This is a genomic window from Pseudomonas sp. Tun-23181 (assembly GCF_057415455.1).
In genome coordinates this window covers 163,452-216,166 of sequence record NZ_CM171630.1, presented here as the reverse complement: position 1 = coordinate 216,166, position 52,715 = coordinate 163,452, and the positions used below count along the sequence as shown (strand labels likewise).

General features: G+C 61.3%; 65 protein-coding genes and 3 tRNA genes (2 of these 68 cut by a window edge). 17 read left to right on the top strand and 51 right to left on the bottom strand.

Annotation, left to right across the window (positions count from 1 at the left end):
- Positions 1–65 carry the 5' portion of a hypothetical protein gene (locus ACDI39_RS01315; RefSeq protein WP_225790642.1) on the bottom strand. Its footprint begins 175 nt before the window's first position, so only the first 65 of its 240 coding nucleotides appear in the window; its start codon is at positions 63–65; the stop codon falls past the left edge of the window.
- Positions 66–200: 135 nt separating this feature from the next.
- On the opposite strand from ACDI39_RS01315, the gene nhaR reads away from it, so the two are divergent.
- From nhaR to ACDI39_RS01300, 3 genes are all read left to right on the top strand, one after another.
- Positions 201–1,094 (top strand): transcriptional activator NhaR, encoded by an 894-nt coding sequence (nhaR, locus tag ACDI39_RS01310; protein ID WP_225790641.1) that lies wholly within the window; start codon positions 201–203, stop codon positions 1,092–1,094.
- Between the two features lie 116 nt (positions 1,095–1,210).
- Positions 1,211–2,422, top strand: a complete 1,212-nt coding sequence (sstT, locus tag ACDI39_RS01305) for a serine/threonine transporter SstT (RefSeq protein ID WP_225790640.1) — start codon at positions 1,211–1,213, stop codon at positions 2,420–2,422.
- A gap of 158 nt (positions 2,423–2,580) precedes the next feature.
- Positions 2,581–3,228 carry a YceH family protein gene (locus ACDI39_RS01300; protein WP_253081192.1) on the top strand — a complete coding sequence of 216 codons (648 nt, stop codon included), beginning with the start codon at positions 2,581–2,583 and terminating at the stop codon, positions 3,226–3,228.
- Position 3,229: 1 nt separating this feature from the next.
- On the opposite strand, the gene ACDI39_RS01295 is transcribed toward ACDI39_RS01300, so the two are convergent.
- The 9 genes from ACDI39_RS01295 to ACDI39_RS01255 all read right to left on the bottom strand — a co-directional run bounded on the left by ACDI39_RS01295 (position 3,230) and on the right by ACDI39_RS01255 (position 12,138).
- Entirely contained in the window at positions 3,230–3,421 is a 192-nt protein-coding gene (locus tag ACDI39_RS01295; protein ID WP_225790638.1) for a hypothetical protein, read from the bottom strand.
- A 115-nt stretch (positions 3,422–3,536) separates the two neighbouring features.
- Positions 3,537–5,099: an alkyl hydroperoxide reductase subunit F gene (gene ahpF, locus ACDI39_RS01290; RefSeq protein ID WP_225790637.1), complete on the bottom strand. Its 1,563-nt coding sequence runs from the start codon at positions 5,097–5,099 to the stop codon at positions 3,537–3,539.
- A gap of 125 nt (positions 5,100–5,224) precedes the next feature.
- Positions 5,225–5,788, bottom strand: a complete 564-nt coding sequence (gene ahpC, locus ACDI39_RS01285) for an alkyl hydroperoxide reductase subunit C (protein WP_225790636.1) — start codon at positions 5,786–5,788, stop codon at positions 5,225–5,227.
- Between the two features lie 416 nt (positions 5,789–6,204).
- The gene (gene gorA / locus ACDI39_RS01280; protein ID WP_253081191.1) at positions 6,205–7,560 is read right to left on the bottom strand and encodes a glutathione-disulfide reductase; all 1,356 of its coding nucleotides are present in this window, start codon (positions 7,558–7,560) and stop codon (positions 6,205–6,207) included.
- Positions 7,561–7,679: 119 nt separating this feature from the next.
- Entirely contained in the window at positions 7,680–8,519 is an 840-nt protein-coding gene (gene galU / locus ACDI39_RS01275; protein WP_253081190.1) for a UTP--glucose-1-phosphate uridylyltransferase GalU, read from the bottom strand.
- Between the two features lie 49 nt (positions 8,520–8,568).
- Positions 8,569–9,930, bottom strand: coding sequence for a UDP-glucose dehydrogenase family protein (locus tag ACDI39_RS01270; RefSeq protein WP_253103281.1), 1,362 nt, complete (start codon positions 9,928–9,930; stop codon positions 8,569–8,571).
- Positions 9,931–10,071: 141 nt separating this feature from the next.
- The gene (locus tag ACDI39_RS01265) at positions 10,072–10,986 is read right to left on the bottom strand and encodes a c-type cytochrome (protein ID WP_225790738.1); all 915 of its coding nucleotides are present in this window, start codon (positions 10,984–10,986) and stop codon (positions 10,072–10,074) included.
- The gene (locus tag ACDI39_RS01260) at positions 10,983–11,633 is read right to left on the bottom strand and encodes a c-type cytochrome (RefSeq protein ID WP_225790739.1); all 651 of its coding nucleotides are present in this window, start codon (positions 11,631–11,633) and stop codon (positions 10,983–10,985) included. The genes ACDI39_RS01265 and ACDI39_RS01260 overlap by 4 nt, the downstream gene beginning before the upstream one ends.
- Before the next feature lie 145 nt (positions 11,634–11,778).
- Positions 11,779–12,138 (bottom strand): hypothetical protein, encoded by a 360-nt coding sequence (locus ACDI39_RS01255; protein ID WP_225790740.1) that lies wholly within the window; start codon positions 12,136–12,138, stop codon positions 11,779–11,781.
- A 174-nt stretch (positions 12,139–12,312) separates the two neighbouring features.
- Between ACDI39_RS01255 and ACDI39_RS01250 the strand changes: the two genes are divergently transcribed.
- The 7 genes from ACDI39_RS01250 to csrA all read left to right on the top strand — a co-directional run bounded on the left by ACDI39_RS01250 (position 12,313) and on the right by csrA (position 17,270).
- Positions 12,313–12,615 (top strand): DUF1883 domain-containing protein, encoded by a 303-nt coding sequence (locus tag ACDI39_RS01250; protein WP_225790741.1) that lies wholly within the window; start codon positions 12,313–12,315, stop codon positions 12,613–12,615.
- Between the two features lie 8 nt (positions 12,616–12,623).
- A complete protein-coding gene (locus ACDI39_RS01245; RefSeq protein ID WP_486537313.1) occupies positions 12,624–12,794 on the top strand; it encodes a hypothetical protein in 171 nt (56 codons plus the stop codon).
- Between the two features lie 29 nt (positions 12,795–12,823).
- A complete protein-coding gene (locus ACDI39_RS01240; RefSeq protein WP_225790743.1) occupies positions 12,824–13,897 on the top strand; it encodes an NAD(P)H-dependent flavin oxidoreductase in 1,074 nt (357 codons plus the stop codon).
- Positions 13,898–14,091: 194 nt separating this feature from the next.
- A complete protein-coding gene (gene modA / locus ACDI39_RS01235; RefSeq protein WP_225790744.1) occupies positions 14,092–14,850 on the top strand; it encodes a molybdate ABC transporter substrate-binding protein in 759 nt (252 codons plus the stop codon).
- Positions 14,850–15,530 carry a molybdate ABC transporter permease subunit gene (gene modB, locus ACDI39_RS01230; protein WP_253081187.1) on the top strand — a complete coding sequence of 227 codons (681 nt, stop codon included), beginning with the start codon at positions 14,850–14,852 and terminating at the stop codon, positions 15,528–15,530. The genes modA and modB overlap by 1 nt, the downstream gene beginning before the upstream one ends.
- Position 15,531: 1 nt before the next feature.
- On the top strand, positions 15,532–16,623 hold the full coding sequence (gene modC, locus ACDI39_RS01225) for a molybdenum ABC transporter ATP-binding protein (protein ID WP_253081186.1): 1,092 nt from the start codon (positions 15,532–15,534) through the stop codon (positions 16,621–16,623).
- 449 nt (positions 16,624–17,072) lie between these two features.
- Positions 17,073–17,270 (top strand): carbon storage regulator CsrA, encoded by a 198-nt coding sequence (csrA, locus tag ACDI39_RS01220; protein ID WP_043211735.1) that lies wholly within the window; start codon positions 17,073–17,075, stop codon positions 17,268–17,270.
- A gap of 69 nt (positions 17,271–17,339) precedes the next feature.
- Here csrA and ACDI39_RS01215 read toward each other — a convergent pair whose 3' ends face one another.
- The 4 genes from ACDI39_RS01215 to ACDI39_RS01200 form a co-directional block, all read right to left on the bottom strand.
- Positions 17,340–17,699, bottom strand: a complete 360-nt coding sequence (locus ACDI39_RS01215) for a response regulator (RefSeq protein ID WP_225790747.1) — start codon at positions 17,697–17,699, stop codon at positions 17,340–17,342.
- Between the two features lie 12 nt (positions 17,700–17,711).
- The gene (locus tag ACDI39_RS01210) at positions 17,712–19,157 is read right to left on the bottom strand and encodes an ATPase domain-containing protein (protein ID WP_225790748.1); all 1,446 of its coding nucleotides are present in this window, start codon (positions 19,155–19,157) and stop codon (positions 17,712–17,714) included.
- 5 nt (positions 19,158–19,162) lie between these two features.
- Positions 19,163–20,323 carry a two-component system sensor histidine kinase NtrB gene (locus ACDI39_RS01205; RefSeq protein ID WP_225790749.1) on the bottom strand — a complete coding sequence of 387 codons (1,161 nt, stop codon included), beginning with the start codon at positions 20,321–20,323 and terminating at the stop codon, positions 19,163–19,165.
- 140 nt (positions 20,324–20,463) lie between these two features.
- Complete coding sequence (locus ACDI39_RS01200; RefSeq protein ID WP_225790777.1) at positions 20,464–20,748, bottom strand: hypothetical protein; 285 nt, start codon at positions 20,746–20,748, stop codon at positions 20,464–20,466.
- 200 nt (positions 20,749–20,948) lie between these two features.
- Here ACDI39_RS01200 and ACDI39_RS01195 point away from each other — a divergent pair.
- Positions 20,949–21,033, top strand: a tRNA-Leu gene (locus tag ACDI39_RS01195).
- Between the two features lie 100 nt (positions 21,034–21,133).
- On the top strand, positions 21,134–21,547 hold the full coding sequence (locus ACDI39_RS01190) for a DoxX family protein (RefSeq protein WP_225790750.1): 414 nt from the start codon (positions 21,134–21,136) through the stop codon (positions 21,545–21,547).
- A 61-nt stretch (positions 21,548–21,608) separates the two neighbouring features.
- Here ACDI39_RS01190 and ACDI39_RS01185 read toward each other — a convergent pair whose 3' ends face one another.
- Positions 21,609–21,800, bottom strand: a complete 192-nt coding sequence (locus ACDI39_RS01185; protein WP_225790751.1) for a hypothetical protein — start codon at positions 21,798–21,800, stop codon at positions 21,609–21,611.
- 507 nt (positions 21,801–22,307) lie between these two features.
- Between ACDI39_RS01185 and ACDI39_RS01180 the strand changes: the two genes are divergently transcribed.
- Positions 22,308–22,901 (top strand): hypothetical protein, encoded by a 594-nt coding sequence (locus ACDI39_RS01180; RefSeq protein WP_225790752.1) that lies wholly within the window; start codon positions 22,308–22,310, stop codon positions 22,899–22,901.
- Positions 22,902–23,934: 1,033 nt separating this feature from the next.
- Positions 23,935–24,357: a hypothetical protein gene (locus ACDI39_RS01175; protein WP_225790753.1), complete on the top strand. Its 423-nt coding sequence runs from the start codon at positions 23,935–23,937 to the stop codon at positions 24,355–24,357.
- Positions 24,358–24,479: 122 nt separating this feature from the next.
- Here ACDI39_RS01175 and ACDI39_RS01170 read toward each other — a convergent pair whose 3' ends face one another.
- From ACDI39_RS01170 to ACDI39_RS01155, 4 genes are all read right to left on the bottom strand, one after another.
- Complete coding sequence (locus ACDI39_RS01170; RefSeq protein ID WP_225790754.1) at positions 24,480–24,662, bottom strand: hypothetical protein; 183 nt, start codon at positions 24,660–24,662, stop codon at positions 24,480–24,482.
- Positions 24,663–24,923: 261 nt separating this feature from the next.
- Positions 24,924–25,010 (bottom strand) — tRNA-Ser (locus tag ACDI39_RS01165).
- Complete coding sequence (locus tag ACDI39_RS01160; RefSeq protein ID WP_486537312.1) at positions 25,005–25,313, bottom strand: hypothetical protein; 309 nt, start codon at positions 25,311–25,313, stop codon at positions 25,005–25,007. Before ACDI39_RS01160 ends, ACDI39_RS01165 begins: the two co-directional genes overlap by 6 nt.
- A complete protein-coding gene (locus tag ACDI39_RS01155) occupies positions 25,303–25,611 on the bottom strand; it encodes a hypothetical protein (RefSeq protein WP_253168301.1) in 309 nt (102 codons plus the stop codon). Before ACDI39_RS01155 ends, ACDI39_RS01160 begins: the two co-directional genes overlap by 11 nt.
- A gap of 102 nt (positions 25,612–25,713) precedes the next feature.
- Between ACDI39_RS01155 and ACDI39_RS01150 the strand changes: the two genes are divergently transcribed.
- On the top strand, positions 25,714–26,379 hold the full coding sequence (locus ACDI39_RS01150; RefSeq protein ID WP_253168300.1) for an SOS response-associated peptidase: 666 nt from the start codon (positions 25,714–25,716) through the stop codon (positions 26,377–26,379).
- Here ACDI39_RS01150 and ACDI39_RS01145 read toward each other — a convergent pair.
- The 3 genes from ACDI39_RS01145 to ACDI39_RS01135 are packed head-to-tail and all read right to left on the bottom strand — an operon-like array spanning position 26,373 to position 27,677.
- Positions 26,373–26,597 (bottom strand): hypothetical protein, encoded by a 225-nt coding sequence (locus ACDI39_RS01145; RefSeq protein ID WP_253168299.1) that lies wholly within the window; start codon positions 26,595–26,597, stop codon positions 26,373–26,375. The genes ACDI39_RS01150 and ACDI39_RS01145 overlap by 7 nt on opposite strands.
- A gap of 13 nt (positions 26,598–26,610) precedes the next feature.
- Entirely contained in the window at positions 26,611–27,141 is a 531-nt protein-coding gene (locus tag ACDI39_RS01140; protein ID WP_486537311.1) for a DUF2514 family protein, read from the bottom strand.
- A complete protein-coding gene (locus ACDI39_RS01135) occupies positions 27,138–27,677 on the bottom strand; it encodes a glycoside hydrolase family 24 protein (protein ID WP_486537310.1) in 540 nt (179 codons plus the stop codon). Before ACDI39_RS01135 ends, ACDI39_RS01140 begins: the two co-directional genes overlap by 4 nt.
- A gap of 187 nt (positions 27,678–27,864) precedes the next feature.
- Here ACDI39_RS01135 and ACDI39_RS01130 point away from each other — a divergent pair, with 187 nt between their 5' ends.
- Positions 27,865–28,530, top strand: coding sequence for an acetyltransferase (locus ACDI39_RS01130; RefSeq protein WP_486537309.1), 666 nt, complete (start codon positions 27,865–27,867; stop codon positions 28,528–28,530).
- Complete coding sequence (locus tag ACDI39_RS01125; protein WP_486537308.1) at positions 28,481–28,948, top strand: MaoC family dehydratase; 468 nt, start codon at positions 28,481–28,483, stop codon at positions 28,946–28,948. The genes ACDI39_RS01130 and ACDI39_RS01125 overlap by 50 nt, the downstream gene beginning before the upstream one ends.
- A gap of 45 nt (positions 28,949–28,993) precedes the next feature.
- Here ACDI39_RS01125 and ACDI39_RS01120 read toward each other — a convergent pair whose 3' ends face one another.
- The 29 genes from ACDI39_RS01120 to ACDI39_RS00980 all read right to left on the bottom strand — a co-directional run.
- Positions 28,994–31,309: a hypothetical protein gene (locus ACDI39_RS01120; protein ID WP_486537307.1), complete on the bottom strand. Its 2,316-nt coding sequence runs from the start codon at positions 31,307–31,309 to the stop codon at positions 28,994–28,996.
- Positions 31,310–31,367: 58 nt separating this feature from the next.
- Positions 31,368–34,079 carry a host specificity factor TipJ family phage tail protein gene (locus ACDI39_RS01115; RefSeq protein WP_486537306.1) on the bottom strand — a complete coding sequence of 904 codons (2,712 nt, stop codon included), beginning with the start codon at positions 34,077–34,079 and terminating at the stop codon, positions 31,368–31,370.
- Positions 34,076–34,471, bottom strand: a complete 396-nt coding sequence (locus tag ACDI39_RS01110) for a hypothetical protein (protein ID WP_486537305.1) — start codon at positions 34,469–34,471, stop codon at positions 34,076–34,078. The genes ACDI39_RS01115 and ACDI39_RS01110 overlap by 4 nt, the downstream gene beginning before the upstream one ends.
- A gap of 11 nt (positions 34,472–34,482) precedes the next feature.
- Complete coding sequence (locus tag ACDI39_RS01105; protein ID WP_486537304.1) at positions 34,483–34,980, bottom strand: DUF1833 family protein; 498 nt, start codon at positions 34,978–34,980, stop codon at positions 34,483–34,485.
- An 8-nt stretch (positions 34,981–34,988) separates the two neighbouring features.
- Positions 34,989–35,225, bottom strand: a complete 237-nt coding sequence (locus ACDI39_RS01100) for a hypothetical protein (RefSeq protein WP_486537303.1) — start codon at positions 35,223–35,225, stop codon at positions 34,989–34,991.
- Positions 35,222–36,397: a phage head spike fiber domain-containing protein gene (locus ACDI39_RS01095; protein ID WP_486537302.1), complete on the bottom strand. Its 1,176-nt coding sequence runs from the start codon at positions 36,395–36,397 to the stop codon at positions 35,222–35,224. Before ACDI39_RS01095 ends, ACDI39_RS01100 begins: the two co-directional genes overlap by 4 nt.
- On the bottom strand, positions 36,387–37,067 hold the full coding sequence (locus tag ACDI39_RS01090) for a hypothetical protein (RefSeq protein ID WP_486537301.1): 681 nt from the start codon (positions 37,065–37,067) through the stop codon (positions 36,387–36,389). Before ACDI39_RS01090 ends, ACDI39_RS01095 begins: the two co-directional genes overlap by 11 nt.
- Complete coding sequence (locus tag ACDI39_RS01085; protein WP_486537300.1) at positions 37,064–39,643, bottom strand: tape measure protein; 2,580 nt, start codon at positions 39,641–39,643, stop codon at positions 37,064–37,066. Before ACDI39_RS01085 ends, ACDI39_RS01090 begins: the two co-directional genes overlap by 4 nt.
- The gene (locus ACDI39_RS01080; protein ID WP_486537299.1) at positions 39,643–40,257 is read right to left on the bottom strand and encodes a DUF6246 family protein; all 615 of its coding nucleotides are present in this window, start codon (positions 40,255–40,257) and stop codon (positions 39,643–39,645) included. Before ACDI39_RS01080 ends, ACDI39_RS01085 begins: the two co-directional genes overlap by 1 nt.
- Positions 40,254–41,252 carry a phage tail protein gene (locus tag ACDI39_RS01075; RefSeq protein WP_486537298.1) on the bottom strand — a complete coding sequence of 333 codons (999 nt, stop codon included), beginning with the start codon at positions 41,250–41,252 and terminating at the stop codon, positions 40,254–40,256. Before ACDI39_RS01075 ends, ACDI39_RS01080 begins: the two co-directional genes overlap by 4 nt.
- Positions 41,253–41,267: 15 nt before the next feature.
- Positions 41,268–41,642 carry a phage tail termination protein gene (locus ACDI39_RS01070; RefSeq protein WP_486537297.1) on the bottom strand — a complete coding sequence of 125 codons (375 nt, stop codon included), beginning with the start codon at positions 41,640–41,642 and terminating at the stop codon, positions 41,268–41,270.
- Entirely contained in the window at positions 41,639–42,043 is a 405-nt protein-coding gene (locus tag ACDI39_RS01065) for a hypothetical protein (protein WP_486537296.1), read from the bottom strand. Before ACDI39_RS01065 ends, ACDI39_RS01070 begins: the two co-directional genes overlap by 4 nt.
- Position 42,044: 1 nt before the next feature.
- Positions 42,045–42,365, bottom strand: coding sequence for a hypothetical protein (locus ACDI39_RS01060; protein WP_486537295.1), 321 nt, complete (start codon positions 42,363–42,365; stop codon positions 42,045–42,047).
- Positions 42,362–42,763 carry a DUF7370 family protein gene (locus tag ACDI39_RS01055; protein WP_486537294.1) on the bottom strand — a complete coding sequence of 134 codons (402 nt, stop codon included), beginning with the start codon at positions 42,761–42,763 and terminating at the stop codon, positions 42,362–42,364. The genes ACDI39_RS01060 and ACDI39_RS01055 overlap by 4 nt, the downstream gene beginning before the upstream one ends.
- An 84-nt stretch (positions 42,764–42,847) precedes the next feature.
- The gene (locus ACDI39_RS01050; protein ID WP_033992179.1) at positions 42,848–43,306 is read right to left on the bottom strand and encodes a DivIVA domain-containing protein; all 459 of its coding nucleotides are present in this window, start codon (positions 43,304–43,306) and stop codon (positions 42,848–42,850) included.
- Between the two features lie 10 nt (positions 43,307–43,316).
- Entirely contained in the window at positions 43,317–44,408 is a 1,092-nt protein-coding gene (locus ACDI39_RS01045) for a major capsid protein (RefSeq protein WP_486537293.1), read from the bottom strand.
- 15 nt (positions 44,409–44,423) lie between these two features.
- Entirely contained in the window at positions 44,424–44,873 is a 450-nt protein-coding gene (locus ACDI39_RS01040; protein WP_203448257.1) for a gp53 minor capsid family protein, read from the bottom strand.
- 3 nt (positions 44,874–44,876) lie between these two features.
- Positions 44,877–46,154 carry a hypothetical protein gene (locus ACDI39_RS01035; RefSeq protein ID WP_486537292.1) on the bottom strand — a complete coding sequence of 426 codons (1,278 nt, stop codon included), beginning with the start codon at positions 46,152–46,154 and terminating at the stop codon, positions 44,877–44,879.
- Positions 46,155–46,157: 3 nt separating this feature from the next.
- A complete protein-coding gene (locus ACDI39_RS01030) occupies positions 46,158–47,009 on the bottom strand; it encodes a phage minor head protein (protein WP_486537291.1) in 852 nt (283 codons plus the stop codon).
- A gap of 34 nt (positions 47,010–47,043) precedes the next feature.
- A complete protein-coding gene (locus ACDI39_RS01025; protein ID WP_486537290.1) occupies positions 47,044–48,414 on the bottom strand; it encodes an anti-CBASS protein Acb1 family protein in 1,371 nt (456 codons plus the stop codon).
- A gap of 2 nt (positions 48,415–48,416) precedes the next feature.
- On the bottom strand, positions 48,417–48,614 hold the full coding sequence (locus ACDI39_RS01020; RefSeq protein ID WP_014603761.1) for a hypothetical protein: 198 nt from the start codon (positions 48,612–48,614) through the stop codon (positions 48,417–48,419).
- On the bottom strand, positions 48,614–50,077 hold the full coding sequence (locus tag ACDI39_RS01015; RefSeq protein WP_486537289.1) for a phage terminase large subunit family protein: 1,464 nt from the start codon (positions 50,075–50,077) through the stop codon (positions 48,614–48,616). The genes ACDI39_RS01020 and ACDI39_RS01015 overlap by 1 nt, the downstream gene beginning before the upstream one ends.
- Positions 50,067–50,546 carry a DUF2280 domain-containing protein gene (locus ACDI39_RS01010; protein WP_486537288.1) on the bottom strand — a complete coding sequence of 160 codons (480 nt, stop codon included), beginning with the start codon at positions 50,544–50,546 and terminating at the stop codon, positions 50,067–50,069. Before ACDI39_RS01010 ends, ACDI39_RS01015 begins: the two co-directional genes overlap by 11 nt.
- A 31-nt stretch (positions 50,547–50,577) precedes the next feature.
- Entirely contained in the window at positions 50,578–51,186 is a 609-nt protein-coding gene (locus ACDI39_RS01005) for a putative metallopeptidase (RefSeq protein ID WP_486537287.1), read from the bottom strand.
- Positions 51,187–51,247: 61 nt separating this feature from the next.
- Positions 51,248–51,454 (bottom strand): hypothetical protein, encoded by a 207-nt coding sequence (locus ACDI39_RS01000; RefSeq protein WP_054572371.1) that lies wholly within the window; start codon positions 51,452–51,454, stop codon positions 51,248–51,250.
- 47 nt (positions 51,455–51,501) lie between these two features.
- On the bottom strand, positions 51,502–51,771 hold the full coding sequence (locus tag ACDI39_RS00995) for a hypothetical protein (RefSeq protein WP_486537286.1): 270 nt from the start codon (positions 51,769–51,771) through the stop codon (positions 51,502–51,504).
- Positions 51,771–52,082 (bottom strand): peptidase M48, Ste24p, encoded by a 312-nt coding sequence (locus ACDI39_RS00990; RefSeq protein ID WP_486537285.1) that lies wholly within the window; start codon positions 52,080–52,082, stop codon positions 51,771–51,773. Before ACDI39_RS00990 ends, ACDI39_RS00995 begins: the two co-directional genes overlap by 1 nt.
- Positions 52,083–52,161: 79 nt before the next feature.
- Positions 52,162–52,235 (bottom strand) — tRNA-Ser (locus ACDI39_RS00985).
- Between the two features lie 103 nt (positions 52,236–52,338).
- Positions 52,339–52,715: the 3' portion of a hypothetical protein gene (locus ACDI39_RS00980; RefSeq protein ID WP_486537284.1), read on the bottom strand. 313 nt of this gene lie beyond the right edge of the window; only the last 377 of its 690 coding nucleotides appear in the window; its start codon lies beyond the right edge, outside the window — the gene reads right to left on this strand; it ends in the stop codon at positions 52,339–52,341.

Sequence of the window (52,715 nt, the reverse complement as noted above, 5' to 3'; positions counted from 1 at the left end):
CCCGCCATGGTGAACAGTGCCAGAACCAGCACCAAGGGGGTGCCGATGGATTTGAGTTGCAGCATGAAGTCCTCGCTCGTCGATATTACGCTGGCGCCCCTGGCGCCTGATGGGGTCGTATTCTAGAGAGCGCAATACATCAGGAAAATTCGTATTTTTGGCGGTTATACTTCGGCTTTTACGAACATTGGACATCCAGGATGCTCAATTACCGCCAGCTTCATTACTTCTGGGTGGTGGCCCGGACCGGCAGCATCGCCCGTGCCAGCGAACAGTTGAACCTGACCCCGCAGACCATCAGCGGCCAGATCAGCCTGTTCGAGCAGACCTACGGCCTGGAGCTGTTCCAGCGCGTCGGCCGCCAGCTCGAGCTGACCGAGACCGGCCGCCAGGCCCTGGCCTACGCCGAGCAGATGTTCCAGATCGGCGGCGAGCTCGAAGCCATGCTGCGGGCCGGGCCCCAGGAGCAGATCCTGTTCCGCGTGGGCGTGGCCGACGTGGTCCCCAAGTCCATCGTCTATCGCCTGCTGGCGCCGACCATGGAGCTGGACAGCGTGCTGCGCATCAACTGCCGCGAAGACAAGCTCGAACGCCTGCTCGCCGACCTGGCCATCCAGCGCCTGGACCTGGTGATTTCCGACAGCCCGATGCCCAGCCACCTGGACATCAAGGGCTACAGCCAGAAGCTCGGCGAATGCGGCCTTAGCTTCTTCGCCACCCCTGCCCTGGCCCACCGCCATGACCGGCCGTTTCCCGCTTGCCTGGACGATGCACCGCTGCTGGTTCCCGGCCAGGAAACCGTGGTGCGCAGCCGCCTGCTGCGCTGGCTGGCCGAGCAGCAGGTGCAGCCGCGGATCGTCGGCGAATTCGACGACAGCGCCCTGATGCAGGCCTTCGGCCAGTCCGGCAGTGGCATTTTCGTCGCGCCCAGCGTGATCGCCGAGGAAGTGTGCCGGCAGTATGGCGTGCAACTGATCGGGCAGACCGAGGCGGTGCACGAGTCGTTCTATGCCATTTCCGTGGAGCGGAAGGTGAAGCACCCGGGGATCGTGGCGATTACCGAGGGGGCGCGGCGGGAATTGTTTCATTGGTGACTTCGGCGGGGTCATGAGGGCGCCTTGCGCAACGCCCCCCCACGGCCATGCAGCACCGGTCAGCCAAGGCCTGTGGTAGAGTGGCCGGTTTTTACAAGAACGAGATTCTGCTGCACATGACCCCCGTCCTCCGCCTCATCAACCGCACCGGCCTGGTAACGCAGATCTGCATCGGCCTGGTGGCCGGTATCGTCCTGGCCCTGCTCGCCCCGGCCGCAGCCCGTGACCTTGCGTTCCTCGGCAAGGTCTTCGTCAGCGCCCTCAAGGCCGTGGCGCCGGTGCTGGTGTTCATCCTGGTCATGGCGTCGATCGCCAACCACCGCCACGGCCAGGAAACCCACATCCGCCCGATCCTCTGGCTCTACCTGCTGGGCACGTTCGCCGCGGCGGTGGTGGCCGTAGTCGCCAGCATGCTGTTCCCCTCGAACCTGGTGCTGAGCACCGGCGAAGCCTCGCTCAGCGCCCCCGGCGGCATCGGCGAAGTCCTCCAGGGCCTGCTATTGAGCGCCGTCGACAACCCGGTCAATGCCCTGCTCAATGCCAACTTCATCGGTATCCTGGCCTGGGCCATCGGCCTGGGCGTGGCCATCCGCCACGCCGGGCAGACCACCCGTACCGTGGTCGAGGACCTGTCCAACGGCGTCACCCTGATCGTGCGCGTGGTGATCCGCTTCGCCCCGCTCGGCATCTTCGGCCTGGTCAGCTCGACCCTGGCCCAGTCCGGCCTGGATGCCCTGCTCGGCTACCTGCACCTGCTGGCCGTGCTGATCGGCTGCATGCTGTTCGTGGCCCTGGTGGTCAACCCGCTGATCGTCTTCTGGAAGATCCGTCGCAACCCCTATCCGCTGGTGCTGCTGTGCCTGCGCGAAAGCGGCATCACGGCGTTCTTCACCCGCAGCTCGGCAGCCAACATCCCGGTCAACCTGGCGCTGTCGGAAAAACTCGGCCTGCATGAGGACACCTATTCGGTGTCGATCCCACTGGGTGCGACCATCAACATGGCCGGCGCCGCCATCACCATCACCGTGCTGACCCTGGCTGCCGTGCACACCCTGGGTATACCCGTGGACCTGCCTACCGCCGTGCTGCTCAGCGTGGTGGCGGCGATCTGCGCCTGCGGCGCCTCGGGCGTGGCCGGTGGCTCGCTGCTGCTGATCCCGCTGGCCTGCAGCCTGTTCGGCATCCCCAGCGAGATCGCCATGCAGGTGGTGGCGGTCGGTTTCATCATCGGCGTACTGCAGGACTCGGCGGAAACCGCGCTCAACTCCTCCACCGACGTGCTGTTCACCGCGGCGGCGTGCCAGGCGCAGGAGCGGCGTAGCGCTTGAGTCAGCGGGGCCGCATTGCGGCCCCTTCGCGGCGGTTCGGCACCCCGACAAGCCCGCTCCCCCAAAGCCCGCGCCGCTCTTGAGATCGGCGCCCCCGATTGATTAAGCCCAGCGCTTTACCTAGGCTAGTGGCCTTTTCCTCGCAATGAGACAGGGCCATGTCAGAACACGAAACCGCAGGCGAAGGCCGCTTCAACAGCATCGAGATCCGCGTGCTCGGTTCGCTGATCGAAAAGCAGGCCACCAGCCCGGAAACCTACCCGCTGACCCTCAACGCCCTGGTCCTGGCCTGTAACCAGAAGACCAGCCGGGAACCGGTGATGAACCTCTCCCCCGGCCAGGTCGGCCAGGCGCTGCGCGCCCTGGAAGGGCAAGGCATGACCCGCCTGCAGATGGGCAGCCGCGCCGACCGTTGGGAGCAGCGGGTGGACAAGGGCCTGGAACTGGTACCGGCGCAGTTGGTGTTGATGGGGCTGATGTTCCTGCGCGGGCCACAGACCCTCAACGAACTGCTGACCCGCAGCAACCGCCTGCACGACTTCGAAGACATCGACCAGGTCCAGCATCAGCTCGAACGCCTGGTGTCGCGCGGCTTGGCCTTGCACTTGCCACGCCAGCCCGGCCAGCGCGAGGACCGCTACACCCATGCCCTGGGCGACCCGGCGGAGATCGAGGCGATCCTCGCCGCGCGCCAGCAGGGTGGCGGCGAGCGCAGTGGCGCCAGCAACGTGTCGGAGGAGCGCATCGAGGCGCTGGAGGCGCGGATCGCCGCACTGGAGGCACGCCTGGCCCAGCTCGAAGGCTGAGTCAGGGCTGTTCGGGGTCGGGGAAGTTGCGGCAACTCTTGCGTTCGGCCAGCTCCCGGTCGCTGGGGCGCTGGTCGACGAATACGGTGCGCCCGTCGGCGTAGATTTCCAGGTAGCCCCAGTGCAGGTCCTGCTCCTTCTGCCCGGGCTTGGGTGGCTCGAACCACCAGGGTTCGCGGCTGATCAGGGTCATGGATGAGATTCCCGAAAGTGTCTGATTAAGCATAGACACCCGGTGAACCTGATTGACTTGAGCCATGCGTGACGAACCCTTCGCGCCGGACCGCCGCGAAGGGTTCGCTACAAGCTTACGCCGGTGCCGAGGTCCGGATCAGGTGATCGAAGGCTGCCAGGGAGGCCTTGGCGCCCTCACCCACGGCGATGACGATCTGCTTGTAGGGCACCGTGGTCACGTCACCGGCAGCGAACACGCCGGGGATGTTGGTCTGGCCCTTGGCATCGACGATGATCTCGCCACGCGGCGACAGCTCGACGGTGCCCTTGAGCCAGTCGGTGTTCGGCAGCAGGCCGATCTGCACGAAGATGCCTTCCAGCGCCAGCTCATGCAGCTCGTCGCTGGTGCGGTCCTTGTAGCGCAGGCCGTTGACCTTCTCGCCATCCCCCAGCACCTCGGTGGTCAGTGCGCTGGTGATCACCTTGACGTTCGGCAGGCTGTGCAGCTTGCGCTGCAGCACCGCGTCGGCGCGCAGCTGGCTGTCGAACTCGATCAGGGTCACCTGGGCGACGATGCCGGCCAGGTCGATGGCCGCTTCCACGCCCGAGTTGCCACCGCCGATCACCGCCACGCGCTTGCCCTTGAACAGCGGGCCGTCGCAGTGCGGGCAGTAGGCCACGCCACGGGCGCGGTACTCCTGCTCGCCCGGCACGTTCATCTCGCGCCAACGGGCACCGGTAGCCAGGATCACGGTCTTGGCCTTGAGCGAGGCACCACCGGCCAGGCGCACTTCGTGCAGGCCACCATCGGTGGCCGGGATGAGCGCTTCGCCGCGCTGCAGGTTCATGATGTCGACGTCGTATTGCTTGACGTGCTCTTCCAGCGCGGTAGCCAGCTTGGGCCCTTCGGTCTCCTGCACCGAGATGAAGTTCTCGATGGCCAGGGTGTCGAGCACCTGGCCGCCGAAGCGCTCGGCCGCAACGCCGGTGCGGATGCCCTTGCGCGCCGCGTAGATGGCGGCGGAGGCGCCAGCGGGGCCACCGCCGACCACCAGCACGTCGAAGGCGTCCTTGGCGTTGATCTTCTCGGCCTGACGGGCACCGGCATTGGTGTCGATCTTGCCAAGGATCTCCTCCAGGCCCATGCGGCCCTGGCCGAAGACCTGGCCGTTGAGGTAGATGCTGGGCACGGCCATGACCTTGCGTGCCTCGACCTCGTCCTGGAACAGCGCGCCGTCGATGGCGACATGGCGCACGTTGGGGTTGAGCACCGCCATCAGGTTCAGGGCCTGGACCACGTCTGGGCAGTTCTGGCAGGACAGCGAGAAATAAGTCTCGAACAGGAACTCACCTTCGAGCGCCTGGATCTGTTCGATCACCTCTGCGCTGGCCTTGGACGGGTGGCCGCCGACCTGCAGCAGGGCCAGCACCAGGGAAGTGAATTCATGGCCCATGGGGATGCCGGCGAAACGCAGGCTGATATCGGCCCCGGGGCGGTTGAGCGAGAACGATGGACGACGGGCGTCGGTGCCGTCCTCGCGCAGGGTAATGTGGTTCGACAGGCCGGCGATTTCCACCAGCAGGTCGTGCAGTTCGCGGGACTTCGCGCCGTCGTCGAGGGAAGCGACGATCTCGATCGGCTGGGTGACCCGCTCCAGGTAGGCCTTGAGTTGCGATTTAAGCGTGGCGTCCAACATACGGGCGATTTCCTTTTTCAATCTCTTCAAACAAAAACGCCCAGGCAGGTGCGCCCGGGCGTTCGACGGGGCGGTGACAGCTTCAGGTGTGGCGGCTGCTCACCGCCCGCGGCTGGCGCACGGTCTTAGATCTTGCCGACCAGGTCCAGCGAAGGGGCCAGGGTGGCCTCGCCTTCTTTCCACTTGGCCGGGCAGACTTCACCCGGGTGGGCGGCGACGTACTGGGCAGCCTTGACCTTGCGCAGCAGCTCGCTGGCGTCACGGCCTACACCACCGTCGTTGATCTCGACGATCTTGATCTGGCCTTCGGGGTTGATCACGAAGGTACCGCGGTCGGCCAGGCCGGCTTCCTCGATCAGTACGTCGAAGTTGCGGGCGATGGCGTGGGTCGGGTCACCGATCAGCGGGTACTTGATCTTGCCGATGGTTTCCGAAGTGTCGTGCCAGGCCTTGTGGGTGAAGTGGGTGTCGGTGGACACACCGTAGATTTCCACGCCGAGTTTCTGGAACTCTTCGTAGTTGTCGGCCAGGTCGCCCAGCTCGGTCGGGCAGACGAAGGTGAAGTCGGCTGGGTAGAAGAACACGACGGACCACTTGCCCTTGAGGTCGGCCTCGCTCACCTCGACGAACTCGCCGTTGTGGTAGGCAGTGGCGTTGAACGGTTTGACCTGGCTGTTGATGATAGGCATGAGAGACGCTCCTTCATGGGGTTGAAAATCGTTGACGGAGAGAATCCTAACCAATGGGACCGGGAAAGGCTCATTGGCAAACCTCATGCTGCTGATTGGTTTTGGCTATAACCGGGGTTTATTAATAGAAGGGTTCGAGCTGAGCAAAGGATTGCGCGGGGCTGTCAGTCAAACAGCTGGGGCTGCTTTGCAGCCCATCGCCGGCAAGCCGGCTCCCACAGAGTCCCTGCAAACCGCGTCATCTAGGGTACGACTCGTACCTGTGGGAGATTACCCAGTCTTTGGGCTGCGCTGTCACGCAGAGAACTGATAGGGGCTTTACGCGGCCCCTGTGGGAGCGGGCTTGCCCGCGATGGGGCGCAAAGCGGCCCCAACTGCCAGGGCATCGGGGCAAGCCCGCGAATAGGCATTGCAGGTCAGCGGGAAGGCGTACGCAGGGTCACGAACTCCTCGGCCGCCGTCGGGTGCACGCCGATGGTCTCGTCGAACTGCTGCTTGGTCGCACCGGCCTTGAGGGCGATGCCCAGGCCCTGGATGATCTCGCCGGCGTCCGGCCCGACCATGTGGCATCCCAGGACCTTGTCGGTCTCGGCATCGACCACCAGCTTCATCAGGGTCTTCTCCTGGATGTCGGTCAGGGTCAGCTTCATCGGCCTGAAGCGGCTCTCGAAGATCTGCACCTTGTGCCCGGCCTCCAGCGCCTGCTCCTCGGTCAGGCCCACGGTGCCGATCGGCGGCTGGCTGAACACCGCGGTGGGGATGTTCTGGTAATCCACCGGGCGGTACTGCTCGGGCTTGAACAACCGGCGCGCCACGGCCATGCCTTCGGCCAGGGCCACCGGGGTGAGCTGGACACGGCCGATCACATCGCCGATGGCGAGAATCGATGGCTCGGTGGTCTGGTACTGCTCATCGACGCGGATGAAGCCGCGTGTGTCGAGCTCAACGCCGGTGTTCTCCAGGCCCAGGTCGTCGAGCATCGGGCGGCGGCCGGTGGCATAGAACACGCAATCGGCGACCAGTTCGCGACCGTCCTTGAGAGTGGCTTTGAGGCTGCCATCGTCCTGCTGGTCGATGCGCTGGATGTCACTGTTGAACTGCAGGTCCAGGCCGCGCTTTTCCAGCTCTTCCTTCAGGTGGCTCCGCACCGAGCCGTCGAAGCCCCGCAGGAACAGGTCGCCGCGATACAGCAAGGTGGTACTGGCGCCCAGCCCCTGGAAGATACCGGCGAACTCCACCGCGATGTAGCCGCCACCGACCACCAGGATGCGCCGTGGCAGCGCCTTGAGGTAGAAGGCCTCGTTGGAGGTGATCGCCAGTTCCTTGCCCGGGATGTCCGGCACCTGCGGCCAGCCGCCGGTGGCGATGAGGATGTGCTCGGCGGTATAGCGCTGGCCCTCGACTTCGACCTCATGGGCGCCGGTCAGGCGCGCATGGCCTTGCAGCAGGGTCACGCCGCTGTTGACCAGCAGGTTGCGGTAGATGCCATTGAGCCGCTCGATCTCGCGGTTCTTGTTGGCGATCAGCGTGCCCCAGTCGAAATGCCCCTCTTCCAGGGTCCAGCCGAAGCCTGCGGCCTGCTCGAGCTCGTCGGCCACATGGGCGCCGTAGACCAGCAGCTTCTTCGGCACGCAACCGACGTTGACACAGGTCCCCCCCAAGTAGCGGCTCTCGGCCACCGCCACCTTCGCGCCGAAGCCCGCAGCGAAGCGCGCCGCACGCACACCGCCGGAACCGGCGCCAATCACGAACAGATCAAAATCGTAGGCCACAATCCAGACTCCACAAAAAAAGCCACCCGAGGGTGGCTCTTTTTGTGGCGAGCTGCAAGCTTCACGCTGCAAGAAACGGCGGTCACACCGCCGCCCGCTCGCCGCTCATGGCTCGAGGCTCAATAAGCCTTGCCGGCCTTGTAGTAGTTCTCGAAGCAGAAGTTGGTCGCCTCGATGTAGCCTTCGGCGCCCCCGCAGTCGAAACGCTTGCCCTTGAACTTGTAGGCGATCACGCAACCGTTCTGCGCCTGCTGCATCAGGGCGTCGGTGATCTGGATCTCGCCACCCTTGCCCGGATCGGTGTTCTTGATGATGTCGAAGATGTCCGGGGTCAGGATGTAGCGGCCGATGATCGCCAGGTTGGACGGGGCATCTTCCGGCTTGGGTTTCTCGACCATGGTGTTCACCCGGTAGATGTCATCGCGGATCATCTCGCCGGAAATCACGCCGTACTTGTTGGTCTCCTGCGGATCGACCTCCTGGATGGCGACGATCGAGCAACGGAACTGATTGTACAGCTTGACCATCTGGGTCAGCACGCCGTCGCCTTCCGGGTTGACGCACAGGTCATCGGCCAGGACCACGGCGAAGGGCTCGTCGCCGATCAGCGGGCGGCCGGTGAGGATGGCATGGCCCAGGCCCTTCATTTCGGTCTGGCGGGTATAGGAGAACGAGCACTCCTCGATCAGGCGACGGATGCCGACCAGGTATTTTTCCTTGTCGGTGCCCTTGATCTGGGTTTCCAGCTCGTAGCTGATGTCGAAGTGGTCTTCCAGGGCGCGCTTGCCGCGGCCGGTGACGATGGAAATCTCGTTCAGGCCGGCATCCAGCGCCTCTTCGACGCCATACTGGATCAGCGGCTTGTTCACCACCGGCAGCATTTCCTTGGGCATGGCTTTGGTAGCGGGCAGGAAGCGGGTGCCGTAACCGGCTGCCGGGAACAAGCATTTCTTGATCATATACGTCCTTAAAACAAAGGCTGGGCCTGTGGAGTTCGGCGCAGTCTAATCAGGCGGCAGTCACCTTACAATGCCCCGCCCGTGGCCGACCGATGCCATGATAGAGGTAACCCAGTGTAGATAGTTCCGAGGGATCGTAAATATTGCGCCCATCGAACAGCACCGGCATGCGCATCAGGCCACGCACACGCGGGAAGTCCGGCTGGCGGAACTGCTTCCACTCGGTCACCAGTACCAGGGCGTCGGCGCCTTCGACACAGGCATAGGGGTCGTGCGTCAGGTGCAGTTGGCCCGAGGCCAGGGCCTGCGGGTAGCGCGCGGCGACCCCTGGCAGCGCCGCCGGGTCGCAGGCCTGGACCTGTACGCCTGCTGCCAGCAGGGCATCCAGCAGCACCAGGCCGGGCGCCTCGCGCAGGTCGTCGGTCCCCGGCTTGAAGGCCAGCCCCCAGATCGCCACGTTGCGCCCGCGCAAAAAACCACCGAAGTGCTGCCGCAGGGCCTGGAACAGCATGGTCTTCTGCACATCGTTGCGCGCCTGCACGGCACGCAGGATGTCAGGCGGGTAGCCGGCCTGCTCGGCGCAGTGGATCAATGCCCGCACGTCCTTGGGGAAGCACGAACCACCGTAGCCGCAGCCGGCATAGATGAAGTGGCTGCCGATGCGCCGGTCGCTGCCGATACCCCGGCGTACCTGCTCGATGTCCACGTCCAGGCGCGCGCAGAGCCCGGCCAGTTCGTTGACCAGGGAGATCCTGGCGGCGAGGAAGGCATTGGCGGCGTACTTGCTGAATTCCGCGGCCCGCGGCGACATCACCAGCACCCGCTCGCGGTTACGCACGAAGGGTGCGTAGAGCCGCTGCAAGCACTGGCTGGCCTGCTCGCTGTCGCTGCCGATGATGATGCGGTCCGGGCGCATAAAGTCGTCGACGGCGCTGCCTTCCTTGAGGAACTCCGGGTTGCTCGCGACCTCCACGGCAAAGCGTGCGCCGCGCTCGCGCAGGCCGCTGGCGATGCGCTGGCCCACCCGCTCGGCGGTGCCCACGGGGACGGTCGACTTGTTCACCACCAGGCACGGCCGGGTGAGGTGGCGAGCGAGGCTGTCGGCCACCGCCAGCACATGCTGCAGATCCGCCGAACCATCTTCCTGGCTCGGTGTGCCGACAGCGATGAACACCACGTCGACCTTGGCCAAGGCCAACTCCCACTGCTCGGTGAAACTCAGCAGGCCAGCGCGCAGCCCGGCCTGCAGCAAGGCGTGCAGGCCGGGCTCGTAGATCGGGCACTGGCCCTGGCGCAACTGTGCCAGGCGCGCCGGATCGCGCTCCAGGCAGACCACGCGGTTGCCCATTTCGGCGAAGCACGCCGCCGTGACCAGCCCCACATACCCCGCCCCGATCACACAGAGTTCCATGGCCACGCTCCCTTGCGAAGATTGCAGCCATTGCACCCCAGGCGCCATTGCAGGGCTGTGACAACCTGGGGGCGGGGATGTGACAACGGTAGGGAACACCACCCAGACATCCAGGGCTGCAAAGCAGCCCCGTTGCCACGATCAGCCGCCAGTCCCCTGCCCGACCAGCACGCCATCGACCTTCTGCCCGTACAGGTTGACCCCGTCGTTGGCATGGAACTTCAGCCGCGTCTTCTCGATCGAGCCTTCCACCAGACGCGGATCCTGGGGCCGCTCATGGCGATTGATCCAGGCCGCCACGTCCCAGGCCTGCTGGTCGCTCAGGCTGCCAGGCCGCCCCAGGGGCATGTTGTGCTTGATGAAGGACGCCGCGGTGTTGATCCGGTGCATGCCGGCGCCCCAGTTGTAGGAGTCCTTGCCCCACAACGGCGGCATCACGTATTCACCGGCCACCTTCTGCCCCTCGCCCTGGTCGCCGTGACAGATCGCACACTGCTCACGGTAGACCTGCTGGCCCCGGGTGAAGTCATAGCCCCCCTTGGGCTGTGGCACTTCGGGGTAACCACGGCCCGGGCTCTCCACGCCGGTGGCTGCCTTGGTCGCCAGCCAGTAGGAGTACACGCTGAGGGCGGTCATCTGCGGGCTGTCGGCGGCCGGCGGCGTGCCGTTCATGCTGAACTGGAAGCAGCCCTGGATACGCTCGGCGTAGGTGTTGACCTTGTCGTTCTTCTTGCGATAGGCCGGGTACATCGGGTAGGCGCCCCACAGCGGCGCGGAATGGGCCAGGCGCCCCTGGTCGAGGTGGCAGTTGCTGCAGTTCATGCCGTTGCCCACCGCCTCGGGCATCAGCCGACGGGTATCGACGAACAGCGCATGGCCCTCGCGGACCATCTGGCCGAAGGCGTTGTCGGGCAGGTCGCTCTCCGCCGGCGGGGTGAACACCGGGGCCGCCTGGCTGCCGGGCACCTTGAGCTGGGACTGGTCCTCCATCGCGATGGGCGCCGCCTGGGCGCTGCCCAGGGCAATCAGCAACAGGGCTGGAAGCATCGGTTTCATGGCTTGACCTCCTGGCTGGCGGGCTGGGCGAAGAACGCGGCGATCGCCTTGACCTCCTCGTCGGTCATGGCCTTGGCCACGCCGACCATCAACTGATTGGGGTCGTTGCGACGGCTGCCGTCGCGCCAGGCGTCGAGTTGCGCCACCAGGTAGGCGGCCGGCTGCCCGGCCAGCGGCGGGAAGTGTTCGCCAACACCGCTGCCGCCTGGGCCGTGGCACTGCACACAGCCGGGTATCTGCCGGCTCCAGTCGCCGTACAGCGCCAGCCTGGACACAGGGTCCGTGGCCATCTGCTGGCGGCGCAGGTCAGGTGCGGGGTCGGCCGGCATACTGGCCAGGTAGGCGCTGACAGCCTTGATTTCCTCATCGCTCAATGCCTTGGCAAGCGGCTCCATGACCGCCTGCTTGCGGCTGCCCGCGCGGAAATCATCCAGTTGCTTGCTCAGGTATCCAGCCGGCAGGCCGGCCAGGCGCGGGAAGCCGGCGGCGGCGATGCCCTTGCCATCCGGGCCATGGCAGCCCAGGCAGGCCATGGCGGCGGGGTTCTGCCCGCCCTGGGTGAAGACTTTCTGGCCATCGACGGCATGCGCCGAAGGCCAGGCCAGGATCAGCAGGCTGCCGATCACGACACGACTCAACGGGTTCATCACGGGACGCTCCATTTCCTTGTTATAAGCTTAGGCTTAAACGATATAAGCCTGAAAATAGTAGGCCTATCGCCGGTGGGGAACAACGCCCACCGGACAAGGAGAATGGCAGTCCGCCTGCTAATCGCTCATTTGCTGAGCTGGATCAAGAACCGGAGATGCACTGGGTAGCCGCAGTACGCACGTCACCCAGGCGCAGGGGGAAGTTGTTCAGCCGCTCGTGCAGCTTGATGCTGCTGCCGCTGCCGCGTTTGTCGATATCCACCAGTGCCGCAGGGCCGGCACCAGCGGCCAGCTTCTGCGGCACGATCAGGCGCAGGCCGTCGCCACGCGGCTCCTCCACCAACGGATCACGGCTGTCGGCCAGCCTGGACTTGACGCAATCGGCATACTCACGCGGTGTCTTTCCGGAAATCACGTCGAGCGTTTCCCTCGACTGCTCCAGCTCCGAAACGCTGACACAACCACCCAACGCCAACGACACCGCCGCCACCACCCACTTCATTCGATCTACCCCTTGCATCACACAGACATCACACAGGAACCGTTGGACAACGGCCGGGCCGATTTGCTCCCGGCTTTGGCGGATTTATCCCCGTGCCGGCCATGGCAGGCGCAAGCGCACCCCGACATCGTGGTATCTTTCGTCTTTGCAAAACCGACCCTTGCGGAGCATCACATGAAATTCGTACACCAGCGCGAGCACCTCAACGAGGACGACGTGGTCGTCATCGAGTGTTCCCAGCGCTGCAACATCCGCCTGATGAACGACGCCAACTTCCGCAGTTTCAAGAATGGCGGCCGGCACACCTACCATGGTGGCCACTTCGTGCGCTTCCCGGCCAAGATCACCGTGCCCAGCACCGGTTTCTGGAACATCACCATCGATACCGTGAGCCCACGGCCGATCTCGGTGACGCGCAAGCCGACCTTCACCCACAAGATCAAGATCATCCGTCGCTCGTCGTCGAAACTCGGATAAGGCCCGCCATGACCCAGACCATCAAATACGTCATCAAGTACAAGCTCGACGGCGAGCGCCGCTGGGACTTCGCCGTGATGCCCAACGCCTCCCACGAGCAGGCCCTGGAAGCGCTGCGCAAGATCCACGGCGAGGACGCCGAGAAGATCAGCGACATCCAGGTCAGCAAGGCCCTTTGACCGGCCCCCCCCTTTGACAGGAGTAGCGCATGAGCACCTGGCCAGACCGCCGTATCCTCGATTTGCTGGGCATCCAACTGCCCATCCTGCAGGCCCCCATGGCCGGCGCCACCGGCTCGGCCATGGCCATCGCCGTGGGCAATGCCGGCGGGCTGGGCGCCCTGCCCTGTGCCATGCTCTCTGCCGAGCAGGTGCGTGGCGAGATCGAGGCCTTCCGCGCCAGTTGCCAGGGCCCGCTCAACCTGAATTTCTTCTGCCACCAGCCGCCAGCGCCCGATGCCGAGCGCGAGGCACGCTGGAAGCAGGCGCTCAAGCCGTACTACGAGGAGGTGGGCGCCGACTTCGACGCCCCGACCCCGGTATCCAACCGCGCGCCCTTCGATGAGCAGAGCTGCCAGCTGGTGGAGCAACTGCGCCCGGAGGTGGTGAGTTTCCATTTCGGCCTGCCCCGCGCCGACCTGCTGCAACGGGTCAAGGCCAGCGGCGCCAAGGTGCTGTCCAGCGCCACCACGGTAGAGGAAGCGGTATGGCTGGAGGCCAACGGCTGCGATGCGATCATCGCCATGGGTTATGAAGCCGGCGGCCACCGCGGCATGTTCCTCAGCGACGACATCACCAGCCAGGTCGGCACCTTCGCCCTGGTGCCCCAGGTGGTGGACGCGGTGCGCCTGCCGGTGATCGCCGCCGGCGGTATCGGCGACCACCGTGGCCTGGTCGCCGCCCTGGCGCTCGGCGCCTCGGCGGTGCAGGTCGGCACCGCGTACCTGTTCTGCCCGCAGGCCAAGGTGTCGCCGGCGCACCGCCGCGCCCTGGACAGCGCGCCGGCCAGCGACACGGCGCTGACCAACCTGTTCACCGGCCGCCCTGCCCGGGGCATCAACAACCGCATCATGCGTGAGCTGGGGCCGATGAGCCCACTGGCACCGCACTTCCCCCTGGCTGGAGGGGCGCTGATGCCATTGCGGGCGATTCGCGACCCGCAGGGCAACAGCGACTTCAGCAACCTGTGGGCGGGCCAGGCGCTGCGCCTGGGGCGACAGCGGTCGGCTGGCGAGTTGACCCGGGAGATGGCTGACAAGGCGCTGGAACAGATGGGGCGCTGAGCACTGCCATGTGGGGCCGCTCGCGCCCCAAAGCCCTCTGCCGGGCACATGATTCGTGAGCACCGCGCCCCTGTGGGCTTGCTCGCGAATGGGCCCTGTACTACCCACAAATCCCCCGCCCGCCCCTTCCCGATGGATGGCTTATCGCTATATATTCCGCCACATAACGAAAACCATCCCAAGGAGCTGTCCCCATGCGTATCCGCCTGTTCCACCTGGCCGCCAGTGCCCTGGCCAGCCTGGTCTCCCTCAACAGCGCCTGGGCCGATGAAGTCCAGGTGGCGGTCGCGGCGAACTTCACCGCGCCCATCCAGGCCATCGCCAAGGACTTCGAGAAAGACACCGGCCACAAGCTGGTCGCCGCCTACGGCGCCACTGGCCAGTTCTACGCACAGATCAAGAACGGCGCACCGTTCGAGGTATTCCTCGCCGCCGACGACACCACACCCGCCAAGCTGGAACAGGAAAAACAGATCGTCCCAGGCTCGCGCTTCACCTATGCCATCGGCACTCTGGCCCTGTGGTCGGCCAAGCCCGGCTATGTCGACGACAAGGGCGAGGTCCTGAAGAAAAACGAATACCGCCACCTGTCCATCGCCAACCCCAAGACCGCACCCTACGGCCTGGCGGCCACCCAGGTGCTGGACAAGCTGCAACTGACCGAAGCCACCAAGGCCAAGCTGGTCGAAGGCCAGAACATCACCCAGGCCTTCCAGTTCGTCTCCACCGGCAATGCCGAGCTGGGCTTCGTCGCCCTGTCGCAGATCTACAAGGATGGCAAGGTCCAGAGCGGTTCGGCCTGGATCGTCCCCGCCGAGCTGCACGAGCCGATCCGCCAGGATGCCGTGATCCTCGACAAGGGCAAGGACAACCCGGCCGCCAAGGCTCTGGTCGACTACCTCAAGGGCCCGAAAGCGGCCGCGCTGATCAAGTCCTACGGCTATGAAATCTGATGCCACTGGACGCCAGTGACCTGGGCGCGATCTGGCTGACCATCAAGCTGGCCAGCCTGACCACCCTGATCCTGCTGATAGTGGGCACGCCCATCGCCTGGTGGCTGGCCCGCACGCGCTCCTGGCTGCGCGGGCCGATCGGTGCGGTGGTAGCCCTGCCGCTGGTGCTGCCGCCGACGGTGATCGGCTTCTACCTGCTGATCGCCCTCGGCCCCCATGGCTGGATCGGCCAGGCCACCCAGGCCATGGGCCTGGGCAGCGTGGTGTTCAGTTTCACGGGGCTGGTGATCGGCTCGGTGGTCTACTCCATGCCGTTCGTGGTGCAACCCCTGCAGAACGCCTTCGGCGCCATCGGCCAGCGTCCACTGGAGGTGGCCGCCACCCTGCGCGCCAGCCCCTGGGACACCTTCGTTCACGTGGTGCTGCCGCTGGCCCGACCGGGCTTCGTCACCGCCAGTATCCTGGGCTTCGCCCACACCGTGGGGGAGTTCGGCGTGGTGTTGATGATCGGTGGCAACATCCCCGACAAGACCCGCGTGGTCTCGGTGCAGATCTTCGATCACGTCGAGGCCATGGCCTATCCGCAAGCACACTGGCTGGCCGGCGCCATGCTGGTGTTCTCCTTCCTGGTGTTGCTCGTGCTCTATGCTGGCCGCCGCGGGAAGGCTGGCTGGAGCTGACATGCCTTCATCGATACTGGCGCGACTGAAGCTGGCGCGCGGCGATTTCACCCTGGATGTCGACCTGCACCTGCCTGGCCGCGGGATCAGTGCGCTGTTCGGCCATTCGGGCTCGGGCAAGACCTCCTGCCTGCGCTGCCTGGCCGGGCTGGAGCGTGCCGCCAGCGCCTACATCGAAGTCAACGGCGAGGTCTGGGAAGACAGCGCCTGCGGCTATTTCCTGGCACCACACAGGCGCCCGGTGGGCTATGTGTTCCAGGAGGCCAGCCTGTTCCCGCACCTGTCGGTGCGTGGCAACCTGACCTTCGGCTGGCGGCGGATCGCGCCCCATGAACGCAAGGTCAGCCTGGAGCAGGCCTGCGAGCTGCTGGGGATCGGCCACTTGCTCGAGCGCAGGCCGGCCACCCTCTCCGGGGGCGAGGCGCAGCGGGTCGGCATTGCCCGGGCGCTGCTCAGCAGCCCTCGGCTGCTGCTGATGGACGAACCCCTGGCCGCCCTCGATGCTCCCCGCAAACGCGAGATCCTGCCTTACCTGGAACGCCTGCACGACGAACTGGACATCCCCCTGGTGTACGTCAGCCATGCCCAGGACGAGGTCGCCCGCCTGGCCGACCACCTGGTACTGCTGGAACAGGGCCAGGCCACGGCCAGCGGGCCGATCGGCCAGACCCTGGCCCGCCTCGACCTGCCCCTGGCCCAAGGCGAGGATGCCGGCGTGGTGCTCGAAGGCGTGGTCGTCGGCCATGACCCGCACTACGAACTGTTCGACCTGCGCCTGCCGGGCAACGACGGTCCTGTGCTGCGCATCGCCCATCCTGCCCAGGTGGTGGGCAGTACCCTCAGGCTCAAGGTGCAGGCCCGCGACGTCAGCCTGGCACTTACCGCCGACGGCGCCTCGAGCATCCTCAACCGGCTGCCGGTACGGGTCCGTGAATGCCGCCCGGCAGACAACCCGGCCCATGTCATGGTGAGCCTGGACGCCGCCGGCAATGCCCTGCTTGCACGTATCACCCGCTACTCGGCGGACCAGCTCGGCCTGCACCCGGGCCAGGCACTGTGGGCGCAGATCAAGTCGGTGGCGCTGTTGGGCTGAACATCGACCGAACGCGCGTTATCCATTGTTTCAGCCACTGGCCGATGGACACCGCCGATGCCCGACGGCCCACTGCTCGCGAACCAGCACGCTGTCGACGATCCCCATCCCGGCCTGAAGATGCTCATGGGCAGCGCCACAATAGCGCTCGATCGCTGCATTTTCTGCAGGCGCTGGACATATAAACGATCATTGAGCCCGACTATTTACGCTATCAAGCAGAGAAATTTCCCATATGGACGCAAGCACCCTATCCTTGCCACCGAGCACCTTCGCCGATTGACTGCCTCGAGCCTTGGTCGGCGCCTGCGACTAAAGACAGGCAACAGAATTTGTCTGCAGGGGAATTACTCTGCGCCGAAAGCGTCTTTAATGAGAAGGAAGAGGGACAAGCTCCCACCGCCACGGCACCTGGCCGTGCGGATTTCATCATCACCAAGGAGAACTACATGCTGATACTCACCCGCAAGGTTGGCGAAAGCATCGTCATCGACGATGACATCAAAGTCACCATTCTGGGAGTCAAAGGGATGCAAGTGAGGATCGGCATCGATGCGCCAAAGGATGTCCAGGTCCATCGCGAAGAGATCTTCAAGCGCATCCAGGCCGGCAATCCGGCACCGGAGAAAAACGACGACCAGCACTGACCTTCCTTAAAGTCTCGAGCCGCACGGATGCGCTTGACCGACGCCCCACCCGCCCCGGCGGGCCACCTTTCAGGTGCCCAGCAGTTCGCGCACCTTGGCGATCATCCTGTCCATGTCGAAGGGCTTGTCGAATACCGCGGCGAACAGCTCCGGGCAGATGCGGCCCTGGCTGGCTTGCGCGCCACTCATGAGAATCACCGGCAAGTCCGGCAACTGCAACTCCTCGCGAATCGCCCTGACCAGCTCCTCGCCATTGAGCACCGGCATCATGTAGTCGGTGATCACCAGCTCCACCCGCTTGTCCTTGAGCGCGTCCAGTGCCTTGCGGCCGTTGCTGGCCTTCTCGACGAGAAACCCCTCATCCTCCAGGGCGAACCCGAGGATGTCGGCTATCAGGTACTCGTCGTCGACGATCAGGATGGTGTTCATCGCGCTATCCCATCAGTCGCCCCCTTGGGGCACCGCCGTGCCGGAAAGCACGCCGCTGGCGCCCTCGAAGGCCTTGCGCAGGGTGATGCCCTGCGGGCCCAGGCACAGCTCGTGCAGGGCCGGATCATGGTGGCTGTCGCGCACCTTGAGGATCGAGACCATGCGCCTGAGTTGCGAATCCAGCTCGACGAAGCGCATCAACAGCAGGTTGTCGACGATGCTCGACAGGTCCGGCGCCGGGGCCGTGATTTCCGAGCCGAAGATATCGCGCATTTCCCACGTCAACAGGACACTGACATCGCGGGCGCGCAACTCGCCGGTCAATGCCCGGAAGAACGCATTGAGCCGCGCCGGATCGACCGCCAGCCGGCTGAAGGCGCCCAGGCTGTCGATCACCACGCGCTGGGCCCCCAGCGCCTGGACCCGTTCGAGCAAGCGGGCACCGACCTGGTCCAGCAGCCCTTCGGTGGTCGGCTGCCAGCACAGCTCGAGATCGCCCTGGCGCTCCAGCATGGCAATGTCATGGCCCAGCGCAGTGGCCTTCAGGCGCAGCCGCGCCGGGGTTTCGTAGAAGCCGAAGTGCAAGCCGCGCACCTCGTGGCTGGAGGCGGCGAGAAAGGCCAGCCCCAAGGAGGTCTTGCCGATGCCCGAAGGCCCCATGACCAGGCTGACCGAACCCTTGCCCACGCCACCGCCGAGCATCTCGTCCAGGGCCGTGATGCCAGTGGTGACCCGGCTGAAGGTTTCCGACCCCATCTGGCTCGGGTGGCTGTACAAGGCCTCCAGGCGCGGGTAGACCTGCAAGCCGGCCTCGCTGATCAGGCACTCGTGCAGGCCTGACAACGCGCCGCTGCCACGCGTCTTGCGCAGCTGGATCTGGCGCACGGCGCGGCTGCCCACCAGGTGCTCGCCCAGCTCGATCACCCCATCGACCATGGTGTGCTCCGGGCTGCCCTCCTGCACCCGTGCACTGGTCAGCAACAGCACCGTGCACCCGGCGAACGCCGCATGCCCCTGCAGCTCGGAAACGAACTTCTTGGTGTCGAGGCTGGTTTCGGCCCGTACCCTTGCATTGAGCAGGCCGTCGACGATGAGCAGGCTGGCCTGCTGCCGGGCGATCTCCTGGCGCAACAGCCTGACCACGGCATCGAGCCCTTCCTGCTCCAGGGTGTCGAAGGCACTGACGAACTGGATCGGGTCGCCGACCAGCGCCGGATCGAAGAACGCCAGGGTCGACAGGTACTGGAACAACCGCTCGTGAGACTCGCTGAGCAAGGTCGCCACCAGCACCCGCCCACCGTCCCGCACGTGGCCGCAGGCCAGCTGGTTGGCCAGGATGGTCTTGCCTGCTCCCGGCGGGCCTTGGACGATATAGGAGGCGCCCGCCACCAGGCCCCCCTTGAGCAGGGTATCGAGCCCTTCGATTCCCGTCGCCAGCCGCTTGAGTGGTTCTGCCATGTTGTCTACTCGTTGTGATCGGGGTCGGGGGCGCCTGGGCAAGCCGGCAGGTAGAGGCTCATGCTCGTCCCCTCGCCCACCTGGCTGGCCACGCAGATGGCGCCATTGCTCTGCCTGGCGAAACCATAGGCCTGGCTGAGCCCGAGGCCGGTACCCTTGCCGAACGCCTTGGTGGTGAAGAACGGCTCGAAGATGCGCGGCAACACCTCTGGCGCTATGCCCTGGCCGGTGTCGTGCACATCGAAACGCACGAAACGCCCTTGCAATCCTTCCACCTCGCCCGCCAGCTCCACACAGCCCACCTCCAGGCGGATACGCCCCTGGCCTTCGATGGCATCGCGGGCATTGAACAGCAGGTTGAGCAGGACCATCTGCAACTGCCCGGCATCCACTTCGATCAGCGGCAGGTCCGGCTCCACCCGATCCTCCAGTTCGATGTCACTGGCCAGGGCATGCTCCAGAAGACCACGGGTGGAGTCGATCAGTTCAGCCGGAGCGATGCGCGTGACGCTCATTTGCCGGTTGCGGGCGAAGGTCAGCAGTTGCCGGGTCAGCTGGGTGCCGCGCTGGCCGGCATCGAGGATGTGCTGGAGCAGGCGCTGCACCCGTTGCGAATCCTGGCTGCCCAGGGCCAGGCGGGCGGAACTGAGGATGATGGTCAGCAGGTTGTTGAAGTCGTGGGCCAGCCCGCCGGTCAACTGGCCCAGGGCCTCGAGCTTCTGCGCCTGGAACAACTGGACGCGGATGGCATCGAGTTGCAGCATCGATTCGCGGCGGTCGGTGATGTCGCGGGTGACCTTGGCCAGGCCGATGATCCGCCCAGCCTCGTCGCGAATCACATCCAGCGCAGCCAGGGCCCAGAACTGCGTGCCATCCTTGCGTACCCGCCAGCCTTCATCCTGGGCCATCCCCTGCTCCAGGGCCTGGCGCAGCAAATATTCGGGACGCCCGTCGGCACGATCCTGGGGCGTGAAGAACAATGAGAAATGCTGGCCGATCACTTCATCGGCACGGTAGCCCTTGATCCGCTCGGCACCGGCATTCCAGGACACCACGGTACCTGTGGGATCGATCATGTAGATGGCGTAGTCCAACACCGACTGGACCAGCCGTTCGTAGAGGTTGGTGGGGATTTCCGGCTGGTTGGGGCGGTCGGCTGAAACCATGCAAGCTCCACGGGCACCGCAGGGGACATATTGATTGAGCGTAGTGTATGGGTACCGATACAGGATAGACAGCTGCGCGCAGGCCTGATCATGCGGCAAGCCCATTGCAGGCTCACCGCCCGGTTTGCATGAGACGTTCGTCAGCTTTCCCGCTCGACCACCTGAGGGCTGAGCCGCCGCGGCAGCGCCACCTTCAGCAGCCACAGGCAAACCAGCATGATCGCGCCCCCTCCCCCAAGGGCCATCAGCCGTTGCGCCTCCGGGCGCGGCTCGTCGAAGCCCAGCATCAGCAGGTAACCGCCCAAGGCCATCAGGCTCAGATAGAGGAAAATCGCCAACAGATAGACCTGGAGGAACAACAAGCGCCAGAACAGCTTCGGCCGGACGATGCGCGCAGGGGTGGAGGACGGCGTGGCCGAAGGCATGATTGCGTACTCATTGGATCCAATGACGTAACAGTGGCCCAGTGACAGCAAGGTGTCAACGGACATATCCAATCCCTGCCCATATCCGCCTGGAAGACGCGGTGTGGTTGACTCGGCTATAACGATGGGTTATAAAGCGCGCTTGATTGCCAGGCCCTTCTGCCCTGAAGCGCGCCGGTCGCCACGACCCTTTCAAGCGTGCGAGTGTGGTGGAATTGGTATACACAGCAGACTTAAAATCTGTCGGCGTCAGCCTTGCGGGTTCGAGTCCCGCCACTCGCACCATCTTCTTTCGAAAGGCGCCCTCGCGGCGCCTTTCTTCCATCCGGCGCAAATCGAAGCGGCTGCTAAAGTGGAACATGTCCCCGTCCACTGGAACCTCGCCATGCGCTACTCCTTGTTCGAAGGTCAACGCGACCTGATCATCCTGATCGCCCGCATCCTGCTGATGATCCTGTTCATCATGTCCGGCTGGAGCAAGCTAACCGGCTTCGAAGGCACGGTCGGCTACATGACGTCGCTGGGCGCCCCCGTCCCGATGCTGGCAGCGGCGATCGCCGTGATCATGGAGTTCGCCGTCGGCATCCTGCTGATCCTGGGCTTCTATACCCGCCCGCTGGCGTTTCTGTTCGCGCTGTTCGTGGTGGGCACGGCGCTGCTCGGCCACCCCTTCTGGAACATGGTCGACCCCGAGCGCAGCGCCAACATGACCCAGTTCTTCAAGAACCTGAGTATCGTTGGCGGCCTGCTGTTGCTGGCCCTGAGCGGCGCCGGACGCTTCTCGCTCGATCGCCGTTGACGCCTGGCCAGACGCGCCTCGCGGTGAGGCTACCTGCAAAGAGGCCTGCGTATCGCAGGCCTCAATTGTCGTCGACCTCGTCGTGCCAGGCCGGGTGGTCCTCATCGTCGAAATCATCCCGCAGCGCTTCGTCTTCCTCGGCTTCATCCAAGGCACCTTGGGCATCGGCCTCCGGGTCGAAGTCGTCGTAGAGGAATTCATGATCGAGCAGATGATCGTGCTCGGGTTCGGGAAGGTCGTCTTCGTCGTGCATGCCTGGCTCCTGAGGTTAGCGCCCGCCTGTATAGGGCGATCCGAGCGCAAGGTCAATCGCTCGTGCTTAACGCTGGCTTAACCCCCTGCCAGCTAGCCTGGATGCTCTCCCTTCAAACGTCCTTGCCCGCCCCATGGCGGGCTCTTTTTTGCGCCCTATCGCATCAGCCGTGGACAAGCCCATCATTGCGGCATTTCGACAGACTCTGGACATGCTCTTCACGAATTTCTGACATCATCCCGAGCACAATGCACAGGCTTCGTACGTTCTTTCAACCCGCCTCTGATGGCGGGTTTTCTTTGCCTGCCAGAAAGATCGCCTTTACAGGCCAAAAAAATGTGACGCAGCGCACAGTTTCAGGCATTGCCTTAAACTTTTCCGCGCTGTTCTCGTCTCTTACCCAGGATTGTCAGGCCGCCGCAATGGCATTCCGGCAGCATTTTAACCTGCTGCACAGGCGGGTACTCTGCGGCGCTGAATCCACTTTTTCCTCCCAAGGATGGATCCATGAGGCCTCTATTGCTTTTGGCCGCTTCGGCAAGCCTGTTCGCTACCCTCCCTGCCTGGGCAGACTCCCGCCAGGCCGAACGCGTCTGGACACAGGAGCCAAGTTCGTTCCTGGGCGTCGATTTGCAAGGCGATTTCCTGCAGCAGGTCGCAGAATGCCCAACCGACGAAACCCGCCCCACCGAGCCCTGCCGGGTAGCGACCGCCGACCCGAGCCGCTTTGAAATCCACGGCCTGCCCTACCTACCCATTTCGCCAGGCTACAACCTCGTCGCCACCCTGGCAGACGGACAGGTGCGCGAGCTGGTCTTCAGCGGCAATGCCAACAGCCTCCACCTGGTCACGGACATGCTGACCGAACGCTTCGGTGAGCCTGCCGAGCGCAATAGCCAGTGGGTCAAGATGAAGTCCGGGGCCTCCTATCTGACGGAGGTGATGAACTGGAAAGGAGACAAGGTGGCGATCAACTTCCAGCGGCAGGAAAACGACTTGGGCAAGTATGCCGTGACCTTCTCTACCCTTCCTACGGAACTGGCCACCAGCACTGAGGCGCCGGCGGCTGATGTGGTTGAGGCTGATGTTTCTAAGCTTTGAGAAGTGAAAGGGTGGCGGTCATGAAGCCGCCTTCCACTCAATCCTGTATAAAGACGGCAGCGTCGCGGTCGCGTGTTATCTACCTCATCAATTGATCGGACTGATACCAGTTGGGGTGCTGCTGATCCCATAGCCTGGTGGCGGCGCGAGTACGCGTCAGTGCTTGTCGATACTTGCTGCAACTGAGCGTTTGCTTCCAGCCAGCACAAGGTGTAGCCATCGTCGCTAGCCAGAGCGCCGGTATCGGCAGGTCATTGGGTTTCCCTACAGAAAAGGCTCCTACGTGCCCAGCCATCGCACAGCCATACCGCTGCCTCGCGATGGAAGATTTTTTTACGCATCCCGTCGCTTGACTTCAATGGATCAGGTACCATCCAGAGCCATGGCAAAAGGCCATCGACAGCCACTTCCAGGCTGTCTTGACTATAAAAATATTTAACAGAATTTTTAGCATTTATAAGCGGGGAGCCAATGGAAGATATCAGTCGCAGATCGATAGAAAATCTTGAAAAAGAACTTTACGAAAAGATGTAGGGAACATTCACAGACGATCAAATCGACTTCATTAAAGACTTAATTCGAATAGAGTTAATGAAGCGAGACCGGGAAAAAATCGAAAACCTTGTTGGCTAACGCTCTTCCACCTGCCCTACGACTACAACACATATTCGAAGCTAACCGAATACAGACTCATGGATCACGCCCGCGTTATCGGGCGTTTTCTTTTTAATGCCCGCGCCGTCGCGTAGAAGAATAGCCCTGCGTTATCCGGGTAAATGGTCATCCTTTTCTCCATGTGAAAAAGCCCACGCTCGATAGGCGGTATAAACAGGCATCCACTGCACGACAAAAGGCAGGGTTGCCCCATGTACAATACCGACCCTTTTTAGCGGGCATGTACAAAAAACCATTTTCACATCAACGAATGTTGGTGTGTTTAGTTTTGGCGATTAGAAACTCGGTAACGTCGCGACTGAACACCCAAAGGCCATTGCTGTAGACTCCTGATCCCACTCTGCCCACAGGAGCCTCAATGTCACAGCAAGAAAGCACCAGCCCCACCTGGTGGACCGTTGGTCTTTTCACACTCATCTTTTCCGTGGCTTCGTCACTCATCACGGCAACTGTCAAATTCGTAGAGATCAAGGGCGACCTATCTGTATCAACTAACAAGGTCCAAGCGCTTGAAAAATCGAATGCACAGCTACGTGGCTACATCGAGCAATGGAGGACCGCGAACGATCGACTGCAAGCTCAGCTGGGCGCTACAAGCAGCAGGCTGCATGCATTAGAGAACGACCGATGCATCCCCCTCAGGGATGAAGTGAACGATATTAGCCACACCATCCAGAACGCAGAGAAGTGGGGTTACTCGCTCTCCCGAATCGCAGCGCTACGTGAACTCAGTCACGAATATCAGGAAACTCTCAGGGCGTGTTACGGCAGCAAGACCTGAGACGCCTAGTCCAGCCGCACGATCTTGGGCGCGGCGCCTTTGGCTCGGTGCAATAGGATTGAGGGAATGCAACGCAGATCGATCTGTTCGAAGCGCGCGCGCAGCCCTCCTCCTACAACTACTCAAGCCCGCCGACGATTCCGGAAGGCACCAACGATCAGCAACACAGCGCCAGGAATCAGCAACCCTGCAGCTGTCCAGCCGAACGCGGGCTGGCCGGCGGCACCAACCGCAGCGAAAGCGGCGCCAATGGCAATCATTGGTGCGCCAGCGATATAGAACGGGGTTTTGGCAGCCTTGCTCATATCGATTCTCCTGTGGGGCAGCCATTTAACCATACATGCCACCACTGGCGGCGCGGAAAGACTCTGCTCGAGCGCCAAAAGCTGCTGGGCACCGCCATTAAGGAGGAGATCACGACGCGTGTTTACCGCCGCGTCGGAGCGATCGCCAAGCCCTCGAAAGGCTGAAGTTTCGGAACTCCTAGCCTTTGGTTTCAGAACTCCTGCCTTTTCCAGCCCACAACGAAAAACCCCGTAGACCTAGATCTACGGGGTTTTGAATAGTGGAGGCCGAGGTCGGAATCGAACCGGCGTAGACGGATTTGCAATCCGATTTCAACCTGCTATTTTATTGGGAGAAATCACTCAACCCCCTGTATCTATTGGGGTTTCACTCATTTTCCTACATCTTGTTTCATCATCATTTGGGACATTGAATGTCCCAGAATTGTCCCACGCTTCCAACCTCACTTCTTCAGCCCCGGCCAGCGCCCATAGTCGAGCCGACTCGGAAAACTCAAGCATCTCGCATAACTGATCGGTATCAACCTCCTGGCGCCGGTGCGCGCTCATGGCCATCTCGCTCAGAACGGCTGCCCGACCATCGGGATCCGCGACCAGTGCGACCTGATCATTCAGCTCGGCCAGCCAGGCCGGAGGCAAGTCACTTGCCATAATCACCTGCCGCCCGGCACCACCAGGACTGCGCGTACATCACGCCATCGATCTCTTCCAGCCCGGTGATGTTCATCCCGAGCTGGGCCATGCCGTTCACGCAGGCATCGTGCAGCCGCGGAATGATGTCGCCTCGAGGGGTCGGGTTGAAAACCCAGGCCTGTATCGAGGGGCGTCCCAGCGCAGCGCTATGGCTGTATTCGATGTGCACGTCTGCGCGCAGAGCCTGAATTTTCCCGAGTTTTTCGCTTGGAATCGCTACGCCGCGCTCGCGTCGACGGACAAGGAGGAAATACATAGGCCACCAATACTGTATATAAATACAGCATTTCACCATCAAGAAACGCAGGCACGCCAGTACCACTCGGCGGACTATGCTTATCAGGTGGGAGGGCTATGCATGTGCGGAAGGTTGAGCCAATACCGGGGCGTACACGAGTTCGTTGAGACCCTGAGCATGCCCGAGGTCTGGCGGAACAACGTCGGCGACCAGCCATTGGCTCGATACAATGTCGCACCTACAACACCGGTGGCGGTGCTGCGAGTGGATGACGCAGGCCTGCGGGCGGACCTGGTGAAGTGGGGGTGGCGACCGCACTGGGCGAAAGACCGCGCGGCGCCGATCAACGCCAGGGTTGAGAAAGTCGCCCATGGCCCATTCTTCCGGGCGATCTGGCCGCATCGAGCGATAACACCCATCGACGGGTGGTACGAGTGGGTCGATGAAGGCGGGCCGAAGAAGCAGCCCTACTACATCCGGCGTCGGGATGGGCGCCCTGCCCTGTGCGCCAGCATCGGCCAGTTCGCTGGCAACGAGCACGACGGGTTCGTGATCATCACTGCCGATGCCCAAGGCGGGATGGTGGACGTGCACGACCGCCGGCCTGTCGTGCTGTCGCCCGAACTGGCATACGAATGGATCGCGGCCGGCATGCCCAGTGAGCATGCAGAACAACTGGTGATGAACCTGGGCGAGCCGGCGGATGCCTTCGAGTGGTACCGGGTGGGCACTGCCGTTGGCAATGTGCGCAACCAGGGCGCCGAACTGATAAAGCCGCTTCAGTGAAGGGGCGGCAATTCCTTGCCCCGGGCCTTGGCGATTACCCGAAGCTGGTAATCGGATACCACCTGAAACAGCGACTCAGCCAGAAGACGCAGACGCTCCACCTCATCCGCCGGCGCGCCTCGTTCTTGGGCTTGATGATACTCGCGCATCGCGTCGATAGCCTGCTGAATCAGCGGTTCGCCTGCCTCTACCATGCCAATGAAGGTCCGCTTATCCACCGCCCTGCTCCGCTCACTTGGTGAGACCATTATAGGTCGCCTCGCACGCCAGCCCTGCTATTCGACTCCGCTCAAGCGCTGCTGCGCAGCTGCCCGCCATTCGGTCAGACTCTTCAAGCAATCCCCCGAGCACCACGACGGCAGAGGTTCCTGCCTCGCGCTGCTGGGCAGCGATGGTATCGCAGGTGGCTCGGTGACCATCCCGCAGTCGGGCGATTTGCCCGCGCAGGCCGTCAGCAGCAGACTCAGCAGCAGCGGTGCGACCTTGGGCCACTTCCAGTTTCTTTCGTGCATCCTCCCCCTCCTCATCCGCCACGGCTTGGCGGCGCTGTTCTTCTGTTCTGGCCTGGGCGGCGGCGCGGCGGTCGCGCTCTGATACCTCCAGGCGGTAACCAGCCAGCTCTGCACGTGCAACTGCGGTTTCGCCGCGGGCGATGGCTGTTTCGCCATTGGCGACCACAACCCGATACTGCTGGACCGCTGCGACAGCCAGCAGCGCTGCCAGCCACCAGGCCCAGGCCGAAACCAGCCTCAGCCAGGTCACGCCGCCATCTCCCCACCGCAGGCACAGAACATCGCCAGCAGTTGATCCTCGGGCTGCACCTCGGCGGCACGCTCGGCTTCGTAGATGCCAAGCAGCGCGGCCAGCTTGTGCTCCCGCTGCCCATACCCAGCCCCAGGCAAACTGGCCCAGATCGGCGCCGCCTTGGCGATCGCGTCCTTGATCCGGCCAGCCTTGATCAAGGGCAGCGCACCGCACTCAGCCAGCAGCTTGATCGAGGCCAGGTCCTGGGCCTCGGGAATGAACCGACCTTTGAAGCCGTAGTTCTTCACGATGGCATCCCAGGTTCGAGCCAGGAACTGGTACCGGCCAGCGGCGGTGCTGCTGATCCCGTAGCGCGGCAGCGGCACCAGCACACGCGGGTGCTTGCTGTAGTCGCTGAACAGCTTGCCACCGACCAGCACGTTGTAGCCGTCGTCGCTGGCCTTGATTGTCGACGTGCCTTCGGACCAGGCCAGCATGTCCAGAAAGGCGAGCACGTTCGGGCCGCCGGCGTCGGCAGTAGAAATTCGGGCCATGGGTTTTCTCCAGGCATAAAGAAGCCCGTGCTAGACGGGCGTTGGGTTTCGTCTTGGGTGCTGGTAGGCTCAGGTCAAATTCGGGGATGCCTAAGATCACCTGCTGTATGGCATCATCACTGCAGAAATCGATAGATGCACGTGAATTGCTAGATTATTTCTTATAACAACAGAATGAGGATTGAAAATGCTGCTTTTTGGAATTGTTGGGGCCGGTGGATTCGGACGAGAAGTTATGCCGGTAGCGACTCGAAGCCTTGGAATGTCGATAAATGATGCATTTAAGCTTGTATTTGTAGACGACGGCATATCTATTAACAATATCAATGGATATGATGTTCTTTCTACAGAAGAGTTTCTGTCAGTAAGCGCCGAAGAAAGATACTTCAATGTGGCAATTGGCAGCGGAAAAGTCAGAGAGAAAATATATAGAGAAATGTCAAATACCGATGCAAAACCATTCCGCATCCAGGCGCACAACGCCACTATGCTGGATGAGATCGACATTGGCAAGGGGGCAATCCTATGTCCATACACAACAATAACATCAAACGTAAAAATAGGACAATTCTTCCACTCAAACATTTACTCATACGTAGCTCATGACTGCATTATAGGAGACTTCGTGACTTTTGCCCCCGGAGTTAAATGCAACGGTAATGTAATTATTGAAAACCATGCTTACATAGGGACTGGGGCCATAATTAAACAAGGCACTCCTGACAGGCCTATAGTCATTGGAGAAGGCGCAGTGGTTGGAATGGGTGCCGTTGTGACAAAGAGCGTTCCAGCAGGGGCAACCGTTGTTGGAAATCCAGCCAAACCATTGGGTAGAAAAGGTCTTGGGGGCTGATATGGACTTTGGTAGCATTCCAATTGAGTCAATAGAGCCTGGAATGTCTGCAAGTTACTCGCAGACCATAACAGATGCAGACATTAAGGCATTTGCTGGAATAAGTGGAGACCACAACCCGGTACACGTAAACAGGGAATACGCGGAAAACTCCAGATTCAAAAAGAGAATTGCTCATGGGCTAATGTCTGCAGGATTCTTTTCCGCAATATTTGGGACTCGCTTCCCGGGTCCTGGCTGCGTGTATGTATCGCAAAACCTTTCTTTTCTTAGGCCGGTTTACATAGACGACACCGTGACAGCCACAGTAACGGTGTCCTCTGTCGACACTATCAAACGACGTGTATTTTTTGATACCACATGCACTGTAAAGGGAAAGAAGGTTATCACCGGAACGGCTGAGATATTCATCCCGTAAGAAATGTTTATAGGCGCGGAAATCCGCGCCTATCCACATGATCACTCATCCAATTAATTGAATAGTTATGCGCCTAGATGATCCAAATCTATTTCTTACGGTAAGCTTCCCGCCACTTACATAAACCCTAAAATCACCAGTTCCAGGCTCAGTGGTTCCTCCTGCCACGAACCTCGTTGCGGTTTGTTGCAAAATTGTTGCACCCGATGAATCGAATGCCAATAGGCAAGTTGCCGCCCTATCAAAACCGCATGATACCAAGGCTATTCCGCCTCCATCCCCTGCGCCTGACGGAGCGACCTGGATGGCTCCTGCGTTAGCAACCAGGTTTGACGCACTGGACACTGACGGAGAATCAACAAATCCTACACAGTTAACCGCACTCAGTCTTCTGTCATTTCCGCTTGAGGTAGCATTCATCAGTGGAACGCTTCCGCCGCCAGTATTGGTAACATTTGATGCGAGGATATACCCGAGCGGAACGCCAACCTCTTGAACACCAGCAACCGTTGGCTGGGCAGCAACGTTGCTGATACTGATCGTTGGAGTGCCGCCTCCGGTGGCAATATGCTGAATGATGTAGTCAGACGGTCCTAGAACGTTTACGTCCGAAATGGAAGCCGAAATACTATTCCCACTAAGGTCTGTAACACTTGCGATGCCGAATATAGATGTATTGATGATCTCCCCTCTAATTCCAGAGATCACCCCGTTCGCCGCGGACCGGCCAGATACGTTGTTTCCAACCCACCGCGCAACACCCCGGCTCCCGAACCCATCATACCGAAAGCAAATGTCGCGTATAGTTATGCCGGAGTTCTGAGCTTCAACATCCCAGTCTGATGGAGCAACACCATAACCGCCAGGATCAACAACGGATGCCTGCTTGAGAATTCTTAGACCTACTACCGACCCATTCATGCCCTGGTGTTTAACGGAACGATTTCTAGCGTTCTTTACCACGCCTCCATAGACGTTATGAACCGCCTCAGTGGCAGACGTGATTGAGCTAAGGATGCGTATCCCATCTTGGTCTAGGCGGTTTGTTGGGTCTTCAGCCTGGATATCCTCAACATACGGGTCAACTATATCGAGATACTTAGTCTCCCCGCTTGCGCTACGCGTCACGGTGATTCCGAATGCTCCATACATACTTGGAATTTCTGCGCCCGCCGCAACGCGAACCGTGCGTACATCAGGTCTAAGCATGTAAATCCTATGGAACCCACCCATAATCAAAATCCCATCACCATGGGAGAGTTCCAAAGTGTGGCGACGCACATTCCGAGCGGACACACCGGTCATGGCGATGGACGGAGAGCTCGCAGCAGCTCCGCTTTCAGGGCTCTCGATCCTCCATCCGGTATGGCTCTTATTATTGGCGTTCAGCGTTATCTGTCCAGTCAGAGCATGAGACATTGCCCCAGACAATGTTATCTTCAAGCAGCTCTCAACATCGCTACCGTCATACCTTAAAGTTGCTCCGTCAGAAATCCACGAAATCCTATTGCTGATTGACTCAATGATTGGGGTCGCGAACCTATATGTGGAATTACCCCATGTGATATGCATGCCGCTCAGAAGCGTAGATCGAACGGCGGCATAATCATCAGCAGAGTCATCGCCAATTGCTCCAAAATCATGCGGGGACATGGATCGAGCAATCTTCACCCAGCATCCATTCCCACCCGGATTAGTCTCTCCAGTGCCAGACAAGAATCCTGCGATATCTGCTTGGCTTCCAGACCAAGGAACGGTTGGGCTGATTACGCTCCCGCCATTATGACTGGATCGCGGAGTCGTAGAGCTCCATGCGAACTCACCTCCTCCCGCAGCCGATCCCTGATAGTAGCCCTTAACTAGGTACCTGAGGTCGGAGCGACCAGTAAGGCCTTGAAGTTCACTAATTGAGCCGACGGACACTACCCCGCGCCCAAGCATCAGGGATCCTTTATTCGAATCAACCGAATCAGCTAGATCCTGCCGCAGGGCGGCATCAACCCGCGAGACAAGGACGCCCTCATCCGTCGCCCACGTACCAGTCAGGCTGACAGGAAAGCTTGCTGGAAGCTTGACGCCGTACAGGTTTCCGTCCCGTTCGATCAGTTGAGTCGGCCGATCAACGGTAAGCGGCACGCCGTCCACGTACTCCAGAGGCGGTAGCTCGAAGCCCGAGTTCGCAAGGAACGCATACGAATCCTGCTCGATACCGGCCCAGGACTTGCGCTCTTTGCCGAGGCGATCGGTCCAGGAAGGCGCATCCCCGTTGACGGCGATATCAAGATTCGCTGCGTTGTCGTAAAGGTCGCGCGGATCGCTGGAACCATCCGGGTCTACCGGGTTCATGGTGTTGTAGCGCATAGTTTCTCCGGGCATAAAAAATCCCGCGCGGTGGCGGGAATGCTCGATAGGGTTCCGGTCATGCCGGCGGGAAGTTGTCGTCGTCGAGGTAGACGCGGGCGTCGTAGTTCACTGCCGTGACGTTGCAGCTCACGGTTCCACTTGGGTTCACTTCCTTGATCAGGGCTGGGTAGCAGAACTTGGCTTTTGGGCCGAACTGCAGGACTGGCGCATCCATGGCGCTGTCCAGGATTGGAACGAAGTCCAGGGTCGGAATGGTCATCCGGTAGTCATCGATGCGGGTGGCGATATAGGGGCCGGATGCGCTGCCATCTCGGCGGCGCAGCGCGACCCAATGCTCCCCGCCGGCGGACCAGTTCAGGCGCTCAGACGAAACCAGCATGTGCTGACTGCCCAGTTGCGCGTAGCCCTTGAGCATCGCGCTCTGGCCGTAGCCTGGGGTGCTATCGCCGAGCAGCGCATAATCCAGGTACCCGCTGTTGAGCGCGTCAAGCTCCGTGGAGAAGCTGTAGCGCTTGCGCTGGTAGACCTGCTGGCGGCGCCGGCGCATGCCGATCCGCCAGGCCCTGGTGCGATCTGTGACGCCCTCTACCTTGATCTTCTCGGTCCTGAGACCGAGATCACCTGGCAGGCGGCACTCCACCGTCTCGATCTGCCACGTCGTGCCGTCCGTGTACTCGACATCAACCCCGTCGAAGTCATCTTCCGTGACATGCTCAGCCTCGCGCTTGAGCGGCTTAGTCATGACCTGGGGGTTGTAGATGTGATCGAAGTCCGGGCCGCGCGGCTCGTCGCGCACTGGGCGGATGAGGCCTCGGTCGATCGTCAGCTCGGCAAACCCGGCCTGTAGCGCCTCGATCATGCAGGCTTTGACCGTGCTGGCCGAGTCGATCATGCGGTCGTAATGGTCGCCCCTCGCGGTCCAGATGGCCTGAAGGCGATCCAGTTCGGCCAGGTCGATGTCGGAGTTTCCATCTTCGACCGAGTAGCCGACGCTCTGCGCGATGTAGCCAATCCATGCAGCAATGTCACGGGTTGGCTCCTCGGCAGTCCATGCCCCGTTGCGACGAGTGCGCAGGATGCGGGTGGCAATGACCGACACCTGGCTCTCAGACTGAGAGGCGATCCGGTTACCGCCTTTTACGCGCAGGGCCAGCATCGTCACGCCTTCGTAGCGCGTCGGGGCCGGCAGGTTCGCTCGCAGTCCATACCACTGCACGGTGTTGGCGTCCTGGGTGCTGGTGGACTTGGCGCCGATGCGCCGCATCCGAGCCTCAGGCCGGATGTTGCCAGGGATGTCCATGTACTCGGTGTACCCGAGTTGGTCCAGCGTCATCGCCGTGTAGGTCTTCTTGAACGAAGTCCAGGCGCCCGCTGTGCTGATGTCGCGGTACTGCATCTCGACGGTGACGGATAGGTTGTTCAGGTCGCCCTTCCCGCCCACATGCACAAGACCTTGCGGGAAGAAAATATCCCAGGCGATGCGGCTGGTGGTGGTCCCGGCCGGGCAGGCGGGGAACGGCCCCGACCAGTCGCCCTCTTGAGTCGATCCATCCAGGCGCAGCACCGCCGCAGAGGTGGTCAGGGCGTCGAACCCTGGCCAGGTCAGATCAGGATCACCATCGGCATTGATCCGCTCGACGCTGATAGCCGCCGTGCTGGCCGCAGTGATGCGATAGCGCAGGCCGCGGAAGCCGATGCCCATCTGTAGCGCGGTGCCGGTCTGCAAGCCGGTTACAGGGCCGCCGCCCTGCCAGTCGAGAGTCATCTCATCTGGAGCAGATCCCACGCCAGGCGTGTAGCTGGCCACCACGTAGTTGCCGGCGTTGGCGCCCACGATCTCGATCGGCATGCCAACGTATGGCGCCACCTGGTCGAGGTTGCCACGGATGATGTCCCGCCCTGCCCCGCCGTCGATCACGTCGTACGGGTAGCCAACTTCAACCCGCACGATCATTCCGGACGCCCAGCCATCAGGAAACTGACCGGCGCCGGTGGGAACGGTGATTGTGTAGCCGGCGAACTGGAAGGACTGAGCCGTGGGCACCGGGGTTACGGCATAGGTGGCCTTCAGCTCGATACCGGCGGTACCGGTGGATGTGGCGCCGACTTCTGGCGCCGAGTGCCACCACTTAGCCGCCGATTCGCTCGAGAGGTCTGCGCCTGGCCCGTAAATCTGGAACTCGGCATCGTCCCCCAGGGATATGACCGGCGTGTCGCCGATCAGAATGCTGCTGACTGGGATGTCGTATTTGCCGCGCCCAACGCACAGCAGCATCTCGATCCACTGGGAGCGAGGGTCGTCGAAATATCGATTCGGCGGCAGCGCGTAGTCGGGATACGGACGCTGCCGCCCGGCGATCTCGCGAATCACCGAGTTCAGCTTGACCTGGTTGCCCTTGACCGTGGCCAGGCCAAGGTCGTTGCCGCGCTTCGTGTTGCCCCCGCTGTTCAGGGACGGCATCTTGGGCATCAGCGCGCCCAGCACTGCCTTGGCGCCGAATACGAGCGCCAGGGTGATCGAGAACGGGTCAGTGCCCTTTGGCTCCCGGTAGATTTCTACCTTGTCCTCTGGGCCGAACTCGATCGTCGCCCATTGAGTCGGCAGCGCCCGCTCGCCATTGACGAATACGCTCAGCGGCAACGCGGCCGGCTCGACTTCATCCGGCAACCCATCAGCGCGGAACCAGTCGAGAACGCTCTGCCGCTTTTCGACCGGGTACGACTCGGCAGGCCCGGCAGCGAGCTTGTTGGGATAGACTTCGATCATTCTCGATCTCGGTAATAGATGACGGTGTTGTGATCGCGCTGCCACTGGGAGAGCGGGAGGCAGCGTGCGCCACGGGATGGGTTTATTTCGAGCACTTTCAGCCGGCCACCAGACTCGATGACCAGGGCGACGTGGACACAGATGTGGCCACGCATGACCGCAGCGATAGCGCCATGCTCCGGCTGGCATACCTCCATGTGCACCGCCTCAGCGCGGTATGCACGGGTAAACTCCCGCGGGTCGGTGTTGCGTACATGGCCCCAGCTTGGCAGCAGGCGTTTGCCAAGGTGAAGGTGGCGCACCTCCCTGACCAAGCCCCAGCAGTCATACCTTTCGGGGCCGCGAGCGCCATCCTCGTACCTGCATGACAGGTACGTGTTGATCCATTCCATACGGGATACCCTTAGAGGTACTTGAGGCCCGGCACGAAGTTCGTGGTGTACAGGGCGCGAGGCCAGGCGGTGCCGATCAGATCGAAGAACCCGCACTGCAAAGTGGCCTGGTTCTGCTCGAATGAGTCGCTGTCGACGGACATGCGATAGGGCTTCTCACAGGGGGCCGACAGATCGCTGGCGAGGTAGACGCGGTAGGTGGCGGTGATTCTGGCATTTGCATCCAGGGCCTCGTCTGCACGCCTCTGCACCTCCCCTGTGGTGTTGTCCACGGCAAAGGCCAAAGCCTGATTACCCTTGTTGTTCTTCTGCGGAAGCGCGATGCCAATGTTGGCGGCGATGAAGGTCAGCAGGCGCCCGTCCTCGGTGCCGCAGATCCGGTCCTTGAATCCGTTGCAGATAAGGACCGGCGCATCCCATGCTGGGCACGTAATCTCCAGCGTGCGGACGAACGCCTCCTTACCGCCAGAAGCTATCGCCTCACGGTAGGTGTCTTCGAGAATTGTCATGGGTTCCCCTATGCGAATACCCGCCAAGGGGTTTCAGGGCTCATCAGCTCAATGCCCTCGGGCCAGTCGACGGGCTCAGTGCTGCGCACATTGGCGTAATAGCCTTCGAGCTCAACAACTTCTTCCTCGCTGACCACCTCATATCTGATGCCGATCTCATCAATGGTCACGCCTTCGAGCGGCAAGGCGTCGAGCGCCAAGCGCATGGTCTCGGCATCCTCTGAACGGAGGTAATAATCGATCATGTGGTTAGCGCCTGGAGTTGTACTGCGGAAAGGCGATATGGGAAGTATTGAATGCGGCGGATGTGCCCAACCATATGCGAGCTGACGATATTGCTGGCTCGAGTGCCTAAATTCAGGCGATCAATGGTTGGCGTCTCATCAGGCGCTCCGAGGCTAGATACAATTCCTGCTGTAGAGAATTGTGATTCGCCAGGCGCATAGGCAAGCGCGTGCTTAAAAACCTCCCCAGCCGAAAGCACTGGGGAGTTGGCTATCACAATTGAATATGCGATTGTGCCGGCATCCCTGTAAATCCTTCCACCTGCTCGCCTATCACTATCGCGAGTGAATAGCATTATGTTGCCAAGACCAAATGCAGTTCCCAGGGATGCCGAAGCAGGAAGGCTGAAGGACTGGTGAGATACCTCTGCCAGCAGCGTACCCTCACCATCATTAAGCCAATTTTCGGCCAAGACATATGCCAAATCACTAGCTCTAGTGGCCTGAGCCGACACGGTAGGAATGTAAGAGCTTGGCCCATGGCCGGCCTCGAATTGAGCGCCAAAAATCAATATTCCCGAGCTTCCATCTCCGGCGTATGTCGCACCGCCAGAACTTAACTGCACATCAAATGCAACCGGAGGAACGCCAGGAATGGTGGTCGCCGAAAGCCAGCATCGATACCATCCATTTGGCCACGCCTCGATGCCGACACCATCAAGGCCGGCAGATTGAGCAACGATGGTCCCGCTATCCAAATCGAATCTGGCCGATCCTGAGTTAGCCCAAGAGCCAAACGTATCCGTCTCGATATATAGCTCTCTGTTCTCCCCAACAGATTTTGCAAAAACAGACCGGCAATATGTGGTTCCACCGGAAACCACCATATTTGTGGATCTCACGAGGTGAGTGGTATTTGCCTTGTTCTCGACAAGCTTGACTACAGGTTCGCCGCTTGGACCCAGCTCTGCGCTACTGGCGATAGATGCATTGCCCTTGGCCCAGTAGGAGTTGGCAAAATCGTTTGACCGAGCTAGAAGATTGGTTCTCTGCGCCTCAAACAAAAGCCCTTTGCTTTCGACTCTCGGGGCATCAACCGCAGCAACCTCCAGTAGCCCTGTAGCCGGATTCAGCCACGTGCCCGTTGTCGCACGGGTGAAGGTGATAATCTCAGAGAAGCTTTTAGTTTCCATAAACCATCACCAGATTCAAATAGTCCGCAGAGTTTCCGATGCCATATGTCTGGCTCAGGAAGTCGAGAGAAAGAGAAGGAGAGTCGGCGCGCACAACGAGATAGGCAGAGTGCTTGCCACCTTGCGTTTCGTCGGTTTCTACGCTGATTCTTGTGCCGTCGCGCAAGCTGCGAATATCCGCCATTGCGGCGGCGTAAGTCGGGAAATCGAATGTGAACTCCGGCCACTCCCTGTCCAGGGCCATGTCGATGATGTTCATCATGAACCAGAACTGCGGGAACTCTTCCCAGCCGGGCTGGATCAATGACTGCTCCTTCAGCTCCAGAACGAACGTAAATTCATACCTGTCCGGAGGAACCAGCCGGCACTCGTACTTTTGGGCGAACCGGCATTCGTACTCTGACGTACCCTTCATCACTTCTGGCATTTTCAGCCGGCACGAAAACCACTCGACTCCATCATTCAGAGATCTCTTAAACCAACCTCTGAAAAATGCAGCTTCGCTTGAGGTCATCAACACGCTGCCCTGCGGGAACTCCGGAACATCCGAGAAGTTCAGTCGAACCCGCATGCGGCCAGACTCCATTGGAGTCCTTATGACAGACTCAACCTGCCCAATCGAATAGCCTGACAGCAAAATAGCTGGTAGCTGCTCTGGATATTTGATCATCTACCTACCGGCTCCAGTGCGTACTTGCTTCGAAGCGCCTGATCAACCTCGCCATCTCCCATTAGGTTGGCGACCCATGCGCTTACCATTACGGACCCATCGGGACCCTGTTGCTGTTGAACTTGGCCTGCGCGAGCGGGATCTTGATGCAGGTGGACCTCGACCTTTACAGACTCCTTGGCCTGTCCTGTTGCATCGCGGTTGCTGATGACCTCGCCTCGAGTATTAGGAAGCATGTACTGACGTCCATTTGCCGCTTGGTAGACCTCAGGAGCACCGTTCTCGTTGATCCGATAAAGCCCGCCAGCTCTTACCGGGCCGCCATACTGGCGAGCTCCAGCCAATGCGCTGGCTGCTAGCGCTGGCTGACCAAGAGCGGCTGCCGCAGAGGCCGCCGTCGCTGCGGCGGCCGGCGCAAGAGCTGGGCCAACGATAGGAATTGCTGCCGTGCTGGCGAATGCAGCTTGAGCGGCGAGTGCGGTATTGGTCGTTACCTGTCCGGCAACAGAAGCGGCATATGCGGCGCCGGCTGCAGCCTGGGCTGCTTGCCCCATTACCCATGCTTTCACCTGGGCAATACCCATTTGCCAGAATGATCCTACAACCTCATTCAGAATGGCGCCGGCGAGGGCCTGCATTGCTTGCTCGCCATTCGAGGCCCCGGTTATCAAACCAACCGTTGCTGAAGCTCCGGCTGCCTGAAGCTGGTCAAGGCTAGCCATAAGAAGCTCATTGCCACGCGACTGCCTACGGAAGCGCTCCTCCTCGAGCTGCTTCATTCGCTCGTCGTGCTGCTGCTCAGCTTGGGATTTGAGCTCCAGGTAACGTTGATCCTCAAGGAGCTTCGCTTCGTTCAGCTTTCTAAGGCTTTCCAGCTGGGTTTCGAAATTCTGCTGCTCTGCGGCAATAGGGTCCATCTGGCCCAGCAGTTGCTTGCTAGTCTGGGCCTGATTCGCATCGTAAAGCGCAGCCGCAAGCGCCCTGACCTGCTCCACCTGTTCCGGTGTCGCATACTGATTAAGGCTAAGTTGCGCCTGATCCTGAGCAACCTCCCTGGCTGTTTTCCCAACTTCGGCAAGTTGTTGACCTAAGCTAGCGAAAACCTTCTGGTTTTGCTCGATACCTTTTCGTTCGTTCTCGATCTGCTGCTGTCTTTCAGTCTCTTCCTTCCTCCGCTCTTGCGCAGCTTGAGATTGAGCTTTGCTTGCCGCTGCAATTCGCTCCTGCTCGGATTTTTGCCGTGCACGTTCCGATTCCTGGAGGTTGTAATTTTCTATGGCAAGAGCTACTGCGGCATCCTTCTCTTTCTGCGTCGCGGCAGCTCCAAGCTTCTGCAGCGCAATGATCTTGGCTCGCTCAATGCCCTGGGCTCGCAGTTGCTGATTTTGTTCGGCTAGAGATTGAATGACCTTCTGACCGTCGTCAGTAGTGGTGGCAGCCTCTTTAGGGGTGGATATGGTTTTCGTCGGCGCCATGGCCGCCTGCATCTTCGCAATCTCATCCTTGGTTGAGCGGATGCGCTTTTCAAGATCGGCTATCTGGCGCTTATTGGGTAGCCAAGAATCGTTTTGCCTAGCCAGCTCCCTTTGCAAATCTTCAAGGTCGCGAAACTTGGCATTTAGATTGTCCATGGCGGTAGCATTGCCAGCCGCTTTTGCCACCCCGAAAGCAAGCTCGTCTAGTGCGCGGGCAAGCTTCGTGCTTGCGCCAAGAGCCTCGTCGATTTTTGCCAGAGCCGCACCAAACGCGACAGATACAGCGTTCCCGGCATCTGAAGCGCTACGGGGAAGCTTGCGGAACTCGTTATCAACATCGACCGTACGTTTTTGCAGGAGGTCAAACAGCATTTCTGCGGAAACCTTCCCGTCCAGCATGGCTTGGCGGAAATCACCCATAGACATATCGGCTGCTGCCGCCAGTTGCCTGATAAGCTCTGGCGTTTGCTCGACAATGCTGTTGTACTCTTCCGCCCGCAGCGTCCCCCCAGCCAGCGATTGACCTAACTGCCTCAGAGCATTTGCGGTTTCGTCTGCGCTGCTGCCACCAATCTTGCCGATTTTCTGGAGTGTCGACGTCAGCTGAAGAACTTGGTCATTCGTTGCGCCAAGGGACTTTAAGCTGCTTGTTAGCGCCTCCCAGAGCTTGACCGTCTGCGGCATGCTTTGCCCGGTAGACGAGGCAATATTGAGAAGCTGCTGGTAGTTCTGTGAGGCGGCTTGTAGATCGGGGGAAAGCCTATTGATGCGAGACCGCAGCAGCGTGAACTGCTCGGCGATTTTCCCCCAGGCGGCAAGCGTCTGAACCGTGATAACCCCGGCGATTGCCGAAGCAAGCGGGGTTAGCTTGGCGGTCAAACCTCCGACTGACTTGCCAGCGGATCCTGCGGAATCACCGACGCTTCCAATGCCTTTTGCGGCCTTTTCGGTAGACTGCTCTGTCTTCTTAGCAGCTCGATCGGTTTTGCCGAAGGACCGCTGAAGATTGTCCAGAGCTCTATCGGAAGCAGTAGAGCTATTAACCAGATTGGAGGTGTCGGCCTCCACGGTGTAAACGATGCTTCCGACATTCTGGGACATTACTTGGCTCCTCTAGCCCTCGCTTTTTTCTTCGCCTCGACCTTCTCAAACCAGGCCATGGTTTCAGCGTGCTGGGCTGCGCTCGGGGCCTTGGCGCCGGGCGCATTCGATGCTGATGGTGGATATTTGGCGCGCAGTGCTGATACCAGGCCGGTCATTGTCATCTGCCATGCTTCTCGCTCAGTGAGGCCGAGGTGGGCTATGGCAATGGCGACGTGATCACGAGCAACGAACTCGCCCGTATAGTTCGACTCATCGTCGTTCTGTCTAGGGAGTGGCGGCAAAGAACCCGTAACTCCATGCTTCATCAAGCACCTTGCAAGAGGTAATAGATGGTCTACAGGGGCAATGCCTGGCCGATACCTGAGGAGTTCGTCGTACTCACCAAAGACCGCCGACAGATCATCTTCAGAGCAGGATTTCACCACGTGCAGCGCGTCAGCCAGCTGATCGTCCTGTTGCCTTGGGGTAAACGCCTCACCCATAACCCTTGCAAAAACATCGACGATCTCGGCCGGCGTACCGATCTGAGTCATGGCATACAAAGACGGCCGCAGGATGTACTGCCCTGCGGCCGTGTGAACGCCAATTTCACCGATGTCGGTGAGGATCACGGCTCAGTGATAGTCACAGGGACTGTCACGCTCACTGACGGACGAGCGGCGCTGGTGATTTTTACCGTGGTGGAGCCAGCATCAACGCCTGTGACCAGGCCAGACGCACTAACAGTGGCCACCGCCGGGTTGGCGCTCTCGTATACCAGCCCAGTAGCAGCGCCGGAAGGCGAGACAGTAGCGGTTAGTTGCTGAGTTGCCCCTTCAGCGATGGATACCGTAGTGGGCGAAACGGTTATCCCCTGAACAAGCGGCGCGACAGTGATCGACGCGGTAGTGGTTACGACAGGTAGAACGCTAGACGAAGCTGTGATGGTCGCAGAGCCAGCCGACAGCGCGGAAACTTCGCCAGTTACCGCGTTGACCGCTACAACCTCGGGGGCGCTGGACGACCAGCGAAGACCTTGCGGCGCTCCAACTGGGAGCACCACCCCTTCGAAGTTGAAGCCTTCGCCAACAGTCAGCGAAAGGCTTTCAGGCACCACCTGAATGCTAACAGGGTCTGGTGCGTCGGCATCCGGCGTGTCCTCAACAATCAGGCCGAACGGGGATGCGGACGCTCCCGCTTCGAAGCTCCAGGTCGTTACGTCATCGAACGGGGCAGACAGCGGGCTGAAGCTATTGATCAGCATGTAAACGGTGCGGGTGACGCGTGGGTCGATGATCTGGAACCAGGCACATGGCTGGCCGCCAGTGGCAGCCGGGTTGGAGACATGTTTCTCCAATTCGATTACGGCCTCTGCGCCGGGCCCTGTTGCGTGAGCGGTGCCATCGCCACTAAGGGTTACCCCCATGAACGTTGCAACGTTTTCCCGGATAGAGCCAACCGAGTCCCCGTCAGTGCCGTCCGCCGTATCCCATTCGATGGTGTAATCCTTGGTACGCAAAGACCCCAAGGTATTCCAGTCAATTTCCTGTGGGAGCACTTCGGGGCAGCCGATGAAGTAGCGCAACACCACCATCTTTCCGGGGAATTTTTGCTGTTTGCAAGCCATGTGCTGGCCTCCTGGTTAAAAAAGAACTTCGAGATCCAGGCTGTACCAAGCCCGGTTTTCTGTGGTGTACCCGGGGCCTACAGGTTCCCCGATCGCTCTGACGTATGCAGCCCCGCATGGAACGCTGCTTCCAAGCGCTGTTTGCGCTAGGATTTCGATGGCATTCCCAACATCTGCGACATGTTTTCGCTTAGCCTTCGGGCCCAGAAGGATCACCTTGAAGCGCTGGCGACGAACATCTACGACAGTGGGTGAGCCTCCAGCTTGCTGAATAACCGCGATAAACGCGTCGTCCAATGTGGAGTTATCCACCCACATCCCCCGGCTGTATTGGTATCCCTCGCCCAGAGCCGCCTTTATCCAGTCAAGAAAGGCATCGAACGGATTCATACGCGGTAGTTCCTGCGCAGGATGGCTGGGATGCTTGAGGCTATTTCGTCAAAGCCTTTTTCTAGGAATCCTGGCTCAGCGTTGGGATCCCAGAAGTCTCCGCGACTTGGGTCGTTTTCATCCCTGGGCTGACCAGCCAATTTCCCAGGAGCCTCATGAACGGCAGCCGCGTATTCGGCTGTGTAGCCAATAGTCCCCTCAATCCCGTTTGCGCTGTGGCTGATCTGCGGGGCAGTTTGGCTATTGATCAGGTTCGAAGTGTCAACCGGGGTCATAGTTTGGGACATGGCCGCGCCCTGGCTAAGAATCTCGTAAACGGCGCGCTCGGTTACCGGCCCAGATATCCCATTCACCGCCATGCGCATCCGGCGCCGCACTTGCTCAATACCTTTCGCTGGCATATCAGGTCACCAAGAGGAAATCAGGCTCTTCACCAAAGAACGACATATCCCAGTTCGTCACCGAGCGGACCTCTTCCCATCCATTGGAGCCGTCGAACTGGATCAGGTCTAAGTACTTCGGCCGGCGGTCCTCTGTGTAGATCTGGTGGCGCGATACGAACTCGGCGCCGTTGTTGTCGCGAACCTGCTCACCTTTCGCGACCCAAGTGCATGCAATCTCGAACTCTGGCCCGTAAACAGTTTCCTGGGTGGAGAGGTCTATATGCAGGAACGGACGGATGGTAGCTGTGTTGGCGTAGCTCCAATTCGCTGTATTACTCATGGGTCACCACACATGCAGCCGCCGCGCGCGATCCAAAGCCCACCATGGGCGGTCTGGGTTGGGTTCGGCGGGATCAGCCCCGTCGCACATCCGTGCTTGTCCAGGGCATTCAGCAGAGCCAACTGCGCCTTCCAGCGGTCAGCAAAGGCCTGATAGCGGAAGGATCGGGAAGCCCCGGATGGGGCGGTTTGGCTGCTGATGTACTTGTCGGCCTGGGCCAGGGCGAACAGTGCAAGAAGATAGGCTTGAATCAGCAGCGCGGTCGATGCCGAGTAATGGGCATCTAGGCATTCCTGGATCTGCTGCAACTGCTCGATCCACGCATCGAGGATGAAATCGGGCACATTGTCGATTCCCTGGCTCTGCAGGTATTGCCGGGCCTGCTCAACTGTGATCATGTCCGATTCCTGGAATAAGAAGGCCCCATTGCTGGGGCCAGAAACGACGAAGCCGCCCGTAGGCGGCCTCTCATCACGCACCGATCACTTGGCCGGGAACAGCTTCGCCAGCTCGCCCTCCGGCAGCAGGGCGGCAAGCGCTTCCTCTCCCTGGCGGCCATCGAACTCGATCTTCAGCTCCTTCAGACGCGCCTTGATCAGCTCCCGGCGCTCGCTGCCGTCCGGGATCGCCGGCGTCAGGGTACCGGCCTGGGCCTTGGCCTGATCCAGGATCTTCGCTGCTTCCGCGTTGGCTGCGGCGATGATGCCTTCGGCCTGAGCCTTGGCGTCAACGATCATGGCGTCGACGGATGCCTGCGCTTCGGCGAGAGCTCGCTTGGCCGCTTCGTCGACCTGGGCCGAAACGTCCAAGGTCAGGCTTCCGTTCTTGAGTGCGCCAATCTCGCGCACGTTCGGCAGGAGCGCCGAAGCCAGAGAGTCGAGTTCCAGCACCTGGCCCTTGGAAACGCCGTTCCAGGGTTTGATCACCTCGTACTTGGGCATGTTGCTCTCCTTACGCCAGGTTGGCGCCGTAGATCACGCCGGACAGACCTTCGTCGTCCTTTTTCACCTGGATGCCCATGGCGCTCATGATCTGGAAGTTGTAGTTGACCTGCGGCAGCGGGCGCGGCAGCGGGACAACGCCGGTCGCCATGCCAACCAGCGGGGTCACCACATCGCGGCGGCGCTGGTAGCCCAAGAACTCGTTGCCCGACAGGGCGAAGGTCTGGCGAACCTCGCGCGCCGGGATGAACGGGGTGATCAACTGCAAAACAGTGCCGCCGCTCAGGATCGTGCTGCCACCGATTGCTACGGTTGCCGGGCGGTTCATGTTGCCCCAGATTTCCGGGGACACCCACAGCACATCATAGGCATCGACCTTGTTGTTGCGGGCGGCCTGGCCGAAAGCGCCGGTGGTGAAGAACGCAGCCAGTTGCTCCTGGGTGGCAGTGGTCAAGTCGATGTTCGCGCCGCCGGCGCCGGAGCCCAGGTTGACCTTGACGGTGTTGCGGTGGTTGCGCAGGCCCTGAGCCGGGTAGTTCTCGACCTGAATGTTGTTGTCGCCGTCGAGGGTGTAGGCAACGATACGCTTGTTGAACTTACGGAGCTTCGCGGCCTGTGAGTCCAGAACCAGGTCGATACCGACGGTGCTCATGCCGGCGGCATGGCGCCAGTTGACACCGTAGCCGGCGGTGAATACCGGGATCGGGTCGCCGTCCGAGTTGTACTCGGTGTGGTCGAAGGAGTACGGGGCCTGGCCATCGATGCTCACGGATACGTCATCGGCGATATCGCCAACCACGTTATAGAGCTTGGCAGTCTTGCCGATTGGCAGGACGGTTTGCACCTGCAGGAGGTCGTTGACGATCTCCATGCCGGTTTCCTGGTTGCGGTACTGGATGATCTGGGCGTCTACTTCAGCCCAGAACTCACGACCCAGGCCGGCGAGCGCGTTGCAGGCCAGCATTTCGGGGGTCATGGCGCCACGATGGTGGGTGATCATCGCGGCGTTCTGGTTGTTCCAGATGTTGCGGTTGGCCTGCAACTCCTGGAAATGGCCCATCAGGCGGGGATGGGCGGCGATTGCTTGCTGGGTGAGGAACATGTGTCCGTACTCCTATTAGGGCGCCGGGGCGGCGACACTGCCGACACGGAAGCGGATGCGGATGAAGTCGGTTTCGCCGGAGGCGATGACTGCATCGTCCTGGCTGTACCCGAGGACCGTGTCGGTATCGCTCGACGCGATGGCACCCTGGCCGCTAGTGCCGAGTTTGATCGGCGTGTCCTTCTTGTAGGTGCCGGCCGGGCACAGCACGGCGAGCTCGCGACCCTCTTCGACGTAGTTGCCCACGGCCGAATGGCCGACGGGAACCGCATCGCGGATGTTGAGGCCTTCGTGGTGAGCGCAGTCGATGACGTAGAGGCGGCCAACGCTTGCGCTTGCCTGGGCGAACAGGTCGCTGCCATTGATCACGGCGAACGTGCCGGGCAGGAGTTCCGCAGCGGTCTTGCGGGTTTCGGTCTTGAACAGCGACTTTCCATCGATGTTCACGCGACGATAGCGAGACATGGCTTACTCCTTAGGCAGATTGGCAATATCGGCGGTGAGACCGCCTTTGTCGGTGGCGGCGTTGGCGCCCAGAGGTGTGGATTCGCCGCACTGCTTGAACATCTCCTTGAGCGCATCGCCGGAAAGGCTGTTGGCGATGACCTCGCCGAACTTAGCCTTGACCGCTTCGCGCATGCTGTCTTCTTCGGCACGCTGATTGGCGGTCAGGGTTTCGGCCAGGACCTTGTGGTTGGCGGCCAGGCCGTCGACCTTCTCGACCAGGGGCTTGATGATGGTATCCGCCAGCTCCTTGATGGAGTTGGAGGTGTTGGCGCCGATTTCCTTCACGAGCTCGGCCTTTTCTTCGGTGGTCAGGGGCATGTCGCCCTCCTTCTCAGGTTGATCAGGCCGGGCCTGACGATTTGTGAAAATGTTCTTGATGCTGTTGGCGACCATGGCGACCCAGGACTCTTGCCGAACAACGGGCTGGCCGGATTCGTCGAAAACGATCTTCCCCGCCTCAACCTTGTAACCGTAAACCTCGGTAATGCCGCCGCTCCGGCTGATTACTGCCTGGGAGTCTGTGAAATCGGCAACCCATGCATACTGGTCAGGCCCGGAGGCGAAGCGCTCCTTTGCTGCGCGGTCGAGGCGCTGCTCGCGCTCCCGGTAGGATTCACCCACCAGGGCGCCGGAGTTCGGCTGCAGCGGGACAGCTTGGTCGGCGTTGACCATGAGACCTACACCCTGCTCCGGGGTGGCCGCCCCCACTTCGTGCAGCAGGATCGCGTCGTGATCCATGCTCTGGATGTCCGCTACCCAATCGGCGCCTTGTGCCCGCTGGCTTTCGTTCGGCTCCACGCGATTCAGGAAGGCGGCCACGCTGGTATGGATCGGCGGGACGTCCTCACCCTTCTCCAATGCTTCGACGCGCTGCAGCAGTTCGCGTCCGCCTTCCGTGGACTTGGCGAACTCGACGTCGATCCACTTCTCCATGTAGACCCGGTTGCCGGACTTCTTCACGTTACGGTTCCAGGCGCCGACGTGGCCAACGTTGATCCCTTCGGGCGAGAACGCCGATACGAACTTCCCATTGACCATCGGGTGCCCGAGCGGCGCCAGCGTTCCCTCCAGGCCTGGGTAGTGCTTGTCGATCTGCTCGGCGGTGTAGAGACCACCGTTCATGATCACGCCGGCCGGCAGGGTGTAGCTCGGCAGAACCAGATGTTCGCGCCCGTTGTGTGTCTCACGCCGAATGCTGGCGCTGTTGACCTGGGTGGTGATGTTGACCTGCATGGGCATGGCTCAATCCTCTTTCGCCCAGGGCCCGCGCCCTTTGGCTTTCATGACTTGGTAGTTGCGGCGCGCGCGCTCGACGATGGCCGGGACCACCGGCTTCCCTTCGTCATCGACCAGTACCTCGACCTGGCTGCACTTGCAGTTGATCGAGTTTCCGTCTCGGCTGTACCAGTCCCTCACCTCGTCCGAGGTGTAGAGCCTGGCGTGCCTGGCCGCATGGGTTGCCCTGGTGCTGGGGGACAGGGCCGACATATGCATCAGCTTCGACTGAACGCCGTAGTCGGCCTCAGCAGCGTCTTTCTCGTCCCAGCGAGCCCTTCGGAGTGCGGTAGTGACCTCAGTGCGGGCGATGCGATGACCTCGACGCGCCTCGATGCCGGTCTGGGCAGTCAGGTCCCGCGCAATCTCGCGGGGATTCTTCCCGCGCCCCATGCCTTCGGCGAGGATGCGCGCCATGTCGGCCTTGACCCGGCCCGACAGCCCCTTCATTTCCTCGAACTCCCGAGCGCGAAGCAGCGCCATGCGCGCGCGGTAGGCGTCGGATCGGAGGAGCACATCCAGTGACTCCCGGCCAGCGCGATACGCCGGCGACTGCTGCGCCAGGTTGGCGTGGGTCTGCGCAGTCCCGCGGATGTAGGCAACCCCGACGTAGGACTCGAAGAACCAGAGGTCACGCTCTCCGCCTTCTTGCAGGATCTCGTCGACCATCAGGTTGGTGTCGGCGAAGATCGCGGAAAGAAGGGCCTGGTCGAGACGGTAGGTGTACTGCTCGTTCACCACCGGCTGGGCCGGGATTCGATCAAGGGCGGCCACGTAGCCATCCCTGATCTTCCGCATGCGCCTGTCGAACTCGCGCATTGCGCCCCTTTCCAGGCGATCTACCCCGGTCGGGTCACTGCTGCTCGCCGGTAGGATCGGTGCGCGCGGCATCTTCATCCTCCGGTTCGGTGTCAGGCAGCGGGTCGCCACCCTCTAGCGGGTCGTATCCAGCTTCTTCGCGTATTTCTCCCGCCGTGAACACGGGCTCGCCAGTGCCGATCGCGGCGCTGTTGATCTCGCTCATGGTCTTGGAGTTGGCCAAGCGCTCGGCCTTGGTCGGCACGGCGAGGTCATCCCAGATCGTGGTGAACTCGGCTTTCAGCGGAACCACGCCGATGCGCATAAGGTGCGCAAACAGGTCGTTGATCTCGAAAGTCAGTTCTTGCACCCGACGAGCCTGGCATCTAGCGTTGTGGTACTTCTGGTCCTCACTGCTCGCCCTTTCGCCTGTCTGCATGCCCACCAGGATTTTGGTCGGGATGTCGACTCCGGCGGCGGCGGTTTGCAGGTTGACGTTGTACGTTGGCCCAGGGTCCGAAACGGCGGACACCATCTGCGTGACGGTCGCCCCCTGGGTTGGAAGCAGGACATCGTTGCCGTGGTTTAGCTGACGCGCCGCCTCGTTGAAGCGCTCGTTGAGCGCATCGAGCGTAACCCCATAGGTGCTAGCGATCTCGCCGAGGTTAATCTCCTTGTCGAAATTCAGCAGGAGCTGGCGCGCGGCGTTCTTCAGGAAAGACTCACCACTCCCCCCTTCCACCTTCTCCAGGCTGATGAAGGAGTTGTAGGCCGGCTCCAGGAACCCGATCGCGTCGCCGGTCCAGTCGCCAAAGATAAATACCCGGTCCGGATGGATATCCCGAACCAGTCCAGGGCGGCCGGATTGGGAGGCCTCGGTGTATTCCCACATGGTGGGCTGGCCGTAGGTCTCGCTATCCGGCTTTTCGTCAAACGACTTCGGCTTAAGGCATCCGGCCCAGGCCGGGGTTACCTTCGTCAGGCCATTGAGCTTTCCCCTGGCGGGCTTGTCCCACGGCTGGCTGTCCCTAATGTGGAGGATCAATCCAGAATACCGACCAACCAAACGGCGCCTGTCGGCTTCGGAGACGGCTCTCCAGAACCTCCCGCCGGCGATCAGCGGCTTGTTCTTCCTCTCCCACTCGGTTTCGTCCTTGGAGCGGTCCTGGTCGTCACCCTCGATGACCTGCGGATTCGTCTTCCAGCAAGTGGTGACGATCTTCTCGACCGCGCCATGGGCGATACCGCCCCGCCGGTACATGGTGTACAGGTCGTTGAACGTGATTTCCTGGGGGAATCCGTACTCGCACCATGCCTGCGGCCGCTTGGCGTCATGGCCGATGCCATGGTTCAGCAGGCTCATTCGCGCACGCGCAATAGCACTGCTCATCGCGTGATTGACCGCGAGGTCGAGTTTGTCAGTCATGTTCAGTCCGATTTCAGGATGAGGCCTGGCTTGTCCGTCTCGCGGACCAGTTCGACAGAAGAGAGGTTGGGGTCGCGCCATACCATCGTCCCTTCAGCGCCAGCGTTCTCGACCGCCACGGTGCGGGCGCAGGACGTGCAGCGAGCACGGACCACCATGGAGCGGCTGGTTGCGCGCTCCTTGAGGATGAAGATGGCCATCAGCGGGCTCCGGGAAGAAGGATGCCAAGCGGCGCGGCTCCGCCCAATTCGGTCAAGGCGTAGACCATGGCGTCCAGCCGGTCCGGCGACTTCTTCGCCGTCGCGGGGATGTACTCCATGAGTTGGTTCTCGAGCAGATACAGCGCACCTTGGTGAGCCACCCTGCCCTGCTCGTACAGGGCAGATATCGGCTCAGCACGGGCGAACTTTCCCTTGTTGGCGTGGATTCGGATGATCCTCCCCTTGAAACCCGCGTTCTTCAGGGTCTCTTCCGCCATATCGCCGCCTTGGTTCGTCTCAATAACGATCGCGTCGGCCTGGTGCTGCTCGTAGGCAGCCATAGCCTTCTTGGCCCAGCCTGCTGGTGAATATTTCCCGCTGTAATCGCCATCGACCGAGAACTGGCGAGAGTCACCAGCACCGTAAGAACTCGCCGCCACGATCCCAGTTTCGTCGCTCTCGTCGCTGTTGGTGGCCTGGGGGTCAATGGCCACCACGCAGCGCTTGCGGTCGGCCCTGATCTGCAGCTGATGCGCCGCATTGATCAGTTGCTCTGTCCACAGCGCCCCTTCGGCGTTGAAGCGCCGAGGCTTCTGCATGTACTGGGCTTCTGCGGTGCGTCGATGCGAGAAAAGCGCTGTGCGGTGGCTCTCGTTGTGCTTGAAGGGCCAGAGCCAGCCATCCGGGAGCCCATGTTCGATCGGGATTCCGTGAGTGTTTTCCGCTGGGTACGGCTCGCTGTTGTCGATGATCACTGGCAGGTTGAGGTGATGCCATATCTCCCCCGACCCGCCTCGCAGAAGGTAGCCACTCAGGTCGTGGTAATGGATCCTCTGCATGATGACGATCATCGGCGTCGTTTCCAGCGCCAGGCGGGACTTGATCGTCTCGTTGAAGCGGCTGTTCACGCCGTCACGAACAGTCTCGCTGTATGCATCGTCGGGCTTTACCGGATCGTCGATGATCAGCGCGCCCTGCCATCCAGGCTCCATATGGCCGGCGCGGAAGCCGGTGACCTGGCCTGCCGCGGACGATGCATACACACCGCCACCGTGCTCCGTCCACCACATAGCCTTGCTGTCCGCATCGTCGCGGAGCGCCATAGGCCACATAGCCTGGTACGCCGAAGACTTGACCATCCCTCGAGCAGTGCTGGAGTTCAGAAGGGCCAGATTGTGCGAGTAGGACAGGTGCATGAACCTGGCGCGGTTGTTCATCGCCAGGCCACGCCCGATCATGTTGATCGTCGCCAACTCGGTCTTTGTGTATCCAGGAGGCACGTTGATGATCAGGCGCTGGATCTCACCATCCACCACCCTATCCAGCGTCTCCTGGATCACCCGGTGATGCGGCGCGACGATCATCTTCGAACCCATGCGCTGCTTGAAGAAGTAGCGCGCGAAGTAAAGGCCGTCCGCCTCGCACTCTACCTTTCGAGCGAGGGTAATGGGGTCAGCAATCATCTTCCGCGAGCATCTCTCGGCGAGCCTGCTTGTAGTCCTCCCTGGTCAAGGCGGCGACTGCCACCGGCGCGCCATTCGGACCTGAGACTTCGTGCTGGTGCTTGTTCGTGTATACGCCACCCGACTCCTTGGCGGCCTGCTCGTAAAGCTGGGCAGCCAGGGCCATGTTTCGCATGCCCTCGGCGCGCTCAGCCATCCGACCCAATGCCCTCAGTCGGTAGGCGCGGTTGGCGATCGGGATGTCGGCGATCTCCTCGCGGAAACGCTTGCGGGTGTCCTCGAACAGGATTCGCCACTTGGCCGCCAGGTTCGCGCCAGTGCTCTTGGTGGGGTCGTGTTGGGCCACCTGCTGGCGGGTGATCTCAATGTTGAACTCTTTCTTTACGGCCTCGGCTACCTGAGTCGGAGTATCGAAGCACGCCAAGGCCTGCACGATGAAGCCTTTGACTTCGGCTGTGAGGATGGCCATAGGACGGATTCCGTATCACGCCCGTGTCATATCAGGCCAGTTTGAGCAGGCATGTACCACAGGCTCTTGCAATGTTGATCTTGGCCACCTCAGGCGGCCGGCTTGCAGCGTCGATCAGCTGCTGTACGTCATGCCCGGCGCCGTAGCGGCGGACCACACCGACGAACTCCTCGACGTCATGGCCGCGCATCTCAAGCTTGGGCATGCCGTCGTCGCCGAACGCCGGTGCGCCGTGCTTATCAGCTTTGTGAGCGATGTGGTACAGCTCATGCTCGACCAAGGCGCAGAACTCCAGATCGGAACACTGAGCGCAGTAGTCGGCAGCCAGGGTGATGAGGAATTCTGGCTCCTCGCCGAACCAGTCCCGCATCTGCTGCTCTTGGCGCGCCTTCTGCCACCCGCCAGCGCGGAACATCAGTTGCTCGGCCTGGCCAAGCACTGAGCGCCCCTTCTTGTTGAAGGAAGACGACGCCCACATTACGCCGACGCTGGCGTCGATGAGGTGGGAGTGCTCGGGGTTGTGGATGCTGCCGGTTTCGGCCAGGACCTCGCGCTGTATCCACTCCCACAGTTCGGGAGCAGGCGCGAGGATCAGGAATGGCGACTCGAGCAGGTCAGTCGGCGGCATCGGTCTGCTCATGCATGCTCCCGCGCCACGAAACGGCGCACCTCGAATTTGTGGCGCCAACCGTCAGCGCGGATCAGCCGAAGGAGCCTTGCTCGGCACGCAGCCTTGCCTCTTCCTCCAGAACCTTTTCCTTGGCCTTCAAATTCATGAGCCGGTTGTGAAATGCCTGGGTGCATTCAGCGCACTCCCATGGCTTCCCATCGCTCGCGCAGGAGCACCCCTTAAGGAACTCCTGGCAAGCTTCTTCCCACTCATTGGTGTATTGCCTGTGCATGGACATAGATGCGCTCCAGTCGAATTGTGGACTCAACTATACGACGGAATCGCCTACCCCGGCTGGAACACATGGCCGCGCCTGGCGACCGCATACAGGACGATCCCCAGCTTGAGGATCACGCCGTACAGGGTGGGGACATGGCCGTTCATGGCCAGGACGAACGCGCCGAAGGCGCCGATGGCCACCAGGTAGAACGCGACAGCCAGCAGTGGCGCATCCATTGGCTTGATCCGACGCAGGTAGTCGCACGCAGCGATTACCACCAGCACGCTCAGGAACGCATTGGTCCCGGTCAGAATGGAAACCAGGGTAGAGCTCATCAGGAAGCCTCCTTGGCTCCGAACTGACTCACCACCGACTTCAAAACTGGGATGATGTTCATTGCCAGTAGGCCTATCAGAAAGGCCACGCCGTATTGGGTTTCTCCGCCTGGCTCAAGCTTGAAGAAGCTGATGGCCAGCGGGGTGCAGAACACTGCCGAGGTGAAGCCGGTAAAGAAGGCGGCGACCGCCTGGCCCCGGGTGAGGCCGCGCAGGAAGGTCAGCGAGAGGATCGCCCCCGCGAAGCCGCCAATGATCACGCCGTACTTCACCAGCAGGACGCCGGCAGTCGTGCTTGCTGGTTCGGCCATAGTGGTTACCTGGAAGAAAAGGCCCGGCTGAGGCCCTATCCAGGGCTCGGGCAAGTGCGAGGAACAGCACACAACGAATTGGAGCGGGTAGAGGGAATCGAACCCTTCTCTGCTCAGCTTGGAAGGCTGGCGACGAACCGGACGCTTACCCGCAGAAACGAAAAAGCCCAGCTCTAAGGCCGGGCTCTTGTGGTCACTCCTCAACATGCGCAGGAATGACAGGATGAGCAAATAATGTTGCATCGTTGCACGGGTGTCAAGCGGCATCTGCCATCAAAACGCCTTCCTCCTGGAGTATCTTGCCAGACGCGACCAGAGCCTCTGCCACCATCTCGTCCAGCACCTTCTCGATGGCCTTTTTCCAGCGCCAATAGGTGGTCCGGTTCAGGCCCTGGCTGTCCCAGGTGTTGATGTCGTAGAACTCGGCAGGCAGCACAATCATGTCGGTGGAGCGCTTCACGTACTGCTCGCGGCGAGCCCGCCCGGCGTCCTCCGGCATCTCGCCGTCAGCCAGGCGCTGGACCACACCAGCGTGAAGCGAATCGAACTCTGCGCGCTCTCGAGCAGCCCGGCTGGCGACCTCATGCCCAGACTGCGCCTGCACTCCCTTCACCGGCGGGATAGCCCAGGCCG

What these genes read in the sequence shown, in the direction of transcription:
- ACDI39_RS01040 (WP_203448257.1), bottom strand. Translation starts at nt 44,873, where the DNA reads ATGTCTCGCTATCGTCGCGTGAACATCGATGGAAAGTCGCTGTTCAAG.
- ACDI39_RS01135 (WP_486537310.1), bottom strand. Translation starts at nt 27,677, where the DNA reads ATGGCCCGAATTTCTACTGCCGACGCCGGCGGCCCGAACGTGCTCGCC.
- ACDI39_RS01205 (WP_225790749.1), bottom strand. Translation starts at nt 20,323, where the DNA reads ATGGTTTCAGCCGACCGCCCCAACCAGCCGGAAATCCCCACCAACCTC.
- ACDI39_RS01200 (WP_225790777.1), bottom strand. Translation starts at nt 20,748, where the DNA reads ATGCCTTCGGCCACGCCGTCCTCCACCCCTGCGCGCATCGTCCGGCCG.
- ACDI39_RS01215 (WP_225790747.1), bottom strand. Translation starts at nt 17,699, where the DNA reads ATGAACACCATCCTGATCGTCGACGACGAGTACCTGATAGCCGACATC.
- ACDI39_RS01260 (WP_225790739.1), bottom strand. Translation starts at nt 11,633, where the DNA reads ATGAACCCGTTGAGTCGTGTCGTGATCGGCAGCCTGCTGATCCTGGCC.
- ACDI39_RS01180 (WP_225790752.1), top strand. Translation starts at nt 22,308, where the DNA reads ATGAGGCCTCTATTGCTTTTGGCCGCTTCGGCAAGCCTGTTCGCTACC.
- ACDI39_RS01270 (WP_253103281.1), bottom strand. Translation starts at nt 9,930, where the DNA reads ATGGAACTCTGTGTGATCGGGGCGGGGTATGTGGGGCTGGTCACGGCG.
- ACDI39_RS01170 (WP_225790754.1), bottom strand. Translation starts at nt 24,662, where the DNA reads ATGAGCAAGGCTGCCAAAACCCCGTTCTATATCGCTGGCGCACCAATG.
- ACDI39_RS01175 (WP_225790753.1), top strand. Translation starts at nt 23,935, where the DNA reads ATGTCACAGCAAGAAAGCACCAGCCCCACCTGGTGGACCGTTGGTCTT.
- ACDI39_RS01020 (WP_014603761.1), bottom strand. Translation starts at nt 48,614, where the DNA reads ATGGCCATCTTCATCCTCAAGGAGCGCGCAACCAGCCGCTCCATGGTG.
- ACDI39_RS01085 (WP_486537300.1), bottom strand. Translation starts at nt 39,643, where the DNA reads ATGTCCCAGAATGTCGGAAGCATCGTTTACACCGTGGAGGCCGACACC.
- ahpC (WP_225790636.1), bottom strand. Translation starts at nt 5,788, where the DNA reads ATGCCTATCATCAACAGCCAGGTCAAACCGTTCAACGCCACTGCCTAC.
- ACDI39_RS01300 (WP_253081192.1), top strand. Translation starts at nt 2,581, where the DNA reads ATGTCAGAACACGAAACCGCAGGCGAAGGCCGCTTCAACAGCATCGAG.
- ahpF (WP_225790637.1), bottom strand. Translation starts at nt 5,099, where the DNA reads ATGTTGGACGCCACGCTTAAATCGCAACTCAAGGCCTACCTGGAGCGG.
- ACDI39_RS01075 (WP_486537298.1), bottom strand. Translation starts at nt 41,252, where the DNA reads ATGGCTTGCAAACAGCAAAAATTCCCCGGAAAGATGGTGGTGTTGCGC.
- ACDI39_RS01185 (WP_225790751.1), bottom strand. Translation starts at nt 21,800, where the DNA reads ATGCACGACGAAGACGACCTTCCCGAACCCGAGCACGATCATCTGCTC.
- ACDI39_RS01210 (WP_225790748.1), bottom strand. Translation starts at nt 19,157, where the DNA reads ATGGCAGAACCACTCAAGCGGCTGGCGACGGGAATCGAAGGGCTCGAT.
- ACDI39_RS01030 (WP_486537291.1), bottom strand. Translation starts at nt 47,009, where the DNA reads ATGCGCGAGTTCGACAGGCGCATGCGGAAGATCAGGGATGGCTACGTG.
- sstT (WP_225790640.1), top strand. Translation starts at nt 1,211, where the DNA reads ATGACCCCCGTCCTCCGCCTCATCAACCGCACCGGCCTGGTAACGCAG.
- ACDI39_RS00990 (WP_486537285.1), bottom strand. Translation starts at nt 52,082, where the DNA reads ATGGCCGAACCAGCAAGCACGACTGCCGGCGTCCTGCTGGTGAAGTAC.
- ACDI39_RS01055 (WP_486537294.1), bottom strand. Translation starts at nt 42,763, where the DNA reads ATGATCACAGTTGAGCAGGCCCGGCAATACCTGCAGAGCCAGGGAATC.
- ACDI39_RS01130 (WP_486537309.1), top strand. Translation starts at nt 27,865, where the DNA reads ATGCTGCTTTTTGGAATTGTTGGGGCCGGTGGATTCGGACGAGAAGTT.
- ACDI39_RS01090 (WP_486537301.1), bottom strand. Translation starts at nt 37,067, where the DNA reads ATGATCAAATATCCAGAGCAGCTACCAGCTATTTTGCTGTCAGGCTAT.
- ACDI39_RS01045 (WP_486537293.1), bottom strand. Translation starts at nt 44,408, where the DNA reads ATGTTCCTCACCCAGCAAGCAATCGCCGCCCATCCCCGCCTGATGGGC.
- ACDI39_RS01105 (WP_486537304.1), bottom strand. Translation starts at nt 34,980, where the DNA reads ATGACAATTCTCGAAGACACCTACCGTGAGGCGATAGCTTCTGGCGGT.
- ACDI39_RS01110 (WP_486537305.1), bottom strand. Translation starts at nt 34,471, where the DNA reads ATGGAATGGATCAACACGTACCTGTCATGCAGGTACGAGGATGGCGCT.
- csrA (WP_043211735.1), top strand. Translation starts at nt 17,073, where the DNA reads ATGCTGATACTCACCCGCAAGGTTGGCGAAAGCATCGTCATCGACGAT.
- ACDI39_RS01245 (WP_486537313.1), top strand. Translation starts at nt 12,624, where the DNA reads ATGACCCAGACCATCAAATACGTCATCAAGTACAAGCTCGACGGCGAG.
- ACDI39_RS01005 (WP_486537287.1), bottom strand. Translation starts at nt 51,186, where the DNA reads ATGAGCAGACCGATGCCGCCGACTGACCTGCTCGAGTCGCCATTCCTG.
- ACDI39_RS00995 (WP_486537286.1), bottom strand. Translation starts at nt 51,771, where the DNA reads ATGAGCTCTACCCTGGTTTCCATTCTGACCGGGACCAATGCGTTCCTG.
- ACDI39_RS01115 (WP_486537306.1), bottom strand. Translation starts at nt 34,079, where the DNA reads ATGATCGAAGTCTATCCCAACAAGCTCGCTGCCGGGCCTGCCGAGTCG.
- modA (WP_225790744.1), top strand. Translation starts at nt 14,092, where the DNA reads ATGCGTATCCGCCTGTTCCACCTGGCCGCCAGTGCCCTGGCCAGCCTG.
- modC (WP_253081186.1), top strand. Translation starts at nt 15,532, where the DNA reads ATGCCTTCATCGATACTGGCGCGACTGAAGCTGGCGCGCGGCGATTTC.
- ACDI39_RS01250 (WP_225790741.1), top strand. Translation starts at nt 12,313, where the DNA reads ATGAAATTCGTACACCAGCGCGAGCACCTCAACGAGGACGACGTGGTC.
- ACDI39_RS01190 (WP_225790750.1), top strand. Translation starts at nt 21,134, where the DNA reads ATGCGCTACTCCTTGTTCGAAGGTCAACGCGACCTGATCATCCTGATC.
- ACDI39_RS01070 (WP_486537297.1), bottom strand. Translation starts at nt 41,642, where the DNA reads ATGAATCCGTTCGATGCCTTTCTTGACTGGATAAAGGCGGCTCTGGGC.
- ACDI39_RS01155 (WP_253168301.1), bottom strand. Translation starts at nt 25,611, where the DNA reads ATGTATTTCCTCCTTGTCCGTCGACGCGAGCGCGGCGTAGCGATTCCA.
- ACDI39_RS01060 (WP_486537295.1), bottom strand. Translation starts at nt 42,365, where the DNA reads ATGAGTAATACAGCGAATTGGAGCTACGCCAACACAGCTACCATCCGT.
- ACDI39_RS01050 (WP_033992179.1), bottom strand. Translation starts at nt 43,306, where the DNA reads ATGCCCAAGTACGAGGTGATCAAACCCTGGAACGGCGTTTCCAAGGGC.
- ACDI39_RS01100 (WP_486537303.1), bottom strand. Translation starts at nt 35,225, where the DNA reads ATGATCGATTATTACCTCCGTTCAGAGGATGCCGAGACCATGCGCTTG.
- ACDI39_RS01035 (WP_486537292.1), bottom strand. Translation starts at nt 46,154, where the DNA reads ATGCCCATGCAGGTCAACATCACCACCCAGGTCAACAGCGCCAGCATT.
- ACDI39_RS01095 (WP_486537302.1), bottom strand. Translation starts at nt 36,397, where the DNA reads ATGGAAACTAAAAGCTTCTCTGAGATTATCACCTTCACCCGTGCGACA.
- galU (WP_253081190.1), bottom strand. Translation starts at nt 8,519, where the DNA reads ATGATCAAGAAATGCTTGTTCCCGGCAGCCGGTTACGGCACCCGCTTC.
- ACDI39_RS01025 (WP_486537290.1), bottom strand. Translation starts at nt 48,414, where the DNA reads ATGACTGACAAACTCGACCTCGCGGTCAATCACGCGATGAGCAGTGCT.
- ACDI39_RS01295 (WP_225790638.1), bottom strand. Translation starts at nt 3,421, where the DNA reads ATGACCCTGATCAGCCGCGAACCCTGGTGGTTCGAGCCACCCAAGCCC.
- ACDI39_RS01000 (WP_054572371.1), bottom strand. Translation starts at nt 51,454, where the DNA reads ATGTCCATGCACAGGCAATACACCAATGAGTGGGAAGAAGCTTGCCAG.
- ACDI39_RS01150 (WP_253168300.1), top strand. Translation starts at nt 25,714, where the DNA reads ATGTGCGGAAGGTTGAGCCAATACCGGGGCGTACACGAGTTCGTTGAG.
- ACDI39_RS01240 (WP_225790743.1), top strand. Translation starts at nt 12,824, where the DNA reads ATGAGCACCTGGCCAGACCGCCGTATCCTCGATTTGCTGGGCATCCAA.
- ACDI39_RS01010 (WP_486537288.1), bottom strand. Translation starts at nt 50,546, where the DNA reads ATGGCCATCCTCACAGCCGAAGTCAAAGGCTTCATCGTGCAGGCCTTG.
- ACDI39_RS01160 (WP_486537312.1), bottom strand. Translation starts at nt 25,313, where the DNA reads ATGGCAAGTGACTTGCCTCCGGCCTGGCTGGCCGAGCTGAATGATCAG.
- ACDI39_RS01265 (WP_225790738.1), bottom strand. Translation starts at nt 10,986, where the DNA reads ATGAAACCGATGCTTCCAGCCCTGTTGCTGATTGCCCTGGGCAGCGCC.
- ACDI39_RS01065 (WP_486537296.1), bottom strand. Translation starts at nt 42,043, where the DNA reads ATGCCAGCGAAAGGTATTGAGCAAGTGCGGCGCCGGATGCGCATGGCG.
- ACDI39_RS01015 (WP_486537289.1), bottom strand. Translation starts at nt 50,077, where the DNA reads ATGATTGCTGACCCCATTACCCTCGCTCGAAAGGTAGAGTGCGAGGCG.
- nhaR (WP_225790641.1), top strand. Translation starts at nt 201, where the DNA reads ATGCTCAATTACCGCCAGCTTCATTACTTCTGGGTGGTGGCCCGGACC.
- ACDI39_RS01120 (WP_486537307.1), bottom strand. Translation starts at nt 31,309, where the DNA reads ATGCGCTACAACACCATGAACCCGGTAGACCCGGATGGTTCCAGCGAT.
- ACDI39_RS01255 (WP_225790740.1), bottom strand. Translation starts at nt 12,138, where the DNA reads ATGAAGTGGGTGGTGGCGGCGGTGTCGTTGGCGTTGGGTGGTTGTGTC.
- modB (WP_253081187.1), top strand. Translation starts at nt 14,850, where the DNA reads ATGCCACTGGACGCCAGTGACCTGGGCGCGATCTGGCTGACCATCAAG.